54 protein-coding genes, 3 pseudogenes and 1 riboswitch (2 of these 58 running past the window's edge) are annotated in these 57,671 nt (G+C 66.2%); of the genes and pseudogenes, 30 read left to right on the forward strand and 27 right to left on the reverse strand.

All coding sequences use genetic code 11. The annotated features are described in order from the left end of the window. Window positions 1-980, forward strand: partial view of an acyl-CoA synthetase gene (locus BKG60_RS17240; protein ID WP_070944789.1) — the 3' portion only. It extends 499 nt beyond the left edge of the window; the window shows 980 of its 1,479 coding nt (coding positions 500-1,479); its start codon lies off the left edge, out of view; the stop codon is at window positions 978-980. Between the two features lie 155 nt (window positions 981-1,135). Then, window positions 1,136-2,905, forward strand: coding sequence for a zinc-ribbon domain-containing protein (locus BKG60_RS17245; protein ID WP_070944788.1), 1,770 nt, complete (start codon window positions 1,136-1,138; stop codon window positions 2,903-2,905). A 299-nt stretch (window positions 2,906-3,204) separates the two neighbouring features. On the opposite strand, the gene BKG60_RS17250 is transcribed toward BKG60_RS17245, so the two are convergent. Beyond that, window positions 3,205-4,278 (reverse strand): NAD(P)H-dependent amine dehydrogenase family protein, encoded by a 1,074-nt coding sequence (locus BKG60_RS17250; protein ID WP_070944787.1) that lies wholly within the window; start codon window positions 4,276-4,278, stop codon window positions 3,205-3,207. A gap of 16 nt (window positions 4,279-4,294) precedes the next feature. Further along, complete coding sequence (locus BKG60_RS17255) at window positions 4,295-5,083, reverse strand: SDR family NAD(P)-dependent oxidoreductase (RefSeq protein ID WP_070944786.1); 789 nt, start codon at window positions 5,081-5,083, stop codon at window positions 4,295-4,297. A gap of 59 nt (window positions 5,084-5,142) precedes the next feature. Between BKG60_RS17255 and BKG60_RS17260 the strand changes: the two genes are divergently transcribed. The 12 genes and pseudogenes from BKG60_RS17260 (at window position 5,143) to BKG60_RS17310 (ending at window position 12,782) form a co-directional block, all read left to right on the forward strand. After that, window positions 5,143-5,874, forward strand: a complete 732-nt coding sequence (locus tag BKG60_RS17260) for a hypothetical protein (protein WP_070944785.1) — start codon at window positions 5,143-5,145, stop codon at window positions 5,872-5,874. Between the two features lie 56 nt (window positions 5,875-5,930). Then, window positions 5,931-6,533, forward strand: coding sequence for a TetR/AcrR family transcriptional regulator (locus tag BKG60_RS17265; RefSeq protein WP_070944784.1), 603 nt, complete (start codon window positions 5,931-5,933; stop codon window positions 6,531-6,533). A 151-nt stretch (window positions 6,534-6,684) separates the two neighbouring features. Next, window positions 6,685-8,214, forward strand: coding sequence for a nitric oxide reductase activation protein NorD (locus BKG60_RS17270; protein WP_070944885.1), 1,530 nt, complete (start codon window positions 6,685-6,687; stop codon window positions 8,212-8,214). Beyond that, window positions 8,211-9,014, forward strand: coding sequence for a CbbQ/NirQ/NorQ/GpvN family protein (locus BKG60_RS17275; RefSeq protein WP_070944783.1), 804 nt, complete (start codon window positions 8,211-8,213; stop codon window positions 9,012-9,014). The genes BKG60_RS17270 and BKG60_RS17275 overlap by 4 nt, the downstream gene beginning before the upstream one ends. A 15-nt stretch (window positions 9,015-9,029) precedes the next feature. Then, complete coding sequence (locus tag BKG60_RS32700) at window positions 9,030-9,161, forward strand: hypothetical protein (protein WP_255740330.1); 132 nt, start codon at window positions 9,030-9,032, stop codon at window positions 9,159-9,161. Further along, window positions 9,158-9,859 carry a hypothetical protein gene (locus BKG60_RS17280; RefSeq protein ID WP_064914346.1) on the forward strand — a complete coding sequence of 234 codons (702 nt, stop codon included), beginning with the start codon at window positions 9,158-9,160 and terminating at the stop codon, window positions 9,857-9,859. The genes BKG60_RS32700 and BKG60_RS17280 overlap by 4 nt, the downstream gene beginning before the upstream one ends. Before the next feature lie 19 nt (window positions 9,860-9,878). Then, the gene (locus BKG60_RS17285; protein ID WP_070944782.1) at window positions 9,879-10,301 is read left to right on the forward strand and encodes a hypothetical protein; all 423 of its coding nucleotides are present in this window, start codon (window positions 9,879-9,881) and stop codon (window positions 10,299-10,301) included. Between the two features lie 8 nt (window positions 10,302-10,309). Continuing rightward, the gene (locus BKG60_RS17290; protein WP_070944781.1) at window positions 10,310-11,530 is read left to right on the forward strand and encodes a cytochrome P450; all 1,221 of its coding nucleotides are present in this window, start codon (window positions 10,310-10,312) and stop codon (window positions 11,528-11,530) included. After that, window positions 11,527-11,736 (forward strand): annotated as a pseudogene (locus BKG60_RS17295) (dihydrodipicolinate reductase); the annotation flags it as partial. The gene BKG60_RS17290 and the pseudogene BKG60_RS17295, both read left to right, overlap by 4 nt. A 28-nt stretch (window positions 11,737-11,764) precedes the next feature. Continuing rightward, window positions 11,765-12,193, forward strand: a pseudogene (locus BKG60_RS17300) (cytochrome P450); the annotation flags it as partial. Beyond that, window positions 12,190-12,591 (forward strand): annotated as a pseudogene (locus tag BKG60_RS17305) (isomerase); the annotation flags it as partial. The pseudogenes BKG60_RS17300 and BKG60_RS17305, both read left to right, overlap by 4 nt. A gap of 20 nt (window positions 12,592-12,611) precedes the next feature. Then, window positions 12,612-12,782, forward strand: coding sequence for a succinate dehydrogenase/fumarate reductase transmembrane subunit (locus BKG60_RS17310; RefSeq protein ID WP_239252142.1), 171 nt, complete (start codon window positions 12,612-12,614; stop codon window positions 12,780-12,782). A 70-nt stretch (window positions 12,783-12,852) separates the two neighbouring features. Here the strand turns inward: BKG60_RS17310 and BKG60_RS17315 are convergent, their stop codons facing one another. The 5 genes from BKG60_RS17315 to BKG60_RS17335 all read right to left on the reverse strand — a co-directional run bounded on the left by BKG60_RS17315 (window position 12,853) and on the right by BKG60_RS17335 (window position 17,954). Continuing rightward, window positions 12,853-13,302 carry a type II toxin-antitoxin system Rv0910 family toxin gene (locus tag BKG60_RS17315; protein ID WP_070189259.1) on the reverse strand — a complete coding sequence of 150 codons (450 nt, stop codon included), beginning with the start codon at window positions 13,300-13,302 and terminating at the stop codon, window positions 12,853-12,855. A gap of 3 nt (window positions 13,303-13,305) precedes the next feature. Then, window positions 13,306-13,485: an antitoxin gene (locus BKG60_RS17320; RefSeq protein ID WP_070189260.1), complete on the reverse strand. Its 180-nt coding sequence runs from the start codon at window positions 13,483-13,485 to the stop codon at window positions 13,306-13,308. Between the two features lie 59 nt (window positions 13,486-13,544). Then, complete coding sequence (locus tag BKG60_RS17325) at window positions 13,545-16,037, reverse strand: cation-translocating P-type ATPase (protein ID WP_075909791.1); 2,493 nt, start codon at window positions 16,035-16,037, stop codon at window positions 13,545-13,547. A 65-nt stretch (window positions 16,038-16,102) separates the two neighbouring features. After that, window positions 16,103-17,218 (reverse strand): MBL fold metallo-hydrolase, encoded by a 1,116-nt coding sequence (locus BKG60_RS17330; protein ID WP_070944777.1) that lies wholly within the window; start codon window positions 17,216-17,218, stop codon window positions 16,103-16,105. A 1-nt stretch (window position 17,219) separates the two neighbouring features. Continuing rightward, a complete protein-coding gene (locus BKG60_RS17335) occupies window positions 17,220-17,954 on the reverse strand; it encodes an enoyl-CoA hydratase (protein WP_070944776.1) in 735 nt (244 codons plus the stop codon). Between the two features lie 26 nt (window positions 17,955-17,980). On the opposite strand from BKG60_RS17335, the gene BKG60_RS17340 reads away from it, so the two are divergent. Further along, a complete protein-coding gene (locus BKG60_RS17340) occupies window positions 17,981-19,453 on the forward strand; it encodes an acetyl-coenzyme A carboxylase carboxyl transferase subunits beta/alpha (protein ID WP_070944775.1) in 1,473 nt (490 codons plus the stop codon). Between the two features lie 112 nt (window positions 19,454-19,565). On the opposite strand, the gene BKG60_RS17345 is transcribed toward BKG60_RS17340, so the two are convergent. The 3 genes from BKG60_RS17345 to BKG60_RS17355 all read right to left on the reverse strand — a co-directional run bounded on the left by BKG60_RS17345 (window position 19,566) and on the right by BKG60_RS17355 (window position 23,777). Further along, window positions 19,566-21,560 carry a YhgE/Pip domain-containing protein gene (locus BKG60_RS17345; RefSeq protein WP_070944884.1) on the reverse strand — a complete coding sequence of 665 codons (1,995 nt, stop codon included), beginning with the start codon at window positions 21,558-21,560 and terminating at the stop codon, window positions 19,566-19,568. A gap of 14 nt (window positions 21,561-21,574) precedes the next feature. Beyond that, window positions 21,575-22,315, reverse strand: a complete 741-nt coding sequence (locus BKG60_RS17350; RefSeq protein WP_070944774.1) for a P-loop NTPase family protein — start codon at window positions 22,313-22,315, stop codon at window positions 21,575-21,577. 225 nt (window positions 22,316-22,540) lie between these two features. Next, window positions 22,541-22,713: riboswitch (M-box (ykoK) riboswitch) on the forward strand. Between the two features lie 623 nt (window positions 22,714-23,336). Beyond that, complete coding sequence (locus tag BKG60_RS17355; protein WP_070944773.1) at window positions 23,337-23,777, reverse strand: hypothetical protein; 441 nt, start codon at window positions 23,775-23,777, stop codon at window positions 23,337-23,339. Window positions 23,778-23,919: 142 nt separating this feature from the next. Here BKG60_RS17355 and BKG60_RS17360 point away from each other — a divergent pair, with 142 nt between their 5' ends. Then, on the forward strand, window positions 23,920-24,957 hold the full coding sequence (locus BKG60_RS17360; RefSeq protein WP_239252140.1) for an asparaginase: 1,038 nt from the start codon (window positions 23,920-23,922) through the stop codon (window positions 24,955-24,957). Window positions 24,958-24,969: 12 nt separating this feature from the next. Here the strand turns inward: BKG60_RS17360 and BKG60_RS17365 are convergent, their stop codons facing one another. Next, window positions 24,970-26,586, reverse strand: a complete 1,617-nt coding sequence (locus BKG60_RS17365) for an AMP-binding protein (RefSeq protein WP_070944882.1) — start codon at window positions 26,584-26,586, stop codon at window positions 24,970-24,972. 8 nt (window positions 26,587-26,594) lie between these two features. Then, window positions 26,595-28,292: an AMP-binding protein gene (locus BKG60_RS17370; protein WP_070944772.1), complete on the reverse strand. Its 1,698-nt coding sequence runs from the start codon at window positions 28,290-28,292 to the stop codon at window positions 26,595-26,597. A 58-nt stretch (window positions 28,293-28,350) separates the two neighbouring features. Here BKG60_RS17370 and BKG60_RS17375 point away from each other — a divergent pair, with 58 nt between their 5' ends. Both BKG60_RS17375 and BKG60_RS17380 read left to right on the forward strand, forming a co-directional pair. Then, window positions 28,351-29,190: a LuxR C-terminal-related transcriptional regulator gene (locus tag BKG60_RS17375; protein ID WP_070944771.1), complete on the forward strand. Its 840-nt coding sequence runs from the start codon at window positions 28,351-28,353 to the stop codon at window positions 29,188-29,190. 92 nt (window positions 29,191-29,282) lie between these two features. Further along, entirely contained in the window at window positions 29,283-30,389 is a 1,107-nt protein-coding gene (locus tag BKG60_RS17380; protein ID WP_075909792.1) for an epoxide hydrolase family protein, read from the forward strand. Between the two features lie 97 nt (window positions 30,390-30,486). On the opposite strand, the gene BKG60_RS17385 is transcribed toward BKG60_RS17380, so the two are convergent. Genes BKG60_RS17385 through BKG60_RS17395 form a run of 3 tightly spaced genes read right to left on the reverse strand, consistent with a single transcriptional unit; the run spans window position 30,487 to window position 36,176 of the window. Beyond that, on the reverse strand, window positions 30,487-32,334 hold the full coding sequence (locus tag BKG60_RS17385) for an ABC transporter ATP-binding protein (RefSeq protein WP_070944769.1): 1,848 nt from the start codon (window positions 32,332-32,334) through the stop codon (window positions 30,487-30,489). Next, a complete protein-coding gene (locus BKG60_RS17390; protein WP_207549562.1) occupies window positions 32,331-34,229 on the reverse strand; it encodes an ABC transporter ATP-binding protein in 1,899 nt (632 codons plus the stop codon). Before BKG60_RS17390 ends, BKG60_RS17385 begins: the two co-directional genes overlap by 4 nt. Window positions 34,230-34,265: 36 nt before the next feature. Next, window positions 34,266-36,176: an ABC transporter ATP-binding protein gene (locus BKG60_RS17395; RefSeq protein WP_070944881.1), complete on the reverse strand. Its 1,911-nt coding sequence runs from the start codon at window positions 36,174-36,176 to the stop codon at window positions 34,266-34,268. A gap of 105 nt (window positions 36,177-36,281) precedes the next feature. Between BKG60_RS17395 and prrA the strand changes: the two genes are divergently transcribed. Beyond that, on the forward strand, window positions 36,282-36,992 hold the full coding sequence (gene prrA / locus BKG60_RS17400) for a two-component system response regulator PrrA (protein ID WP_003884623.1): 711 nt from the start codon (window positions 36,282-36,284) through the stop codon (window positions 36,990-36,992). 37 nt (window positions 36,993-37,029) lie between these two features. Beyond that, window positions 37,030-38,370 carry a sensor histidine kinase gene (locus BKG60_RS17405; protein ID WP_070189272.1) on the forward strand — a complete coding sequence of 447 codons (1,341 nt, stop codon included), beginning with the start codon at window positions 37,030-37,032 and terminating at the stop codon, window positions 38,368-38,370. 62 nt (window positions 38,371-38,432) lie between these two features. Here the strand turns inward: BKG60_RS17405 and arfC are convergent, their stop codons facing one another. From arfC to BKG60_RS17420, 4 genes are all read right to left on the reverse strand, one after another. Beyond that, window positions 38,433-39,056, reverse strand: a complete 624-nt coding sequence (gene arfC, locus BKG60_RS31725) for a channel accessory protein ArfC, sunset domain variant (RefSeq protein ID WP_070189273.1) — start codon at window positions 39,054-39,056, stop codon at window positions 38,433-38,435. Further along, window positions 39,053-39,208, reverse strand: coding sequence for a channel accessory protein ArfB (gene arfB, locus BKG60_RS31990; RefSeq protein ID WP_165617771.1), 156 nt, complete (start codon window positions 39,206-39,208; stop codon window positions 39,053-39,055). Before arfB ends, arfC begins: the two co-directional genes overlap by 4 nt. A gap of 11 nt (window positions 39,209-39,219) precedes the next feature. Further along, window positions 39,220-40,272 (reverse strand): channel-forming protein ArfA/OmpATb, encoded by a 1,053-nt coding sequence (gene arfA / locus BKG60_RS17415; RefSeq protein ID WP_070944767.1) that lies wholly within the window; start codon window positions 40,270-40,272, stop codon window positions 39,220-39,222. Between the two features lie 119 nt (window positions 40,273-40,391). Further along, entirely contained in the window at window positions 40,392-40,754 is a 363-nt protein-coding gene (locus BKG60_RS17420; RefSeq protein ID WP_070189275.1) for an FKBP-type peptidyl-prolyl cis-trans isomerase, read from the reverse strand. A gap of 31 nt (window positions 40,755-40,785) precedes the next feature. Here BKG60_RS17420 and BKG60_RS17425 point away from each other — a divergent pair, with 31 nt between their 5' ends. Together BKG60_RS17425 and BKG60_RS17430 are read left to right on the forward strand one after the other, a co-directional pair. Then, window positions 40,786-41,034: a DUF2630 family protein gene (locus BKG60_RS17425; RefSeq protein ID WP_070944766.1), complete on the forward strand. Its 249-nt coding sequence runs from the start codon at window positions 40,786-40,788 to the stop codon at window positions 41,032-41,034. Between the two features lie 15 nt (window positions 41,035-41,049). Beyond that, entirely contained in the window at window positions 41,050-42,606 is a 1,557-nt protein-coding gene (locus tag BKG60_RS17430; RefSeq protein WP_070944765.1) for a phytoene desaturase family protein, read from the forward strand. Here BKG60_RS17430 and BKG60_RS17435 read toward each other — a convergent pair. From BKG60_RS17435 to pdxH, 6 genes are all read right to left on the reverse strand, one after another. Next, the gene (locus BKG60_RS17435) at window positions 42,603-43,025 is read right to left on the reverse strand and encodes a MarR family winged helix-turn-helix transcriptional regulator (RefSeq protein ID WP_070189278.1); all 423 of its coding nucleotides are present in this window, start codon (window positions 43,023-43,025) and stop codon (window positions 42,603-42,605) included. The two genes, BKG60_RS17430 and BKG60_RS17435, sit on opposite strands and share 4 nt — an antisense overlap. Further along, on the reverse strand, window positions 43,015-44,469 hold the full coding sequence (locus tag BKG60_RS17440; protein ID WP_075909793.1) for an MFS transporter: 1,455 nt from the start codon (window positions 44,467-44,469) through the stop codon (window positions 43,015-43,017). Before BKG60_RS17440 ends, BKG60_RS17435 begins: the two co-directional genes overlap by 11 nt. 88 nt (window positions 44,470-44,557) lie before the next feature. Then, on the reverse strand, window positions 44,558-45,862 hold the full coding sequence (locus BKG60_RS17445; RefSeq protein WP_070189280.1) for a citrate synthase: 1,305 nt from the start codon (window positions 45,860-45,862) through the stop codon (window positions 44,558-44,560). A 93-nt stretch (window positions 45,863-45,955) separates the two neighbouring features. Beyond that, entirely contained in the window at window positions 45,956-46,627 is a 672-nt protein-coding gene (locus tag BKG60_RS17450) for a TetR family transcriptional regulator (RefSeq protein ID WP_083339241.1), read from the reverse strand. 80 nt (window positions 46,628-46,707) lie between these two features. Beyond that, a complete protein-coding gene (locus BKG60_RS17455) occupies window positions 46,708-48,024 on the reverse strand; it encodes an MFS transporter (protein WP_070944764.1) in 1,317 nt (438 codons plus the stop codon). Next, a complete protein-coding gene (pdxH, locus tag BKG60_RS17460; RefSeq protein ID WP_083339240.1) occupies window positions 48,024-48,659 on the reverse strand; it encodes a pyridoxamine 5'-phosphate oxidase in 636 nt (211 codons plus the stop codon). The genes BKG60_RS17455 and pdxH overlap by 1 nt, the downstream gene beginning before the upstream one ends. A gap of 95 nt (window positions 48,660-48,754) precedes the next feature. On the opposite strand from pdxH, the gene BKG60_RS17465 reads away from it, so the two are divergent. The 6 genes from BKG60_RS17465 to BKG60_RS17490 all read left to right on the forward strand — a co-directional run bounded on the left by BKG60_RS17465 (window position 48,755) and on the right by BKG60_RS17490 (window position 53,993). Beyond that, window positions 48,755-49,873, forward strand: a complete 1,119-nt coding sequence (locus tag BKG60_RS17465) for a citrate synthase 2 (protein ID WP_070184559.1) — start codon at window positions 48,755-48,757, stop codon at window positions 49,871-49,873. A 223-nt stretch (window positions 49,874-50,096) separates the two neighbouring features. Beyond that, a complete protein-coding gene (locus tag BKG60_RS17470; RefSeq protein WP_070184560.1) occupies window positions 50,097-50,549 on the forward strand; it encodes a VOC family protein in 453 nt (150 codons plus the stop codon). A gap of 55 nt (window positions 50,550-50,604) precedes the next feature. Continuing rightward, a complete protein-coding gene (locus BKG60_RS17475) occupies window positions 50,605-51,222 on the forward strand; it encodes an ECF transporter S component (protein WP_070944762.1) in 618 nt (205 codons plus the stop codon). Beyond that, window positions 51,219-52,703 (forward strand): ABC transporter ATP-binding protein, encoded by a 1,485-nt coding sequence (locus BKG60_RS17480; RefSeq protein ID WP_070944761.1) that lies wholly within the window; start codon window positions 51,219-51,221, stop codon window positions 52,701-52,703. The genes BKG60_RS17475 and BKG60_RS17480 overlap by 4 nt, the downstream gene beginning before the upstream one ends. After that, entirely contained in the window at window positions 52,700-53,446 is a 747-nt protein-coding gene (locus BKG60_RS17485) for an energy-coupling factor transporter transmembrane component T family protein (protein ID WP_171055183.1), read from the forward strand. Before BKG60_RS17480 ends, BKG60_RS17485 begins: the two co-directional genes overlap by 4 nt. Further along, the gene (locus BKG60_RS17490) at window positions 53,433-53,993 is read left to right on the forward strand and encodes a nucleoside/nucleotide kinase family protein (protein ID WP_070184564.1); all 561 of its coding nucleotides are present in this window, start codon (window positions 53,433-53,435) and stop codon (window positions 53,991-53,993) included. Before BKG60_RS17485 ends, BKG60_RS17490 begins: the two co-directional genes overlap by 14 nt. Here BKG60_RS17490 and BKG60_RS17495 read toward each other — a convergent pair. Next, window positions 53,990-55,648 carry a 4Fe-4S binding protein gene (locus BKG60_RS17495; RefSeq protein WP_070944760.1) on the reverse strand — a complete coding sequence of 553 codons (1,659 nt, stop codon included), beginning with the start codon at window positions 55,646-55,648 and terminating at the stop codon, window positions 53,990-53,992. The genes BKG60_RS17490 and BKG60_RS17495 overlap by 4 nt on opposite strands. A gap of 30 nt (window positions 55,649-55,678) precedes the next feature. Next, the gene (locus BKG60_RS17500) at window positions 55,679-56,695 is read right to left on the reverse strand and encodes an AurF N-oxygenase family protein (protein WP_070944759.1); all 1,017 of its coding nucleotides are present in this window, start codon (window positions 56,693-56,695) and stop codon (window positions 55,679-55,681) included. A gap of 121 nt (window positions 56,696-56,816) precedes the next feature. Here BKG60_RS17500 and BKG60_RS17505 point away from each other — a divergent pair, with 121 nt between their 5' ends. Both BKG60_RS17505 and serC read left to right on the forward strand, forming a co-directional pair. Next, window positions 56,817-57,005: a hypothetical protein gene (locus BKG60_RS17505; protein WP_131823377.1), complete on the forward strand. Its 189-nt coding sequence runs from the start codon at window positions 56,817-56,819 to the stop codon at window positions 57,003-57,005. A gap of 30 nt (window positions 57,006-57,035) precedes the next feature. Then, window positions 57,036-57,671, forward strand: partial view of a phosphoserine transaminase gene (serC, locus tag BKG60_RS17510; protein WP_070944757.1) — the 5' portion only. It continues 471 nt past the right edge of the window; only the first 636 of its 1,107 coding nucleotides appear in the window; the start codon lies at window positions 57,036-57,038; its stop codon lies beyond the right edge, outside the window.

The following is a 57,671-nucleotide window of genomic DNA, read 5'->3' on the forward strand; positions in this document are numbered from 1 at the left end:
ACCGCAATCTGATGGCGATGACGGTGGCGCACCTGGCCGATTTCGATGACCCGGACGAGCACTGCAGCCTGATCCACGGCGCCCCGATGTCCCACGGCTCCGGTCTGTACATCCCGCCCTACGTGCTGCGCGGCGCCCGCCAGGTGGTGCCCGAGTCCACTGCGTTCGAACCCGACGAATTCCTGGACCTGTGCGGCCACCATCCCGGCAGCAGCGCCTTCTTGGCGCCGACCATGGTGCAGCGCCTGATCCAGACCGGCAGGCCCCGCCCCGAGAACCTGAAAACGGTGGTCTACGGCGGCGGGCCGATGTACGTCGACAGCCTCAAGAAGTCGCTGGCCGCCTACGGCCCGATCTTCGTGCAGCTCTACGGGCAGGGCGAGGCCCCGATGACGATCACCGGCCTGCGCCGCGCCGACCACGTCGGCGCTGACGACGCGACACTGGGCTCGGTCGGGTACCCCCGCTCGGGCGTCGAGGTGGCCGTGCTGAACGACAACGGCACGCAAGCCGCCGTCGGGGAGATCGGCGAGATCGTCTGCCGCGGCGACGTCGTCATGTCGGGCTACTGGAACAACCCGACCGCCACCGCCGCCACGCTTAAGGACGGCTGGCTGCACACCGGGGACATGGGCTCTTTCGACGCACGCGGCTACCTCACCCTGCGCGACCGGTCCAAGGACGTAGTGATCAGCGGGGGCAGCAACATCTACCCCCGCGAGGTGGAGGAAGCACTGCTCGAACACCCCGACGTCGTGGAGGCGGGCGTGGTGGGCGCACCCGATGCGGACTGGGGCGAGGTCGTGGTGGCGTTCGTGGTCGGCGAGGTGTCCCCCGCTGACCTCGATGCGCATCTGCTGGAACGCATCGCTCGATTCAAGCGGCCCAAACGGTACGAATTCATCGATGCGCTGCCCAAGAACAGCTACGGCAAGGTGCTCAAACGCGAACTGCGGGAGCGGTTGTCGCCTCAGAGTTGATTGCGGACCCAGGTCAGTCTGAGTGCACCCGTGATTAGCCGCCTCCATCACAGCGTTAAGCAGGTTGACGTTCCTACTGACGCCGCCACATCAACCGAGTCTGCGTCGCTGCGTCGGACCGTAGCGCCGGACGTTCAACGTGATTCACTAAAGCCGTGACTGTCTGCGCCGCGAAAGGTTGCGACAACGCGGCCGCGTTCTCGACCAGAACCCGCCCAGCGTGGTGCGATGACCACATCACGCAGATACTCGCCGACGGTGGCCTGATCCCAATGGAGCCGTTCACAAAGCGGGCAAGCTACCGCCTGACGAAGTGCCTCACGTGTGGTTGCGAAGCACACTACCGATTTGACTACGTGCTCGATAGGAACGCCGCGGGTGAGCCGGTGTGCCGTGCTTGTTTCTGGCGCAAGTGGGCGGCGAAGCAGAGGATGCTGGCGTTCATCGCTTCAACTCCCGTCGATCTGGACGACGTACGTGCACATGCCGAACGGAATGGGTTGGACTATCTCGGTCCGCTCACGGATCCGTCGCTGGCGGAGGATCCGCATCGCACCCGGTGTCGTCGCTGCGGCAAGATCAGCGCCGAGCGGGTCGGCGATATCGGTTGGGGTTGTTCATGCCGGGCGAACCCGAAGCGGCAAACGGAAGCGGCTCCGGTCGGGACGCGAAAGGCTCAGAATCTCTTGAGGGAGTCAGGCCATGCGGCGTTGGAATGGTGGGACCACAGCTTGAATCCCGCCGCGCTGTGGGACACAGCGAAGCTGCGCTCCCCGAAGCGGGCGGTCTGGCGTTGCCCGAAGTGCGGAACCCGTTTCACAGAGGTGATCCGGGAAATGACGAGCTGGTTGTCCTCGAGGTCATGCCCGACGTGTAGAGCCGCCGAGCAGGAGTCCCGCTACCGGCTCAGTCAGGAGCGAAGTCGAAAGACCGTCGCAGACGTGCCGGAGCTGGTTGCACGTTGGATTGACGCCACGCCGCCTCAGATGGTTCCGCTCCTCGATGGCGGTTACTACGAGTTCCACTGCGAGAACGGACACCGTTCAACCCGTCGACCGGAAAGCTATCTGGACAGGGGGTGCAGCTATTGCATCGCCGCCGAGACTAGGAAGGCGAACAAGGCAGCCGCACAGAAGAACCCGGGCGGATCGCGGTTGAGTCCTGAGATCAGTCTCCAGTGGCATCCCACTCGGAATGGAAAGTTGAAGCTCGCACAGATCTCGCCGGAGTCACGCCGCATGACATGGTGGCGGGATCCGCGCTGCGGCCATGAGTGGCAAGCGACACCTCGGGAACGGGACAAGTACCAGCGTCTCCGTTGTCCCGAATGCGAAACGGTCCTCGATTCTTTGGGCTACCTGTATCCGGAGCTTGCTGCGGAGTGGGCTCCAGAAAACAGCACCACGCCCTGGCATGTGCGCCCAACTGCTTCAACATGGGCAGTGCAGCCCACGTGGATATGCCCCAGAAATCCGAAGCATCGCTGGCAGGCTTCCCCTGCATCCCGCGTGCGCGGATCGACCTGTCCCGACTGCCAAGAGGTCGGCAAGTCGAAAGTCGAACTCGCTCATATGAATCAAGCGCAGAGAGTATTCGGAAATGCTCTTTCGGGCCATCGCGTGTCCTCGGAGCATTTCAGTAGGCGCGGAGCCTGGACCGTCGATATCCTTGTGGAGCGCGACTCTGGCCAACGCCTAGCGATTGAGTACGACGGAGCGTTCTGGCATGCCGACAAGGTCGACCTTGATCGGGAGAAGAGCCTCGACCTGTTGGCAGCAGGCTTTACAGTCGTTCGGCTGCGCGAAAACCCTTTGGATTCATTAGCCATTCGTCATCCGCGCTACTTCGAGGTCTTCGTTTACTCTCACGCTCCCGATGCCGAAGGTGCCATCGATAGTGTTAAGGAACTTGTCGACGGCGCTTGATCAAGGATCGGCAAGGTTGTCCACGGACGGCTCAACGATGCTGCTGCCGATAACTCCCGACTATGTCGCGAACCGCGACAGCTGTAGCTGTTGAGCCACCATCATGGTCGAAACTGAGTACTTCCGCAGTTGCGAGCAGAGCCAAACCGGCCGGGCACTACGGAACAACTCGCGCTGCTGCATCTTGAACAACGCGAAAGGTGGATCACCGGGCTACGCGGGTAAACCGTTCTGCGCACGGGCAACCGGGAGCCGACATGACGTCGCTAGTCCGCCCGGAAGTTCCCGATCATCCTCCCTCACCACATCAGCCCGCGGATCAGCGCGGTCGGCGGAATATCCTCGGCGGCAACCAATCCCGCCGGAGCATCACACACCCAGTCAATCGCGTTGACCACCCGCGCCGCGGTCGACAGACATCCGGCGTCGGTCACATCAAGTGCCGGATGCGACAATTCGGTGCTCACCTCGATGCGCGGCTCGCCCTCCACGATCACCTTGTGCACGCCGGACTGACCGTCAGGCGGATACTCCCAGTCCGGCGCCGCCGCCGGGGTGAGCCGGGTGGTGTGCTCGACAGTGATGACCGGAACGCCGCCGCGCAGGCCTTCGGCGGCGAACCGCACCCCGGCCAGTTGCCCTGGTTCGACGGTCATCATCGTGCACTCGATGCGTTCGGTGGCGTACCACGGCTCGAACCGCTGGACGACATCATCGAGTTCCACGCCAAGATGATGGGCCAGATTGCGCACCAATCCGCCGAACATCGCCGTGATCACGCCCGGCTGGAAGGCCATCGGCAGCTCGTCGTCCGGAGTGGTGCCGAAACCCATGGCGGTGCCGGTGTATTCGTAGTCGTCGTAGTTGCCGTAGTCGAAGATCTCCTTGACGGTCACCGACTCGGCGCGCGCGACCAGGCTGAGCGCTGCGTACACCGCGGTGTCCCCCGAGTATCCGGGGTCGATGCCATTGACGTATAGCGAGGAGTTCCCGGCCGAACACGCCTCCGCAAGCGGCACCCGCAACCAGTCGTCGGCCTGGCGCGGTGTCACCAGCCACACCATGGAGGTTCCGACGACATTGATCCCAGCGGCCAGGAACCGCGACATCTGCTCGATCGCCTCCATCGGCCGGGTCTCACCCAACGCCGTGTAGACCACGCAATCCGGCCCGAGGGCGATGAGCGCGTCGATGTCGTCGGTCGCGACGACACCGGTCGGCTCGCCGATTCCACACAGCTCGGCGGCGTCACGGCCGATCTTGTCCGCGCCGGAGGCATGAACACCCACCAGCTTGAGGTCCGGCCTGCCGATGATCGCCGCCAGCGAATGCCTACCAACGTTGCCGGTGGAGAATTGGACCACTCTGCGCATCGTCAACTGTTCCTGCTCAGTAGTCGGGAATCGGCAACGGCGAGTTGTTCGAGTCGATACCGCCGTCGACGTGGAAGATCGCGTTCGTTGCGTAGCAATCGCGCGTAGACAGATACACGCACAACCTTCCGAGGTCCTCCACATCGCCGAGGCGATGCAACGGCGTCGCCTCCTTCATCTTCTCCAACGACCCAGGTAACAAGTCAAGGCTTCCTTGTAAACCATCGGTCGCGAACGACCCGAGCGCGATGGCGTTCACCCGGATCTTGGGCGCCAACTCCTGCGCCATCGCGCGGGTGAGCGCCTCAAGAGCCCCCTTGGCCGTGCAGTAGGCGGTCAACGCACGGATGCCGAACCGGGCCGACCCCGAAGAGATGTTGACGATCGAGCCGTGACCGGCCGCGATCATGTGTGCTGCGACAAGTTGACTCATGATGAAAGCCGAAGTGACACACCAATCGAAGGTGTGCCTGAAGTCCTCGTCGGTGATGTCGAGAAACCCCGCGTATGTGGAGCCGCCGACGTTGTTGATCAGGATGTCGATGCGGCCGAACTGTTCCATGGCCGTACCCACCACTCGTTCTCCGTCGGGTCGGCTCATCGCGTCAGCGACCACCGCCAAACCCTTGCCACCGGCGGCTTCGATGCCGGCGATGGTCGCGACGATGTCGGATTCCGTTCTCGCCGTGCCGACTACGGTGGCACCCGCCTCCGCCAGTACTCGTGCGATGCCTTGCCCGACACCCTTTCCGGCGCCGGTCACGATCGCGACCTGACCGTCCAGGCCGAACTGCTCCATTGCCATGCGCTACCCCCTTCAGCAGCCGATTGACTGCCCAGGTTGATTGACTATAGTCAGTCTTCATGAACTTGCCAACGTTCAATCTGAAGCGTGGCGACAGCGGGGACGACGTGGCGCGCCCCTCGGCCAGCGGGCTCGACGAGCACCTGGATGCCTCGCTGCGCGCACAGCGCCAGGCCGACAAATGGCTCATCTCCGGCAGCCTGCTCATCGGCACCGCGGCCCTCGGCATCTTCGGCCTGCCCCTGTTCCTCAGGGGGGTCTGGTTACTTCGCAAGGCTCAGCGCGACGGGCTGTCCGTCCGGCCGATGCTGGTCACGCTGATCGGCTATCTGGTCATCATCGACGCCGCGATCAACACCGTCGGTTGGGCGCTCGACGTCGCCGCCAACCACACCATCCTGGCCCGAATCCTGTTGAACGGCTGGGGTGCAATGTTCGACGCCGGATACTTCTGGCACTACAACGAGCTATGGATCGGCGGGGCCGCCGGACCCGGCGAAAAGGCGATGGAAGTCGGCATGATCCTCACCGTCTTCACCATGCGGATCGCCGCGGGCATCGGCTTCCTCCAGATGAAGCGGTGGGGCCACCAATGGATGATCATCACCTGCTGGATGGGGATCGTCATCTGGTGTCTCTACGTGTTCAACATGACGATGTTCGCCGATGTCCGCTTCGCCGGCGTCGTGCTGCCGGTGGTCGGGTGGTGGCTCTACGACATCTTCTACATCACCCCCTTCCTCGCGATCCCGTACCTGCATTCGGTCAATCGTGAGATCTTTTCCGACTAGCCCAACGACTTCACTCATTGACTGCAATCAGTCAGTCAGCTAGAAATGAGCGGAACATGACGCCACAGATCAAGCAGTCGGCGCGCGAGTTGCGCCGATTGCAGACGCGGGAACGGATACTCGGCGCAGCCGTCGCCGAGTTCCAGGCGTCGGGCATGGCCGGAGCGGATGTCGGCGCGATCGTCAGCGCCGCGGGCGTCGCTCACGGGACCTTCTTCTTCCACTTCCCAAGCAAGGAACACGTGTTGCTGGAACTGGAGAGCCGCGAAGAGACACGCATGGCAGCCGAATTCACCGGCTTTCTCGAGAACACACATGATCTCGCATCGGCGCTGACCGAGCTCGTCCGCCTGGTGGGAAGCCTGGAACAGCGATTCGGCCCGCTCCTGTTCAAAGAACTTCTCGCGCTGCACTTCTCGCCGACCCGCCCCACCAAGGACGAATGGAGCGACCACCCGATGATCGTTCTGCTCGTCCGTGAGATCGAGCGCGCCCGCGGCGACGGCGAGGCACATCCCGAGGTCGACGCCTTCTACAGCGCCGCATTCTTCCTCCTGGGGATCTACGGCGTCCTGACCACCACCGCCAACAGCCAGCACCGCGACGCGATGCTGGCCAACTTGGTCATCACCGCACGACGAGGACTGGAGGTCCGATGAATCACCCCTTCTGCGAGGAGAACTGACGTGGCCGGCTGGTTCTGGGAGATACTCCGCTACGTGGCCGCCTGGGGCGGCACCGGCTTGATCATCTGGTTCTGGTACTGGATGTTCTCCAACATCGGCACCTTCTGAAGGCGTGACGCAGCAGATGCCCGAGCTCGACGAAGCCCACGCCATGGCGACCGAGCGCAGTTGCGCCGTCACCGCCGTGGCGTTGAGCGGCCAGCGTCGCACCGGCGCCCGCCTGGTCAGCGGGCATCACCGCGGCTTCGGTCTGAGTTCCCTGCTCGACGTCGTGCACGTGCCCTATCCACCGCGTCGCGACTGGACCCGGCGCACGCTGACATGCGGTGTGGCACTGCAATGCTCACCCTCCAAAGAGCGCATCCTCGACTACCGGCTCAACGAGCTCTCTACCCGCGAACTGGCCGCGCTCACACTCGTCGAGGCCGGCGTCGCGCTGGGCTGGGTCGCCGAGAACTGGCCCGGACTACTGGTGGACCTGCGCTCGGCGGTTCCGCACCTGGAACCGGCGGGCGCGGACATGGACGCCAAAGAGATGCTGGACCGGGCCGTCGCCCTTGCGCGTACATCGCAGCAGTTCGCCATCGATCCACTGCTCGGCAGCCTGCCGCGGGCATACACCCTGCCGCAGGGCCTGTCCGACAAGCTGCGCCGCACGTTCGGGCGGCTGCCGTGGACCACCAACCAGAAGCGTTCGCCGGCACCACACTCCGTCCCCGCCGGCGGAGAGGGAGGGGTCCGCAACTCGAACCTGCCCCCACCCAGCCGACCTCAGGACAACGACCTCGACATCACCCCCGACCACCGGCCGGGAATCCCCTATCCGGAATGGAACGCGTGGACGCAGAGCTTCATGCCGGACCACGTTGCGGTTCTCGAGCAGACCCGCGCCAGCCGGGACCGGCATCCCGGCGCAGTCGCCGTCGACGTCCGGAAGTGGTTCGAGGAGAACACCCACCGGGCCATGAAGAACCGGCTGGAAGACGGCTCCGACCTCGACGTCGACCAGTACGTCAACCACTTCATCGACCTGACGACCGGTGAGGCGGTGGAACCGCGCCTCTTCCGTGAACTGTTGCCCGCCAGCCGCGACGTGACAACCGCGCTGCTCCTCGACGGCAGCTCCTCGCTGGGCGTACACGGGGGCAGGATCTTCAAACTGGAGCTGGCCTGCGCCGACGCCCTGTCCCGCGCGATGACCTCGGCCCGGGAACGCCACGGCATATTCACGTTCACCGGGAACACCCGTCATCGCGTGGAAGTCAGCTGCCTCAAGGACTTCGCGGACCGCCGTTTCGTCCCGCCCGGCAGCATGGGCCTGTCCACCGGCGGCTACACCAGACTCGGTGCGCCGCTGCGGCACATGACCAGCCGCCTGCTCGCACAGCCTTCGGAGCGCAGGTTGCTCATCGTCATCGGTGACGGCCTGATCTCGGACGAAGGCTACGAGGGCCGCTACGCCTGGGCTGACGCCGCCCACGCCGTGGAGGAAGCCAACGAAGCCGGCGTCTCCATGTACTACCTCGGCGTCGGCCCCGTCCGCGTCGATCCCCTTCCGGAAGTGTTCGGCCCCAAACGGTCCCAACGCATCCGCCGAATCGAAGAACTTCCCCGCGTCCTCGCACACGTCCACCGAGAGCTGGTATCTGTATGAGCGAAAACACCTACTACGCCAACGCCAACGAGGTTCAGCTGTTCGAGCAGGCCTGCCGCCAGCGCCTGCCGGTGATGCTCACCGGCCCGACAGGATGCGGCAAGACCCGCCTGGTCGAGCACATGGGACTGCTGCTCAGCCGTCCGGTCGTCACCATCAGCTGCCACGACGACCTGACCAGCTCGGACCTCGTCGGACGGTTCATGGTCACCGGGGGTGACGTGGTCTGGACCGACGGGCCCCTCACGCGGGCCGTCAAGTCCGGCGCGATCTGTTACCTCGACGAGGTTGTCGAGGCGCGTCACGATTCGTTGGCCGTCCTGCACTCGCTCACCGACCACAGGCGCACGCTCTACCTGGATCGTGCGGGTGAAGTCGTCCATGCGCCAGAGAGTTTCATGCTGGTGTGCTCCTATAACCCCGCCTACCGCAGCTCACTCAAAGAGCTCAAGCCGTCCTTCCGGCAGCGTTTCGTCACGCTGCCGATGCGGTACCTGCCGCCCGAACGCGAGGCGGAGGTGATCGTCGCCGAAGCGGGCGTCGGACTGCCCACCGCACAGCGGCTGGTCCGGTGCGCCACCGCGATCCGAACCGCGGACGAGGCCTTCCATTTCGAACCGCCCTCCACTCGGGTGCTCGTCACGGCAGCACACCTGATCGCCGCCGGTGCAACGGAACTCGAAGCCGCGGAGGCCTGTGTCCTCGCCCCGCTGTCCAGCGACGGCGCCATCACCGAAGGGCTGCGGGAGGTCGCGTCCGCGTGCCTCTCCGGAGCCGATGCCGACAGCTCAAGCGCGTAGGAAGGAATCGCCACCATGGTGGATCAGAAGGAACGCAACCGCAAGAAAGCCCTCATCGTCCTGCAGATCGTCATCTACGGATACCTGCTGGCGATGTTCGGAATCCAGCTGTACATGTCGTTCACCCGAGGCTGGTGGGACCTGTGAAGGTCACGGCATCCGTCCCGGCAGAGGGTTCTCTCAACCTTGAGGAGCACCACGAACAGTCCCGGCTGGCGCAGCGGCGGGCCGACAAGTGGATGATCGTCGGTGCGGCCCTGATGGGCATGTGGGCACCCGGGCTCATCGGCTTCCCGATCTTCATGCGCGGCGTGTGGTTACAGCGCCAGGCGTTGCGCGCGGGATATTCGGTCCGGCCGATGATCGTCACGCTCATCGGGTATCTCGTCCTGATCGACGGCATGCTCAACAGCCTCGGTTGGGCCCTCGACCTGGTCGCCAACCACACGCTGATCAACCGGGTGCTGATGGTCGGCTGGGGCGCCATGTTCGACGCCGGATACTTCTGGCACTACAACGAACTGTGGATGGGCGGCGCCGCCGGGCCGGGCGAGAAGTCCATGGTGTTCGGCATGATCCTCACCGTCTTCGCGATGCGGTGCGCCGCGGCGATCGGCTTTCTGCAGATGAAGCGCTGGGGTCACCAGTGGATGATTATCACCTGCTGGATGGGCGTGCTCATCTGGTGTCTGTACGTGTTCAACATGACGATGTATGCCGATGTCCGTTATGCCGGCGTCGTGTTCCCGGTCATCGGGTGGTGGCTCTACGACATCTTCTACATCACCCCCTTCCTCGCGATCCCGTACCTACACACGGTGAACCGCGAAATCTTCTCCGACTGAACATATTCGAGGAGCACTCATGACCACCCCCACGCAACCAACCGAAGAGAACACCGATGACCTACCTCCCGGCACCACGCCCTACTACGCGCGCATGCACAAGTGGATCAAGCGCGCGGTCCTGGTATGCCTGGTCGCCCTCGTCGTCGAGGGCGCCTTCACCCTGCCGTTCATGGCGGTCTACTACGGCTACCCCACCTTGAGCCTGACCGAGATCTGCAGTGAACTGCTCAAGGTTCGCTATTCCGACGACACCCTCGAATGCAAGGTCCCTTACCCGGCATTCGGGCCGCCCGAGGGAGCCGAAGGCAAGGACACCGCCCAGGACGAGTGGGGCATCCAGCCGGTACCCAAGTACCACCGAATCGGGTTCCGCGAACTGGTCCGGATCCATGACGAGCGTGAGGCACGCCGAGCAGCCGAACAACAACCGAGCCCGTAGGAGCCCACGTGCCGGAGTCACTCGAACGCCACGCCCAGAACTGGGATCTGCGCCACCAGGATTTCAACGACAACGACTTCCTATACGACGTCTACTCGGTGATGCGAGCGCAATCGCCGTTCGCGCGCACCGACAAGCCATTTCTCAGCGCGACGCCGGCGGGCGCGTGGGTAGCGGTGCGCTACGCGGAGTGCGTCAAGATCCTGCAGGACTGGGAACACTTCTCCAGCAACCCGACACCCGAGGGCGCCGAGCAACTCGCCGGAGATCTGGTGATCACCCTCGACCCGCCGCGACAGCAGAAGTTCCGCAAGGTCCTGAACCCGTACTTCTCCCCGGCGCGGATGAAGGCGCTCCGCCCCGAGATCGGCGCCGAGACCGACCGGCTCATCGACGAACTCATCGAGAACGGCTCCGGTGACCTGGCCCAGATCGCCTGGCGCCAGCCCGGAATCGTGTTCTTCAAGTATCTGCTCGGCATGCCGATCGAAGACGTGCCGTTGTGCGTCGAGCTGACCGACACGGCGCTCAACGGCACCACCGAGCAGGACCGGATGAGTGCCTGGGGCGGGTTGTATGAACACCTGCACGACGCCGTGACCGCACGTATGGACCAGCCGCCCCGTGACGACATGATCGACGTCCTGCTGTCCGCGGAGATCGACGGAGAGAAACTGTCCTTCGGCGACGTCGTGTCCAATGCCATGCTCCTGGTCCAGGCCGGTCTTGAGACCACTGCCAGCGCAATGTCTTTCGCCTATCACTACCTCGCCACCAACCCCGCCGAGCGTGACCGGCTGATCAGCGATCCCGACCTTCTCACCCGTGCGGTCGAGGAGTTCATCCGGTTCGCCGGGTCGATCCACGGCATCCCCCGCACCGTGGCCAAAGAGGTGGAGCTGAACGGCTGCACGTTCTCGCCGGGCGAGTCGGTCATCGTCAATTACGCCGCGGCCAACCGCGACGAACAGGAGTTCCCCGACGCGGGCCGGTGCATCCTCGACCGCCGCGAGAACCGGCACCTCGGTTTCGGCGCCGGCGTGCACCGCTGTCTCGGCTCCAATCTGGCTCGACTGGAATTCCAGGTCGGCCTGGAGCGGGTGCTGTCCCGAATGCCCGACTTCACCCTCTCAGAAGACGAAGTCGCACAATTTCATGGCAACTCCGTCACCCGCGGATTCCGCTCGGTCCCGGTCACTTTCACGCCCGGCAGCCGGTCGGACACATGACCTACCGGGTCGTGCAGTGGACGACAGGCAACGTCGGCCGCAAGTCGGTCCACGCCATCGTCGCGAACGCCGATCTCGAACTCGTCGGTTGCTACGCCTGGGCACCCGACAAGGTGGGCAAGGACGTCGGCGAACTCTGTGGCACCGAACCGCTGGTCGTGGCCGCCACCGACGACGTCGACGCACTCCTGGCTCTGCAGCCGGACTCGCCGATGTCGACCACTGGTCCGCATCCCCGACCAGTGGGCGCTATTGCGGGAGCAGCCTGGCCTGGCCATGCGAGCGGTCGAGGAAACCATGCGGCATTCGCCGTCGATGTGCAGCACCGTGCGCAGCGTTGCCGATGACGCCGAAATCGGCGAGTACAGCTTTCCCGCAGGGACATTCACTATCGTGAACACCTACGCGGCCAACCGCGATCAGACCGTCTACGACGATCCGACCCGCTTCGACGTCACCCGCGAGGACCCGCCGCCGATCCTGACCTTCGGTGGCGGCGTGCATTACTGCCTCGGTGCGAACCTGGCGCGGCTCGAGCTGTCCGAGGCACTCACGATCCTGTCTCGACGGCTTCCCAACCCTCGGGTGGCCGGACCCGTGCCCTGGAAGCCACTGCTGGGCCTCAGCGGCCCGACCAGTCTGCCCCTGGAGTTCGACCGATGACGTACAAGATCGACCCGGATGTGCTGCACACCGTGGCCAAGCAGGTCGTCGGCCTGCCGCTCGAAGACGGCGCGCTCCTCGCACAGGCAATCGAGCGACTCGCCGACATGTATCCCGGCCTGATCCACACCGGTCCGGGCCGGTGGGTGGGCAGTAAAGCCGGAGGAATTCTCGGCAAGGTCAGATTCCTGTACTTCAACCCCCGCGAGTATGTCGTGCTCTTCGCTTCTCCCACTGGGACACAGGGCTTTTCAGGTCGAGACAAGCGCGTCGACATCCACAAGTTCCTGCTCGCGGGGCAGATCGACTCCTACGACCTCGATTCCGACGACACCGTGCCATTGCCGACACTGCTCCCCGGCGAGCGCACTTGCCTGGAACGCGGGCATGCCCGCGGCGCAATCCGCTGACGAGGATCGTGCTGGCCGGCGTCTTCGTGCTGGGGTTGTTCCACTGGGCCCACCGGTTCCGCTTCATGCTCGAACACGGCCTGAAACTGGGCCGCTTCGACCGGGCGATCGCGGTGTGCAGTTACGGCACGGCGCTTCTGGGTTCGATCGCGGCGATCTGGGTGCTGCTCACCGTGTAGCGCGAGCAGACACAGACTCGCACTTTTACCACTGGTTTCGTGCGATTCTGTGTCTGCTCGCGAGAAAATGCTACGACGACGCGTAGAGCTCCTTGAACTTGTTCAAGGACTGCTGAATATCGCCCTTGAGTGCGGCCGCGACCACCATGCCGATCGGCCCGAACAGCGCAGGGCCACCGAGGTGCACGTCGAAGGACACTTTCGCGCCCTCTCCCCCGTCCACCGGCGCGGGCGTGATCTTTCCGATCAGTTTGACCTTCACCCCGCCGCGTCCATCGCCGTTGAGGGTCAGCGACTGCGGCGGCTTGTAGTTCACCAACGTCCACTTCACGCGGTTCAACATGCCCTTGACTTCGACGATCGAGTCGATCACCGTGCCCTTTTCCAGGGTTTCGGGCAGCTTGGACCGCCAGGCTCGGTGGATGCTGAGCCACTCGTCGTATCGGGACAGGTCAGAGGCGTACTCCCACGCCTTCTCCGGCGGCAACGGAACTTCGACGGAGACAGACAATTTGGCCATAGGTTACTGCTGCGGTTCGTCCTTGTTGATGGCGTTCTTCGCCGCTTCCTGCGCCTTGTCGACCGCGCCGGAGTACTTGCCCTGCGTCTTCTCGTCGACCATGTCGCCGGCCTTGTCGATGGCCTGCTCGACCTTGTCAGCATTCTGCGACAGCAGGTCCTTGGCTTTGTCCAGGAATCCCATCAGCCCACCCTATCGTTTTCGATTTCCAACTGAACGCCCGACATTCTTCCCTCTGCCAGCTATCTCCACAACCGGCGCTTCTCGCCCAGCACCCGACCCTGGACCCACCACAGCGCCTCGATCAGCGCGGCTCCAACCAGGCCAATGCCCAGCGCAACACCGGTGACCTTGAGATTCGACGGATCCAGCATGAACACGCGTTGGGCCAACGGCAAACAGAAGATCAGCACATATGCCAGCCCTGAAGCGGCCACCAGGCCCACGCGCCACCACTCATAGGGCCGGGCCACCACCGACAGCACCCACAACGAGGACACCAGCAACGTGATCAACGCCGCGGTCGAGGCCTGGGCCTGCTCGACCGAACTGGCCTCCCGACCCTGATAGGCCACCAGGTAGGAGACGAACGTGACCGTGCCCACCACCAGACCAGAGGGCAGCGCCGCGGTCATCACCCGGCGCACGAAACCCGAGTGCGCTCGTTCGTTGTTGGGGGCCAGCGACAGGATGAAGGCCGGGACGCCGATGGTGAACCAGGCCGCGATGGTGACGTGGATCGGCTGGAACGGGAACAACAGCGGGTCGGTGCCGAACCACTTGGAGGACAGCCCCGCGAGTCCCACCAAGATCGCCAGCAGCACCGAGTACACCGTCTTGGTGAGGAACAGGTTCGAAACCCGCTCGATGTTACCGATCACCCGCCGGCCCTCGGCGACCACATAGGGCAGCGTGGCGAACTTGTTGTCGAGCAACACGATCTGTGCCACCGCGCGAGAGGCCGAACTGCCCGCGCCCATCGCGACGCCGATGTCGGCATCTTTGAGGGCCAGCACATCATTGACGCCGTCGCCGGTCATGGCCACCGTATGCCCACGCGACTGCAGCGCATGCACCATGGCCCGCTTCTGATCGGGGCGGACCCGGCCGAACGTGGTGTACTCCTCCAGTTTGTCGGCCAGCTCGTCCGGTTCGTGGGGCAGCCGGCGGGCATCCATCGTCTCACCGTGCAGGCCCAGTTTGCCGGCCACCGCACCGACCGAGACCGCATTGTCTCCGGAGATCACCTTGACCGATACATGCTGGGAAGCAAAGTAATCAAGCGTTTCGCCGGCGTCGGGCCGGATCCTCTGCTCCAGCACCACCAGGGCAACCGGAGTCACCGTGCCGGGGGCCTGCGGCGCGTCGACCGCCCGATCGGAGGACCCGACCAGCAGTACCCGCAGCCCCTGCGCGCCGATCGCCTCGGCCCGCTCGGCCACCGGCGAGGCGGAATCCAGCAGCACGTCGGGGGCTCCGATCACCCAGTTGCCGTGCTCGCCGTAGGACGCGCCACTCCACTTGGTGGCCGATTTGAACGGGGCCGTCGCGGTGGCGGTCCATCCCGGCGGCGTCTGGAAGGCCTCGGCGATGGCCACCATGCTGGCGTTCGGCCGGGTGTCATCGGCGGCGAGCTGCGCCAGTGCAGAGGCGACCTCGGTCGTGGGGCTCCCGTCACACGCCGTGAGATCGCTTACCCGCATACCGTTTTCGGTGAGGGTTCCGGTCTTGTCCGCGCACACCACGTCGACCCGGGCCAGGCCCTCGATCGCGGGCAGCTCGTTGACCAGGCACTGCCGCCGGCCCAGCCGCACCACCCCCACCGCGAATGCGATCGAGGTCATCAGCACCAGACCTTCGGGCACCATCGGCACCAGTGCGCCCACCATCCGCAGCACCGGCTCGTGCCACACCGCATCGGTGGTGAAGATCTGACTCATGATTATTCTCAACGACTCTCGCCAACCGCCCTCGCTGTCGACGATGTCCTGGTAGGTTTGTTCGACCGAATCCAGCATCCGGGGGTCGGTGGTGAACAGCTGGGTGTAGATGGTGAGCAGACCGGCGGGCACCAGTAGATAGGTGATGAACTGCAGGATCTTGTTGATGCCATTGCGCAGTTCGGATTTCACCAAGGTGAACCTCGAGGCCTCTTCGGCCAGCTTGGCGGCGTAGGCCTCGCGCCCCACCTTGGTGGCCCGGTAGGCACCGGAGCCCGCTACCACGAAACTGCCCGACATCACCGGCTCGCCAACACCTTTGACTATCGGATCGGCCTCACCGGTCAGCAATGACTCGTCGACCTCAAGATTGGATTCCTCGAGCACCTCGCCGTCGACGACGATCTGATCGCCGGGCCCGAGTTCGATGATGTCGTCGAGCACCACTTCGCTGGGTAGCACTGCGCGGCTACCGGATTCGCGCCGCACGGTCGGCTTCGCCTGGCCGACGATGGCCAACTTGTCCAGGGTCCGCTTCGCCCGGATCTCCTGGATGATGCCGATCCCACTGTTTGCGATGATCAGCAAGCCGAACGCGCCGTTGATCAGCGAGCCGGTGGACAGCACGATCAGGAACAGCACACCGAGGATCGCGTTGATCCGGGTGAACACATTGGCCCGCACGATCTCGGAGACACTGCGAGCCGCGCGCGTCGGGACGTCGTTGCTCTTGCCTTCGGCGACCCGCTGGGCCACCTGGGCTTCGCTGAGACCAGCGACAGTGATCGTCGTCATGCGCGCGCAGTCCTCGTCCCGTCTTCAGTCGTGTGATCAGACGTCAGTTTGCCATTCGAGGGCTGCTAAAACTCCCACCACGGGTCGAGCGCCGCGGACTCGGCATCCACCCGTTGCCCTGGCCGTGGCACTGCGATCTGCACACCGGCCGGATCGGCCGCCGACAGCAACCGCCGCACCGGATCCGCCCACGGATGCGGGGCCAGCCGGAACGTCGCCCAGTGCACCGGTACCAGCAGCCCCGAATCGGTGACGTCGAGGTGAGCGCGCACCGCTTCTTCGGGATTCATGTGGATATCGGGCCAGCTCGGGTGATATGCCCCGATCGGCAGCAGCGTCAGGTCGAAAGGCCCGTGCTCCGAACCGATTTCGGAGAAGCTCTTGGTGTAGCCGGTGTCTCCGCCGAAGAATGCCCGGTGCTGCGGCCCGACGACGGCCCACGACGCCCACAGCGTGGTGTTGCGCTGGAACAACCGTCCCGAGAAGTGCCGGGCCGGTGTGCACACCAGGGTGAGCTCGCCGATCCGGTGACTCTCGTTCCAGTCCAACTCGACGATGCGGTCTTCGGGTATCCGCCACTTGCGCAGGTGCGCCCCGATCCCGAGCGGCACCACAAACGGCGCGCGCTGGGTGCGGGCCAGGCCCAGCACAGTCTCGATGTCGAGGTGGTCGTAGTGATCGTGGCTGATCACCACGGCGTCGACGGCAGGCAGCGCCTCCAGCGGCAGCGGCGGTTCATGCAACCGCTGTGGGCCCACCACCCGCGACGGCGAACAGCGACGGCTCCAGACCGGGTCGGTCAGCACGCGGTAGCCGTCGATCTCGATCAGTGCGGTGGAGTGCCCATACCAGGACACCGCGCACGCCTGGCCGGCACCGTCGACCGGTACGGCCGGCTCGGCCAGCGGGATCGGCCCAGGCGGCCGGCTGGCAGAACGCGGGCCGAACATCTCGGCTATCAGCATGCGCCACTCCTCGCGGCTCATGGTGATCCCGGGTGATGCCGGCTCGGCGTTGACGAACACACCGTCCGCGTACTGCGTGGACCGTGCTGCCACCGGCCGGATCGCGTTGGGGAGCGCGCCCACCGAGGCATAGGTCCCGTTCAGTGCACGCAGCAACCACCCACCGGCCAGCAACGACACCGACCTGGCACCCATTTGCAGCGCCGCGCGCAGCACGTCAGGCCCCGGTGAAGTTCGGCGGACGCTTCTCGATGCGGGCCACCTGCGCCTCGATGACGTCCTTGGAGGCCCACGCCTTGTCGAACAGCTCCTTGTGGACCGGCCAGGACTCCTCGTAGGCACCGTCGTCGTTGAGTACGCGCTTGGCGTGCTGCAACGCCAGCGGGGCGAACCCGGCGAGCTCGGCAGCCCACTTCTGTGCGTCGGCCAGGGTGCCGATCCGGTTGGCCATACCGGTCTGCAGAGCGGTTTCGGCGGTGAGCTTCTCGGCACCGAGGAGCATGCCGCGCGCCCGGCCATGGCCGACGAGCGACGTCAGCCGCCGGATGCTCCAGTTGTCCAAGGCCAGGCCGTACTTGGCGACCGGGAACTGGAAGTAGGCATCGGGGGCCACGACCCGAAGATCGCAGATCATGGACAGGATCACGCCGGCACCGATCGCCGGGCCGTTGATCGCTCCGATGACGGGCACCGGGGCCGCGTCGATCGCCAGGTTCAGCGCCAGCGCCTTGTCCGGAAGCTTCTCGGCCATACCGGCGGCATCGGTGAGGTCGGCTCCCGAACTGAAGACCCGGCCGGCGCCGGTCAGCACGATGGCCCGGACATCCTGCTCGGCGGCGTGCTCGACCGCCTCCCGTAGGGCGTCGACAAGCTCGCAGTTCAGCGCATTGCGCCGCTCTTCACGTTGCAGTTCCAGGGTCAGGACACTGCCGTCTCTGGTCACACCAATCATGCGGCCAGCCTATATACGCTGGGCGCGTGAGTCGGATCGGCGCCCGCGCGCTTCGTGATGCAGTGCTCGACGAGGGCTCGTTCCGCAGCTGGGACGCCCCGCCCCTGGACGTCGCGCGTTCCGAGGACTACCAGCGCGAACTGGCCGAGGCCTCGGCGAAGACCGGGCTCGACGAATCCGTGCTGACCGGCGAAGGCACCATATTCGGCCGCCGCGTGGCCGTCGTGGCCTGCGAGTTCGACTTCCTGGCCGGATCCATCGGAGTGGCCGCCGCCGAGCGGATCACCGCCGCGGTGACCAGAGCCACAGCTGAGGGTCTGCCGCTGCTGGCCTCGCCGAGCTCCGGCGGGACCCGGATGCAGGAAGGCACCGTGGCGTTCCTGCAGATGGTCAAGATCGCCGCGGCCGTCGAACTGCACAAGCAGGCCCACCTGCCCTACCTGGTGTACCTGCGCCACCCGACCACCGGAGGCGTTTTCGCGTCCTGGGGCTCGCTCGGTCACGTCACCGCCGCCGAGCCGGGCGCGCTGGTCGGCTTCCTCGGCCCGCGGGTGTACGAGCACCTGTACGGCGAACCGTTCCCGTCCGGCGTCCAGACCGCCGAGAACCTGCACGCCCACGGCGTCATCGACGGGGTGGTGCCGCTCGCCCTGCTGCGCGACACCCTGGACCGCACGCTGCGGGTGGTCTTGGATGCTCCAGCCCCTCTTCCTCCCGCCCCGGCACCCGAGCCATTGCCCGACGTGCCGGCCTGGGACTCGGTCCTGGCGTCGCGGCGGCCGGACCGGCCCGGGGTCGGCTACCTGCTGCGGCACGGCGCCACCGACCGGGTGCTGCTCTCCGGCACCGAACGCGGCGAGGCCGCGACCATGCTGCTGGCGCTGGCCCGCTTCGGCGGGCAACCCGCGGTGGTACTGGGCCAGCGCCGCAGCGAGGGCGGACTGGTCGGGCCAGGCGCGCTGCGTGAGGCGCGACGCGGCATGGCGTTGGCTGCCGGACTGCAGCTGCCGCTGGTCCTGATCATCGACACCCCGGGCCCGGCCCTGTCGATCGAGGCCGAGCAGGGCGGGCTGGCCGGCGAGATCGCCCGCTGTCTGGCCGAATTGGTCACGCTGAACACGCCCACGGTGTCCGTGCTGATGGGTCAGGGCAGCGGCGGGCCCGCGCTGGCGATGGTGCCCGCCGACCGCGTACTGGCCGCCGCCAACGGCTGGCTGGCTCCGCTACCGCCCGAAGGAGCCAGCGCGATCGTGTACCGCGATACCGCACATGCCGCGGAACTGGCTGCCGGACAAGGAGTTCGGTCTGTCGACCTGGTGCGCAACGGCATCGCCGACGCGATTGTGCCCGAACATCCCGATGCCGCCGACGAACCACGGGCCTTCACCGAGAGGCTCTCGACGGCCGTCGCCGACGAGCTCGCTGCGTTGCGGGCGGTGCCGAGCGAGCAGCGCTTGCGGACCCGGCTCGATCGCTACCGACGCATCGGGCTCAGCTGACCTTCAGAAGCCTCCGGCATCGCCGAGATCGACACCAAGGTCGTTCGGATGGCGGATACACGACCGTAGCGTCGATTTCGGCGCGAGGGCCGGCCTGGACGCACGCGGGCCGTCACACTTCGATCGGCGGGTGCAGCCTGTCCATGGTGTATTGCCGGTCTCTTCGCGCGGCCCAAGAGCTGGCCGCCAGCGAAACGGCCAGCACGCCGGACAGCACTGCGATGGCGATCCACAGCCGCGAATCGATGCCGCCAACGATCAACTGGCGAAGACCGTTGACCGCGTACGTCATCGGGTCGACGGGGTGCAGGATCTGGAATGGTTTGGCCGTGGTTTCCACCGGATAGATACCGCCGGCCGAGACAAGTTGCAGCATCAGGAAGGCCAACGTCACCACCCGGCCCACCGATACCCCGAACAGCGCGTTGAACGCCTGGATCAAAGCCAGGAACGTGCCCGCGACCAACAGCAGGAAAGCCACCGTGGCCAACGGGTATTTGGCCTGCAGACCCACCCCGAAATGCACCACCACATACATCACCACGACCTGGCAGACCACGATCAGCAGGGCGGGCCAGTAGGAGGCCAGCACCACGCGCAGCGCGCCCAGGCCGTTGACCACCGGCCGGGACTGCAACGGCTTCAACAACATCCAGATGATGAGTGCACCGATGAACAGCGCCAACGGCAAGAAGAACGGAGCGAAGCCGGTACCGAACGTGGCGGCCGGATTGTGGGTCTGGATGTCCAGCGCCACAGGTGCGGCCAGGGTGCGCGCCACCTCGGTGCGCTGCTGCGGAGTCCAGGACGGGACCTGGGTCGATCCCTCTTTGAGCGCGGTGGCCAATTGCTGATTGCCGGCCTGCAGCTTCTCCGTGCCGGCCGCGAGTTCTCCTGCTCCGTTGGATAATTGGCGACCTCCGTTGGCCAACTGCACCAGCCCGCTGTTCAGCCGCTGGGCACCGTCGTTGAGCTGGTGCGCGCCGTCACGCAATTTGACGACATCGGAACGCAGACCACCGGTAAGGGCCTTGTTGATGAACACCCGCAGCTTGCTGTTCGGGTCACCCAGCTCGCTCTCCAGCTGGGCAGCGTTGTCCCGCAACCGGATCAAGCCCTCGTCCGTGGTGGGGTCAAGACCGCGAGCTTGCAGCAGCCGTTGCGCTCCGGCGAGGAACTCCCCGGTGTCGCGCACGGCGGGATCAGGGTTGTTGCGCAGGAATCCGACCGCCTGGTCGACGATCGCCGCGGCTTGGGCCTGGTCGATGTTGAGCGCGGCGATCCGGTCGGTGGTCGAGCGCACCGCCCCGGACAGGCGCTGCGCGGCCCGGCCTACTTCATCGGGATCCAGCCCGAGCCCGCTGACGCGGTCCAGCACGGTCAGCAGCGGATCGGTCGCGGTGTCGACCGCCGTCGACAACTGTCTGGTGCCCGCGGCCAGTTGGGAGGACCCGTCGCGCGCGGTGACCAGGCCGGCCGTCAAGGCGTCGGCCCCGGTGGACAACCGGTGTGCGCCGTCGTTGGCCGCTGCGCTACCGGTGGCCAGCTGCTGCGCGCCGTCGGCCGCTTTGATCAGGCCTGTTCCGGCATCCGTCAGTCCGGTCAGCACGGTGCCGAGGGTGCGTTCGCCGATCTTGGCGTTGATCTGGTTGATCACTTCACGGGCGGCATTCTGACCGATGATCGAGCCCAGGTAGTTGTTGGCGTCGTTGAACGTGAAGCGCACGTTGGCCTGGTGCGGCGACCCACCCGACGGAGAAGTGATGCTGGTGCTGAAATCCTGCGGCAGCGTGATCGAGAAGTAGTACCTGCCGTCGGCCACCCCGTCGGCTGCCTCCTTCGCCGAAACCCGGTGCAGCTGAAGCTGACCCGAATCAACCAGCGCATCGGAGACCTCGTCCCCGGCCTTGACCTGCTCACCCTCCACGACAGTGCCCCGGTCCTCGTTGACCAACGCCACCGGAACTTTGTTCACCTCGCCGAACGGGTTCCAGAACGCCCACAGGTACATCGCGCCGTACAACAGTGGCAGCAGGATGACCGTCACAAGCGCGATCCGCGGCATCGTGCCGCGCGAGAAGCGTTTGAGGTCAGTGCCCAACGACATTCCGGCCAGCACGGTTACTCGCCACCTTTCTGCGAACCGGCCAGCTCGGCCAGCGTCGTGTTGGGTACTGCCACCTGCGCTCGTACGGCCGCGGCCAAGTGGCCGGGCACCCCGTTGACCGTCGCGGTGATCACGGTCTGCTTCTCTCCCAGCGCGAACAGCCGCCCCAGCAGGATGTCGCGGTTGCGGTCATCGGTGAGGTGGTCCAGGTTGCCGACCACCAACAGCGGCGGGCTCGCGGTGTTGGCCAGCGCGATGCGCAACAGGATCTGGTCGAGCTCGGTGAGGCCGTCGAAGTAGGACGTCAGCGACGGCAACGGCAGCTCCCCGAACACCGGGGCACACATGGCCGCCAGATCGTCCTCGTCGGCGCGGCCCACCAGCGTGTACCAGGGCGCGTCCCACCGACGTTGCTCTGTCACCAGATCACGCACGGTCACCGATTCGGACACCGTGTCGAGTTCATCGATCCCGGCCAGGGCCGCGCAGCGGAAGATGTCGGTGGCGCGGGTGCGCCCGAACACGGTCAGTTGGCCGCGCGCCGACTTCATCCGGCCCGCCAGTGTCATCAACAGCGCGGTGCGGCCGGTGCCCGCCGGGGCGACCAGCACGGTGACGCCGCCTTCGTCGATATCGAGATCGATGGGCCCGTACACCGGACCCCAGGGGCCGTGCATCACGATCGCCCGCGCGGTGAGGGCCGGTGGCTTTTGCTCGTCCTCGCCGGGACCACTCTCGGGACTTTGCTCAGGCATAGGCACATCACAACACATCGGGCGGGCGCGCACAGGCAACCGCAAACTCCGCCAGCCTGGCGATTCCTGAGTGAACGCTGTCCACACCCTCCGAGACTTCGGGTGACGGCGGTCACGCTTCGGACAGGCCAGCTCAGGACCGCACTGACACAACTGATTTGGAGCCATCGTCGATCCGACCGCAAACCGCGTTGACAACCTCCGCGGGTAAGGCTTCTAATGAATGTCGCGCTTCGTTAGGTGAGGCTCCTACACGAACACAGGCCACTGATCCGACGACGTCGAGAGACGCCCAGGGTTAGGACAGGTCTTCCCGGCCCAAGGGATGACCCGAAGTGGCTTCCCACCTCTGGTGGGACACGTCGTGTAGTGCCAAAGCTCCGATGAGGAAGTGCTCGCGCCCGCCACGTTGTCTGGCCATGCGCCCCACTTCCTCTTCAGGTCTACAGCTGACGAATGCGTCAAGACCAACGGCGTGCGTTCGCCTGACAGCGAGGAGGTGAAGACGAAATGACGTCAAGTGACAGTCCGTATCCCAGACCGATTCGACAACGTCTGTCCGTAAAAACCTATCCGCTGTCGAAGGCTGCGTAGATCCCCCACCTCGGACGCCCGCGGTGGCCGGCCGCCGCGTGCCTGCCGACACGGATAGCTCCGATTCTCATGGAGATGATCCAATGCAGCGCAACACTTTTCTTCGTCATGCTCACGGCTTGATCAGAGGCCCGATCGCGTGGATCCACACGCGCGCGTCACTGACCCCGCAAGAGCGGCACAACCTGAGGATGAGCAACACCCCGGTGGCGGTCTTGACCGCTTCCCTGGGCGGCGGCTCTCACCGCGCTCGATAGCCGAGCATCCCAGATCCCGTTGACCTGACGATCTTTCACGTCACGATCGACGCGAACTGATCCATCCGTACCCGAACCCCGCCTCAGGTCGCACCGAATGCGGCTTCCGTCAGCCGATTCGGTGCGACCTGTGGCGGACCGTCCGGACCACGAGCGGGACACCGTGGCGGTCAAGATACTTCAGCAGTGCGCGCGGCTGGTTGTGAGTCAGTTCGTCCCGCCGACGGGCTGATCACCGAGCGGTGCCGGGTGCGGACCGTCAGAACGGCAGCGGCGATGATCACCTCGAGCAATGCAATCAACGTCGCCGTCGTCATCACCGCCGAAGCCGGGACCGTGGCCACCGCGTCATGATGATGGGCGGGCATCGGGGTGTGCAGGGCGATCATCGCCAGGCTCATCAACGCGATCGTGCACCAGACGGCGGGAGTGCCACTGCGCCACAGGTGACCTGCGCAGTACAGGCAACCCACGATCATCGCCGCAAGCACCACGGCGGCCACCAGATTGGCGGTCATCCCGAGCATCACCACATGCAGCGTCGCCGAACAGGCAGCCAACAGTGCGCAGGAGCGTCGCCCCAGAACGCTGCAGGCTTGCGTGACCGACATGCCTCCTATCGTCGCAGCAATCACACGTCGACGCCGCCAAAAGGCGGGTGAGCTCCCGAAACGCCGGTGCGCATTCGCGTATCGCCGTAGCGTCTGCGCCATGACGAACTTTGTAGCCCGCCGCTGTCGGTCGCGACGGACGATGACCACCGTCCTTCTCGCGGTCGCGTTGACGGCCGCGTGTTCGACCAATACGACGTCGACCGACACGACGACCACCGGCGAGGCCGGCAACGGCGAACCGGCAGCGGGCCGGGTCGTGGTGATCACCACCGGAGGGACCATCGCGACGAGCACAGATGCCAACGGCGTGCGCCGCCCGACAGTCAGCGGCGCTGATCTGGCGGCCGGCCTCGATGTCCAGGTCGTGGACGTGATGAAGAAGGACAGCTCACAACTGACGCCGGCCGACTGGGATGTGATCGGCGCGGCCGCCAAGAAAGCGGTGGACGATGGGGCGTCCGGCGTGGTCATCACCCACGGCACCGACACCATGGAAGACACCGCGATGTGGCTGGATGTCACCTACAACGGGCCGGCACCGATCGTGCTGACCGGGGCCCAGCGCAGTTCCGACGCCCCGGACGCCGACGGGCCGACCAACCTGCGGAACGCGCTGACCGTGGCGTCCAGTCCCGCCGCCCGCGACCAGGGCGTGATGATCACGTTCGCAGGCGACGTCTTTCAGGCCCTGGGGACGCACAAGGTGAACACCCAGGATCTCCACGCGTTCGGCGGCACGGAACCGATCGGGTCGGTCGCCGAGGACACCTTCAAACTCGACCACCCGGCGAAGCGGCCGTTCATCGCCGACATCCCGGCGGCCGGCGTCCCGCCGGTCAACGTCGTCGCGGCCTATCCGGGCGACGGTGCCGGACCCATCGATGCCGCGGTGGCCGCGGGCGCCCGTGGAATCGTCGTGGAGGCACTGGGATCCGGCAACGCCGGTGTCGGCGTGGTCGACGCGGTGCGCCGCCACGCGCCGGCCGGTGTCGCCTTCGGAATCTCCAGCCGCGTCCCGGACGGGGAGGTCATCGCCGAGTACGGTCCGGGTGACGACATGGTCAAGGCCGGCGCGGTGATGGTGCCCCACCTTCGGCCCAGCCAGGCGCGGGTGCTGATGATGGCCGCGCTGGCCGCCAAACAGCCGGTGGGCGAGGTGATCAAGCGTTGGGGCTGACTCGGCTGAGAACTACTCAGGACCGAGCCCGAGCAGCTTGACGCTCTCGTCGCGCATGTCGACCTTGCGGATCTTGCCGGTCACCGTCATCGGGAACTCGTCCACGACAACGACATACCGCGGGATCTTGTAGTGGGCCAGCTTCCCTGAGGCGAAGGCCCGCAGCGCCTCTGCGTCCAGCGGTGCACGCCCCGGTTTCATCCGGACCCAGGCACATATCTCCTCGCCGTACTTGGCGTCGGGCACGCCGATCACCTGGGCGTCGTCGATGTCGGGATGGGTGTAGAGGAACTCCTCGACCTCCCGGGGGTAGACGTTCTCCCCGCCGCGGATCACCATGTCCTTGATCCTGCCGACCACCGCACAGTAGCCGTCCTCACGCATCACCGCCAGATCGCCGGTGTGCATCCAGCCTTCGGCGTCGATCGCCTCGGCAGTCTTGGCGTCCTGATCCCAATAGCCCAGCATCACCGAATACCCACGGGTGCAGAACTCCCCGGGTTGTCCGCGCTCGACCGTCTCACCGGTATCCGGGTCGACGATCTTGATCTCGAGGTGTGGATGGACCCGCCCGATGGTCGCGGTACGGCGCTCCAGATCGTCGTCGACCAGCGTCTGACACGACACCGGTGACGTCTCGGTCATGCCGTAACAGATCGCCACCTGGGCCATGTGCATGTCGGCCACCACCCGCTTCATCACCTCGACCGGGCAGACCGAGCCCGCCATGATGCCGGTCCGCAACGAGGACAGGTCGAACTGGGCGAAATCGGGATGCCCGAGCATCGCGATGAACATCGTCGGCACCCCGTACAGCGCGGTGCACCGCTGCGATTCGACCGTGGCCAGCGTGCTGCCGGGATCGAATCCCGGTGCGGGGATGACGATCGTCGCGCCGTGGGTCAACGCCCCGAGGTTGCCCATCACCATGCCGAAGCAGTGGTAGAACGGCACCGGGATACACAGCCGGTCGCCGCGCTCGAAATTGATCAGCCCGCCGACGAAGAACCCGTTGTTCAGGATGTTGCGATGGCTGAGCGTCGCTCCCTTGGGGAATCCTGTTGTCCCCGAGGTGTACTGGATGTTGATCGGGTCGGTGTTGGTCAGCTCATCAGTCCGCGCCCGCAATTGGTCCTCGCCGACCTGCTCTGTGTGCAGCCGATCCCAGTCCAGGGTGCCGAGGAAGATGATGTCTTTCAGCGCCGGACAGTCGGCCCGCACCTCGGCCACCATCGTCACGTAGTCGGAGGACTTGAAGGCTGTCGCCGACACCAGGGTTCGGATACCGGATTGCTTGAGTACGTATGCCAGCTCGTGCGTGCGGTACGCGGGGTTGATGTTGACCAGGATCGCGCCGATCTTCGCCGTCGCGAGCTGCAGCATCACCCACTCGGCACAGTTGGGCGCCCAGATACCGACACGGTCGCCCTTCTGCACACCCAAGGCCATGAGCCCGCGCGCCACCGAGTCGGCTTCACCGTTCAGAGCGCCGTAGGTCCAGCGCCGCCCGGTGGCCACCTCGACCAGCGCCTCGGCGTCCGGATCGGCCACCACCATGCGCTCGAAGTGCGCGCCGATCGTCTCTTCGAGCACCGGTACCTCGGCGGGGCCACGATCATAGGAACTCAGCGCCGTATTCATTCCACAAGATCCTCGTATCGGTATTCGGCGGAAATCGGTTGGCCCGCTTCATGAGCCGCTTCCTCACGTTTGCGCAACTCCACGCGGCGAATCTTGCCCGAGATCGTCTTCGGCAGGTCGAAGAACTCGACCCGGCGCACCTTTAGATAAGGCGCGAGATGGTCACGGGCATAGGCCATGACGTCTCTTGCCGTGTCCGCGTCGGCTTCCCAGCCATCGGCGAGCGCGATGTACGCCTTGGGCACCGACAACCGGGTGTCATCGGGTTGGGGCACCACCGCGGCCTCGACCACGGCCGGATGCTCGATCAGCACGCTTTCCAGCTCGAAGGGCGACACCTTGTAATCGCTGGACTTGAACACGTCGTCGGTGCGCCCGATGTAGGTGATGTAGCCATCCTCGTCACGCGCAGCGACGTCACCGGTGTGGTAAAAGCCGCCGGCCATCACGGCCTCATTGCGTTGCGGGTCACCGAGATAACCAGTCATCAGGTTGCGCGGGTGTGCCGCCAGGTCCAGGCAGATCTCCCCTTCCTCGGCAAGCGCCGAGGTGATCGGATCCACCAGCACCACCGGAACTCCCGGCATCGGACGGCCCATCGAACCGGGTTTCACCGGCTGGCCGGGGGTGTTACCGATCAGCAGCGAGGTCTCGGTCTGGCCGAACCCGTCGCGAATCGTCAGCCCCCAGGCCTTTTCCACCCGGGCGATCACATCGGGGTTCAACGGCTCACCGGCGCCCAGGATCTCTCGTAATCCGTCGGGCCGCGCCCCCAGGTCGGCCTGGATCAGCATGCGCCACACCGTGGGTGGGGCACAGAAGGTGTTGACCTTCGCCCGCCGCAACTGACCCAATAGTGCCGCCGCATCGAAACGCGCGTAGTTGTACACGAAGATCGTCGCCTCGGCGATCCACGGCGCGAAGAAACAGCTCCAGGCGTGCTTGGCCCAGCCGGGCGAGCTGATCGCCAGGTGCACGTCGCCGGGCCTGACGCCGACCCAGGCCATGGTGGTCAGATGGCCGACCGGGTAGCTCACCTGGGAATGCTCGACCAGTTTCGGCCTGCTCGTGGTGCCCGAGGTGAAGTAGATCAGCATCGGGTCGTCGACCGTCGTGCACGCCTCGAAATGTCGCGGTGCCGCGTCGTACCCGTCGGCGTACCGGCGCCAACCCGCAGGTGCCTGGCCGACCGCGATTCGCACATAGTCGCCAGGCACCTCGGCGAACTTGACCGCGTCGGCGGTGTTGACGATGACGAAACGCGCACCGCCGCGGGCGATGCGATCGGACAGGTCCGCCGGGCCCAGCGCCCCGGTGGTCGGCATGATGACCGCGCCCAGCTTGGCGATGGCCAGCATGGCCTCCCACAACTCGACCTGATTGCCGAGCATCAACAGGACGCGGTCGCCCTTGCCCACGCCGAGCCCCTGCAGCCAGGCCGCGACTCGGTCCGACCGCTGCGCCATCTCGGCAAAGGTCACCTGCCGCTCGGAACCGTCCTCCTCGACGATCCACAGCGCGGTGCGGTCATTGCCCCTGGCGATGGCGTCGAACCAGTCGACCGCCCAGTTGAAGGTGCCGCTGATCTGCGGCCAGGCGAACTCGTCGACGGCCCGGCCATAATCGGCGATGGTGGCAACCAGCTGGTCACGGGCACCGCGGTAGCGGGCCGTGTTGCTCGCGACGGCATTCATGACAGTTATGCTCTACGTCACACTTGCCGCCCGCTACCCCCGAAAGTGTGTACCCACGATGCGCCCCTGGTTGCTGCGCCCTCGCGACGCCGACGCGGTACGCGCCGAGCTGCGCCGGATGGCCACCGACACCGGGCTTCCGCTGACCTTCGGCGGGCAAGTACACGACGACACCCTGCTGTTGAGCGAGTTCTTCGGCACCCGCACCGGCGCCATGCGCGGGCTGGCGGTGTTGCCGCGCGCCGGGCTGGGCGGGGCCAGCGTGGTCTCTCGCCGTCCCATCTCGGTGACCGACTATCGACGCGCCTCGACCATCACCCATGACTACGACGAGCCGGTGCTGTCCGAGGGGATCCGTTCGATCCTGGCGGTGCCGGTGCTCGTCGACGGCACGACCCGGGCCGTGCTGTACGGAGCGCACCGCACCAGCGCGCCGATCGGCGATCGCACCGCCGCGGCGATGGTCGCCTCAGCGCAACGGTTGAGCGACGAGCTGCGGGTCCGCGACGAAGTGGACCGCCGCCTGCGGATGCGCGAGACCGCGCTGACCAACTTCACCAGCCAGCCGGCCGACACCGAGCAGATCCGCGAAGTGCACGCCGACCTGCGCCGGCTGGCCGCCGAGACTCCCGAGGTGGCCGGGCCGCTGCGCGAGCTCGCGGACCGGCTGGCGGTCGCGCTGCGCGGCGACCCGCCCGCCAGCGCCCCGCTGACCTCCCGCGAGGTCGACGTGTTGGCGCAGGTCGCCCTCGGGTGCACCAATGCCGAAGCAGCACAGCGTCTCTCGCTCAAGCCGGAAACCGTGAAGAGCTATCTGCGTAGTGCAGCAGCCAAACTCGGGGCCCGCAACCGGCACGAGGCGGTGTCCAAGGCCCGGCGGCTGCGACAGATCCCCTGACGAAGGGTCGGACACTTGCGCTGAAGATTGAGGTCACCAGGTGGCCGCGATCTTCAGCACAACGGTCGGCTCCGTACTGGGAGGATGACGGTATGCCTCAGATCACTCCCTTCCGCATCGCCATTCCCGACGCCGACCTCGACGACCTCAAGGCCAGGCTGAGCCGGACCCGGTGGCCCGAGCCCGAATGCGTCGACGACTGGTCCCAGGGCATCCCGCTGGACTACACCAAGGAACTGGCCGACTACTGGGCCAACGATTACGACTGGCGCGACCGCGAGGCCGCCCTGAACCGGTTCGACCACTTCACGACCGAAATCGACGGCCTGGACATCCATTTCATCCATCAGCGGTCCGGACGTGAGGATGCGTTCCCGCTACTGATCACTCACGGCTGGCCCGGATCGATCGTCGAATTCCACAAGGTCATCGAACCGCTCAACGAGGCCGGGTTCGACGTGGTGTGCCCCTCGCTGCCCGGCTACGGGTTCTCCGCCAAGCCGAGCACCGCTGGCTGGGGCATCGGCAAGATCGCGCAGGCCTGGGACACCCTGATGACGCGCCTGGGCTACGACCGCTACGGCGCGCAGGGTGGTGACTGGGGTGCCGCGGTGACGACGCAGATCGGCCGCAACGTGGGCTCGTGCGTCGGCATTCACGTCAACATGCCGATCGCCCAGCCGCCGGCCGAGGGCATCGGTGAGATGACCGAGGACCTGCAGAAGGCCCTGGCCCGGATCGACTACTACCGCAAATGGGACTCGGGCTACATGAAGCAACAGTCCACCCGCCCGCAGACCGTCGGATACGGCCTGGTCGACTCCCCCGTCGGCCAGCTGGCGTGGATCGTGGAGAAGTTCTGGTCGTGGATGGACTGCGACGGAGATCCCGAGAACGTGGTCTCCAAAGACGAGATGCTCGACAACGTCATGCTCTACTGGCTCACCGCATCGGCGGCCTCGTCGGCCCGGCTGTACTGGGAGAGCCACAGCACGTGGGGCGGCGGCGAATACGTCAGCCTGCCGACCGGGATCGCGTCGTTCCCACTGGAGATCCTGCGGGCTCCGCGCAGCTGGTGCGAGACCGGCTACAACGTCACCCACTACACCACGATGCCCCGCGGCGGACACTTCGCCGCCTTCGAACAACCGGAGCTCTTCGTCGAGGATGTGAAGACATTCTTCGACACCGTGCGCTGAGGTAGCATTTCGCGCCGTTTTCTACTGCAGGGCTGTGCATTTCGCCCGCGTGGCAACCGCCCAGGCGTAGAAAACGGCGCGGAGCCGCACAAGCGGCTCAGGCCAGGGAATCGACCCAGGCCCGGTGCAACGCCGCGTAGGCCCCGTCGGCCCGGCCGATGAGATCGGCCGGTGCGCCGTCCTCGATGATGCGACCGTGCTCGAGCACCAGCACCCGGTCGGCGATCTGCACCGTGGAGAGCCGGTGTGCGATCACCAGCGCTGTGCGGTCGGCCAACACAGTTTCCAACGCGCGCTGCACCATTCGTTCACTCGGGATGTCCAGTGAGGACGTCGCCTCGTCCAGGATCAGCACCGCCGGGTCAGCCAGGAACGCCCGGGCGAACGCCACCAACTGACGCTGCCCGGCCGACAACCGCCCGCCGCGTTTGGCGACATCCGTGTCATACCCGTCGGGCAACGTCTCGATGAAGCGGTCCGCACCGACCGCCGCGGCAGCCGCCCGCACCTGGGCATCGGTGGCCTCAGGCCGTCCGAACCGGATGTTGTCGGCGACCGTCCCGGAGAACATGAAATTCTCCTGGGTGACCATCACGACATGACGGCGCAGGTCGGACTGCGCCAGCTCGCGCAGGTCGACACCGTCCAGCGTCACCGATCCGGCCGTGGGGTCGTAGAACCGGGCGATCAACTTGGCGATGGTGGTCTTGCCCGCGCCGGTGGTGCCCACCAGAGCCACGGTCTGACCTGCGGGCACCGAGAGCTCCAGCCCGGGCAGCACCGGGCGGCCCGGTGTGTACTCGAACCGGACGCCGTGAAACACGATGTCGCCCTTGGGGTCCGGCAAGTCCACCGGCTGCTTCGGATCGGCGATGGCCGGCTGCTGCGCCAGCACCCCGGCCAGCTTCTCCAGAGCCGAGGACGCCGACTGGAAAGTGTTGAAGAACTGCGAGATCTCCTGCATCGGCTCGAAGAACATCCGCAGGTAGAGCAGGAACGCGGCCAGCGTGCCGATGGTCATTTCTCCGTGCAGCACCCGGTAACCGCCGTAGAGCAACACCACGCCCGTGGTGAGGTTGCCGACCAACTTGACCCCGGGCATGAAGATCGCCAGCAGCTTGAAGGTCTTCTCGTTGATCGCCCGGTATTCGTCGGCGACGTCGTCGAAGATCTCCTGGTTGCGTGGCTCGCGCCGGTACGCCTGCACGGCCTTGATGCCGGTCATGGTCTCGACGAACTGCACGATCACCAGAGCCGCGCTTTCGCGCACCAGCCGGTAGGTCTTGCCCGACTCGTTACGGAACCACCACACCAGGGCCACCAGGATCGGGAACGCCGCCAGGCACATCAGACCGAGCCGCCAGTCGAGCGCCACCAGCAGAACGGCCGTGCCGAACAGCGTCAGCACCGCGGTGATCAGGCTGTCGAAGCCCGTTTCCAGCATGTCCTGGATTGCCTCGACGTCGTTGGTGGACCGACTGACCACCCGGCCCGACGTGTAGCGATCGTGGAAGGCCACATCGAGCCGGCCGAAATGCCGGAAAACCCTACGGCGCAACTCCAGCAGCACCCGCTGACCGACCCGCCCGGACCGGCGCAGGAAGAACATCCGGCTGATCGCCTGCACGATCACCACCGCGCACAGCGTTCCGACGATGAGCATCAACTCACGCGCCGGGCCGCCCTCGAGGATCGGCGGGATACCGCGGTCGATGCCACGCTGCACCAGGATCGGAACCGACAGCCGGGCGGCGTTCTCCACGATGACCACCAGGGCCAGCGCAACGACCGTCCACCGGTAGGGGCGCAACAACGACATGAGGAGGGCCCGGGCCTCACGGCGGCGGGGCACACTCTCGTCGATCGGGAGTGCGGACGTGCCGGCGGTACCGGTGTGATCGTCACCGTCGTCGGTGACCTGGCCCCGCCACTCAGTGGTCGTCATCGGCGCTGCACCTCCGCACCCAGACGTGGGAGCCCGCCCACCTCATCGATGGCCGAGCGTTCGTCGTGTCCACGTTGCAGGCGGCCCAGCTCCTCGTCGTCCTCCCACTCGCAGGTGCGCTCGCAGGCGTCGTCGAGTTCATCGTCGGCGGCCAGCAGGTAGCGGTATTGCGGTACCTGCGCCAGCAATTGGGCGTGGGTGCCGATGTGGGTGATGGTGCCGTCCTGGAGCAGGGCGACCTTGTCGGCCAGCAGTACCGTCGACGCCCGGTGCGCGACGATGATGCCCGTCACGCCGCGCAGGACCCGGCCGAGGGCCTCGGTCACCTTGGACTCGGTATGCACGTCGAGGGCCGAGAGCGTGTCGTCGAGCACCAGAACCTTGGGCGCTGCCAGGATCGCGCGGGCCAGCGAAAGGCGTTGGCGCTGACCACCGGACAGGCTCATGCCCTGCTCGCCGATCCGGGTGTCCAGGCCGAACGGCAGGTCGTAGACGAACTGCGCGGCCGCGATCTCGATGGCCTGGGCCAACTGCTCGTCGGTGGCATCTGCTCGACCGAGCCGCAGGTTCTCCGCCACCGACATCGAGAACAACGTCGGATCCTCGAAGGCGGTGGCCACCGCCTGACGCAGGACGGGCAGGCTCAGCTCCCGGATATCGCTGCCGTCGATCAGGATCTGTCCCTCGGTGACGTCGTACAGCCGCGAGAACAACGCGGCCAGAACCGATTTTCCCGACCCGGTCGCGCCCACGAGCGCCAATGTCTGGCCTGGCTCGACGACAGCGTCGACATGGCGTAGGGCCCACTCGTCCTCGCTGTCGGGGAATCTGAACCCGACGTCACGCAGCTCCAGCCGGCCGCCGCGCGGCGGCTGGGACACCGGGCCGTCGACGATATCGATCGGGGCATCGAAGATCTCGGCGATGCGGTTGGCCGCGGTGAACGACTCCTGCGTCATCGACAGCAGAAAGCCCAGCGACGCGATCGGCCACACCAGCGACAACATCATCGTGATGAAGGCGACCAGCGTGCCCATCGTGACGTGGCCGTGGCCGGCGGCGTACGCACCGAAGCCCAGCACCACGATCAGGGTGAGGTTGGGAATGACCTCCAGCAGGGTCCAGAACTTCGCCGAGACGCTCACCCTCGCGAACTGGGTGTCATACAGCTGGGTGGCCTGCTCGTCGAAACGGTCGAAGACGTAATCCTCCCGGCCGAACGCCTTGACCACCCGCAGCCCGAGCGCGGCCTCCTCGACATGGGTTGCGACGTGGCCGGTCTGGTCCTGCGCCAGCCGCGACAACCGGGTGTACTCCCGCTCGAAGTGCAACACCGTGGCTGCGATGGGCACGATGGAGACCAGCACCACCACACCCAGCGGCCAGTACATCGCCAGCAGGATCGATGTCACCACGACGATCTGCAAGGTGTTGAGGATCAGGAACACCAAACCGAACGACAGGAACCGCCGGATCGTGGACAGGTCGTTCATCACCCGCGACAGCAGCTGCCCGGACTGCCAGCGGCCGTGAAAGCTCATCGGCAGGATCTGCAGCCGGGCATAGAGATCCTTGCGGATATCGGCCTCGACGCCCATGGTTGCGCGGGCGACCATCCAGCGCCGGATGAACCACAGCACCGCCTCGGTGATGCCGACCGCGACCGCGGCCGCACCCAGTACCCACAGCCCGTGCGGATCCTGGTGGCGTACCGGACCGTCGATCACGGCCTTCGTCATCAGCGGAATCGCCACCGTCGCGGCCAGGCTGACCACCGCAACCACGACCATCACGATCCAGCGGGCCCGGTACGGCAACAGATAAGGCAACAGCCGCCACAGATCTGAACTGGTCCGGATCCGCTTCGTAGAGGGGGCGATCGCGGGTTGACTCACTGGATCAATCTTCCCATCAGGGGCAAACGATTAACCTCATGCCGCGGGGACCTCCTCGGAGAATTGCGTGTCATACAGTTCGGCGTAGCGACCGCCGCGGGCCAGCAGCTCGCGATGTGTGCCGCGTTCGACGATGCGCCCGTCCTCGACGACCAAGATGAGATCGGCGGCGCGGACCGTGGACAACCGGTGGGCGATGACGAGCGACGTCCGCCCGCCCAGCGCCTCGGCGAGGGCCTGCTGCACAGCGGCCTCCGAGGCCGAATCCAGCGACGCCGTCGCCTCATCGAGCACCACCACCCGTGATCGTCCCAACAGCAGGCGCGCGATGGTCAACCGCTGCTGCTGCCCTCCGGACAGACGGTATCCGCGCTCACCGACAACCGTGTCCAAGCCGTCGGGCATCGCGGCGACCACATCGTCGAGCCGGGCCCGGCGCAGCGCCTCCCAGAGCTGGTCTTCTTCCGGAGCCGCCCCGGCGGCGACATCGGATCGAGCGTCGGGTGCTCCGAATAACAGGTTCGAGCGGATCGACTCGTGGAACAGGTGCCCGTCCTGGGTCACCATGCCCACGGTGTCCTTGAGCGACGCGAACGTCACGTCACGTACGTCGGCCCCGTTGAGCTTGATCGACCCGGAGTCGACGTCATAGAGCCGGGCCAGCAGCGAGGCGATGGTCGACTTGCCCGCCCCCGACGACCCGACCAGTGCCACCATCTGCCCGGGCTCGGCCGTGAACGAAATGCCGTGCAGTACCTCGTCACCACCGCGGTCGTCCAGCGTCGCCACCTCCTCCAGCGAGGCCAGCGACACCTTGTCCGCAGACGGGTACGAGAAGCGGACGTTGTCAAACTCGACAGCGACGGCGCCATCCGGCACCTCGACAGCGTCGGGCTCTTCGGTGATCAACGGCACCAGATCGAGCACCTCGAAGACCCGCTCGAAGGACACCAGCGCGCTGGCGATCTCCACCCGCGCGTTGGCCAGGGCGGTCAACGGCGCATACAGCCTGGTCAGCAGTAGCGCCAACGACACCACCGCGCCGGCCTGCAACTGTCCGCCGATCGCGAACAGCCCGCCGAGCCCATACACCAGGGCCAGGGCCAGCGCCGACATCAGCGTCAGCGAGTTCATGAACGTCGACTGCAGCATGGCCGTGCGCACCCCGATGTCGCGCACCCGGTCGGCACGCACCGCGAACTCACGCGACTCATTTTCCGGGCTGCCGAACAGCTTGACCAGCGTGGCTCCCGGGGCTGAGAACCGTTCCGTCATTTGAGTGTTCATCGTGGCGTTGTGGCCGGCTGCCTCGCGTGACAGCCCGGCCATCCGGGCCCCGATGCGACGTGCCGGCAGCACGAACAACGGCAGCAGGGCCAACGACAGCAGGGTGATCTGCCACGAGATGCTCAGCATCACGATCAGCGTCAAGGTCAGGGTCACGACGTTGGCGACGATGCCCGAGAGCGTGTCGGAGAATGCCCGTTGCGCGCCGATCACGTCGTTGCCCAGCCGGCTGACCAAGGCGCCGGTCCTGGTGCGGGTGAAGAAAGCCACCGGCATGCGCTGCACGTGGTCGAACACCGCTGTGCGCAGGTCCAGGATCAAACCTTCGCCGATGTTCGACGACAACCACCTGGTCAGCAAGGCCACCGTGGCTTCAGCGACCGCAATCACCGCGATGGTGCCGGCCAGCAGAACCACCGTCGACGACGGTCCACCCTGCGTGATCGCGTCGACCACCCGGCCGGCCAGCACCGGCGTCGTCACCGTCAGCAGCGCACTGACCACGCTGATCGCGACGAACCCACCGAGAGTGCGGTGGTGGCGCGCGGAGAACCGCCAGATCCGCAACAACAGCCGCCGATCGGCCAATCCGCGCAAATCACCGTCGCGCGCATGCGCCTGCCGATACAGCGACTGCCTGGCCACCGTTTCCATACTCATGAGCATCACCGTAAAACCTGAACAATTATTGAGGTCAAAGACTTCCCGGGGACTTCCCTGGGTGCCTACGCGATACACCGCCCGCCATCGGGCAAGATGGCGGTTATGGATAGCGCAACCGGTGGCATGGCCTCGCCCCGGGTCCTCGTCGTAGACGACGACCCTGACGTGCTCGCCTCCCTGGAACGCGGGCTGCGGCTGTCCGGGTTCACCGTCTCGACGGCCGTGGACGGAGCTGAGGCGCTGCGCAGCGCCACCGAGACCCGCCCGGACGCGATCGTGCTCGACATCAACATGCCCGTACTCGACGGCGTGAGCGTGGTGACCGCGCTGCGCGCAATGGACAACGACGTACCGGTCTGTGTGCTCTCGGCCCGCAGCAGCGTCGACGACCGCGTGGCCGGACTGGAAGCCGGCGCCGACGACTACCTGGTCAAACCATTCGTGCTGCAAGAGTTGGTGGCCCGGGTCAAGGCCCTGCTGCGCCGCCGCGGCGCCTCGGCCACCTTCTCCTCCGAGACCATTCAGGTCGGCCCGCTGGAGGTCGACATTCCCGGCCGCCGCGCCCGGGTCAACGGCGTGGACGTGGACCTGACCAAACGCGAGTTCGACCTGCTCGCCGTGTTGGCCGAGCACAAGACCGCCGTGCTGTCCCGGGCACAGTTGCTGGAACTGGTCTGGGGCTACGACTTCGCCGCCGACACCAATGTGGTGGATGTGTTCATCGGCTACCTGCGCCGCAAACTCGAAGCCGGCGGCGCGCCGCGACTACTGCACACCGTCCGCGGCGTCGGATTCGTCCTCAGGACGCAGTGATGAGCGCTCGCGCGAAGAATCAACGGCCGTAGCCGACATGAGACCGCTGACCCGGATCTTCCGCCGCACACCCTCGCTGCGGACCCGGGTCGCGTTCGCCACCGCCATCGGCGCAGCGATCGTCGTCGTCATCGTCGGCACCATCGTCTGGGTCGGCATCACCAACGACCGCAAGGAACGCCTGGACCGCCGCCTCGACGAGGCGGCCGGATTCGCGATTCCGTTCCTGCCGCGCGGTCTCGGCGAGATCCCCCGCTCGCCCAGCGATCAGGACGCGGTGATCACCGTCCGGCAGGCCGGGGACGTGTCGTCGAACTCGAATGTGGTCCTGCCCGAACTGCCCGACGGCTACGCCGACACCTACATCGACGGCGTGCGCTGGCGCGTACGCACCGTGCAGATCCCCGCGCCCGGACCGATGTGGGTGGCTGTCGGTGCGACGTACGACGCCACCATCGCCGACACCAACAATCTGCATCGCCGGGTGATCATCATCTGCGTGTTCGCCGTCGGTGCGGCCACTGTGCTGGGCTGGGTGCTGGCCGCATTCGCGGTTCGCCCACTCAAACGGCTGGCCGAGCAGACCCGCGAGATCGAGGCGAGCGACGAGGCTCCCGACGTCGAAGTGCGTGGTGCCAGTGAGGCCGTCGAGATCGCCGACGCCGTCAACGGCATGCTGCAACGCATCTGGTCCGAACAGGGCCGCACCAAGGCCGCGCTGGCCTCGGCCCGTGACTTCGCCTCGGTGTCCGCCCACGAACTACGCACCCCGCTCACCGCGATGCGGACGAACCTGGAAGTGCTGTCCACCCTCGACATGCCCGACGATCAACGCAAGGAAGTCGTCGGCGACGTCATCCGCACCCAGTCACGGATCGAAGCCACCCTCGGCGCCCTGGAACGCCTCGCCCAGGGTGAGCTGTCCACCACCGACGACCACGTCACCGTCGACATCACCGAACTGCTCGACCGCGCCGCCCACGACGCCATGCGCGTCTACCCCGACCTCGAGGTGTCGCTGGCACCGTCACCGACCGTGATCATCATCGGGCTGCCGACCGGGCTGCGCCTGGCCGTCGACAACGCGATCGCCAACGCCGTGAAGCACGGCGGCGCCACGCGAGTGCAGTTGTCCGCGGTGAGCTCGCGCCAGGGCGTGGAGATCGCCGTCGACGACGACGGGGTGGGCGTGCCCGAGGAAGAACGCGAAATGGTGTTCGACCGCTTCTCCCGCGGGTCGACAGCGTCGCGATCGGGCTCCGGGCTCGGCTTGGCGTTGGTGGCTCAGCAGGCCGAATTACACGGCGGGACAGCAACTCTGGAATCGAGCCCGCTGGGCGGGGCACGCCTGCTGCTGCGACTTCCCGGCCCGCACTAGCCTGAGCACGGTACGAAAATCGCCCGCCTCCGATGGTAGAGGCGGGCGATCCGTGTGGTTTCCTACTTCTTCTCGCGCTGAGACTTGCCGCTGTCCCAACGGTTGAACCCGGCCTTCTCGGCGGATTCGACGTCGGCGAACCAGATCTCGGCAACCGTCACCGAGTAGGACGGGCTCTCCGGCGAGTGATAGAGCATCGAATCCTCGTTGCCCTTGATCAGATACCCCCTCGGCGTGCCCGCACCCGAGACCCGGACCGAGCCGGCACCGTACGGTGTCTCCTCGACGACCTCGACGTCCTCACCGGCTGCATCGTCGGCGGCCTCATGAGCACCACCGCCGGAAGCGAACTTGGCTGCCCCCGCCGCCCCCGCCGCGCCGGCGGCGGCCGCACCCGCCGCTGCGGCACCGGGACTGGCGGCCTTCGGCAGCTGAGTGGTGGGCTCATCACCCGTACCGGCCTTGGGCAGCTTGGTCGTAGCGTCATCGCCCACAGCCGTTGCGCCTGCGGCAGTCCCACCGGCCGCCGCGGCCTTGGCGCCGGCGCCGGTCGTGGTGTCCGGGCGGCGCCCCAGGGCACCGTAGACCGGCACTTCCCGCTTGACCCTGCGCAAGGTCAGCGCCAGCGTCAACACCAGCCCGAGCACGAAAGCCAGGGCCATCAACCACCAGTTCACATCACTCATCGGCCTGCTCCAATCTCACGTGAGCCGGGCAGTTCGGCGAACGCCTGTTCTTCACTGGTGGGCTTGACGGTCACCACGGTGATCAGCCAGGCAACCAGTGACCCCACCACGAACGCGAGCAGATACCACAACCATTGGATTACGAAGTCCATGTCGATTCTCCCTAGTTGACCGTGATCTCGACGCGGCGGTTCTGCGCCTTGCCTTCGGGGGTGTCGTTGCTGGCGATCGGATTCGCCGAGCCGGCACCGGACGACGTCACATGGTCGGCCGGCAACCCCTGCGAAACCAGATAATCTGCAACGGCTTTGGCGCGGTTGCCGCTGAGCGGAACGTTGATCGCGTCATTGCCCGAACTGTCGGTGTAACCGGTGACGGTCACCCGCGCGCCCTCACACGACTTGATCTTGTCGGCGACCTGCGTCAACAACTGCTGCGATGCCGGCGCCACCGCGAACCCGTCGGTGCTGAAGTTGATCGGAGTACGAAGCAGCGCACTCACATCGTCCTGCAGCGCCGCGCAGGGTCCGGGGGTACCGCCGGGCGCACCCGGTGCACCGGCCTCGGGCGCCGGAGGTGCGGGGGCCGGAGGTGCGGCAGCAACCTGAATGTTGTTGACGACCTTGATGTTCGGCCACGCCTCTTTGGCGGCCGCCTCGACCGCGTCGCGCACCTCCGCCGACGGCGCGGTACCGGTGAGCGTCAACCTGTCCCCGTCGATGCTGAAATTGAAGTCCGGAATACCCTCGGCCGCAGCGTCGAAAACCTTGCCCAGTGCCGACACATCGGGGGTGTTCACACCCGGACGCAGATTGAGATTGTCGACCAGATTGACGTCCGCGCCGAACTTTCCGCGCAACCAGTCCAGCAGTGAGGCCTTGGCCGCCGCGTCCGGAAGATCACCGGTGAGATTGAAGTCATTGCCGTTACGGGAGATCGACAACGGTGCGAACGACAGATTCGGCAAATTCACGTTGGGTGCGTTGACGTCCGGGGCATTCACGCCCGGAGCGGTCAAAGTCGCCGTGGGATTCACATCGGGAAGCGTCAGATCGGTGTCCTTGTCCGAGCGGTCGAGCCCGCCCCATCCGATCAGCCCCAGCAACAACGGAACTGCCGCCAGCGCCAACAACCAGCCCACACCCGGTGGTCGTCGATATAGCTTGGAGGCTGTTTGCCAGCCGGTGATTGTCCGAGATTCGTCCGAACTCGACATTTTTGGGCACTCCCTGAAGTCGACGAACAGTTATCTACAGCAGCGAAACAGGTTGACGGTAGCAGTAAATGGAAATCAACGGTTAGGTTCGGCCAATACTTTCCGAACCTACGGAAACGTCAACGGACGCCGAGTAGATCGATGACGAAGATCAACGTCTTTCCCGAAAGTCGATGTCCTGAACCCGCAGGCCCATAGGCCTGGGCAGGCGGAATGACGAGCTGGCGACGACCGCCGACTCGCATGCCGGGAATTCCGTCCTGCCAGCCCTGGATTAGGCCACGCAATGGAAATTCAATGGACTCTCCGCGATTCCATGAGCTGTCGAACTCCTCGCCGGAGTCGTATTCGACACCCACGTAGTGCACCTCGACAGTGGCGCCGGGCACAGCCTCGGGGCCGTCACCGACCACGAGGTCTGTGATGACCAATTCAGTAGGGGCAGGGCCATCGGGAAACTCGATGTCAGGTTTTGTACTCACCTGATCAACGGTAGTCCGGCAGACTGGTTGTGTGGCCAAAGATCAGGACATCCTCGCCGAAGTTCACCGGCTCGTTGCCGAAGAGCAGGAGCTCCGGACCAAACTGCAGCGGCGGGAAATCGACGAAACCGAAGAACAGCAACGTTTGCGATCACTGGAAGTCGCCCTCGACCAGTGCTGGGACCTGTTGCGGCAGCGCCGCGCGCTGCGCGAGACAGGTCAGGACCCCGGCCTGGCCCAGACACGCGGGGCCGACGAAGTCGAAGACTACCGAGGCTGACCGGCCGGGCGTGACGTGACGGAGAAAGCGTTGGACGCCGTCATCATCGGTGGCGGGCACAACGGTTTGGTGGCCGCTGCCTACCTGGCCCGGGCCGGACGTCGAGTTCAGGTGCTCGAACGCCTCGACCACGTCGGCGGCGCAGCGGTTTCGGCGCATGCCTTCGACGGCATCGATGCCCGGTTGTCGCGATACTCGTACCTGGTCAGCCTGCTGCCCTCACGCGTCATCACCGATCTGGGTGCCCGCATCCGGCTGTCGCGCCGGCGGATCTCGTCCTACACCCCGGATCCGGCGTCCGGGGGCACCACCGGCCTACTGATCGGGCCGCAGCCGACATTCGACGCGATCGGCGCCGGCACCGACGCGCCCGGGTTCAGCGACTTCTACCGACGGTGCCAACTGATCACGTCGCGCATCTGGCCGACGTTGCTGCACCCGCTGTGCCACCGGAGCGAGATGCGCCGAAACGTGCTCGACGGACACGACGCCGAGACCGGCGCGGCCTGGGAGGCGCTGATCGAACGTCCGATCGGCGAGGCGATCACCGCTGCGGTGTCGAGCGATCTGGTACGCGGCGTGATGGCCACCGACGCTCTGATCGGCACGTTCGCCGCTCTGGATGACCCCAGCCTGATCCAGAACGTGTGCTTTCTCTACCACCTGATCGGCGGCGGTACCGGCGACTGGGACGTCCCCGTCGGCGGAATGGGCGCGGTGAGCGGAGCACTGGCCGCCGCCGCGACCGGCTTCGGCGCCGAGATCATCACCGGGGCAGATGTTTACGCGGTCACCCCGGACGGCGAGGTCCGCTACCGGCACGGCGGATCGGCGCGGCAGGTCTGCGCCGAACGTGTGCTGGCCAACGTCACCCCGGCCGTACTCGCCGACCTGCTCGGTGAACCGGCGCCCGAGAGCGCGCCCGGCGCGCAGGTGAAGGTCAACCTGATGCTGCGTCGGCTCCCCCGCCTCCGAGACCAGCAGGTCACGCCCGAGCAGGCATTCGGCGGTACGTTCCACATCAACGAGACGTTCAGCCAGCTGGCGAGGGCCTACGGCGACGCAACTGCCGGGCGGGTCCCGGACCCGCTGCCGTGCGAGATCTATTGTCATTCCCTGACCGACCCCAGCATCCTGTCCGAGGATCTGCGCGCCTCGGGGGCACAGACGCTGACCGTCTTCGGGTTGCACACTCCGCACTCACTGTCTGCGGGCGATCCCGACCGGACTCGCGACCGGTTGACCTCGGCGGTGTTGACTTCGCTGAATTCGGTTCTGGCCGAACCGATCCAAGATGTCCTCATGGAGGATGGCGCAGGCCGGCTGTGCATCGAGACCAAGACCACCGCCGATCTCGAGCAAGCGCTGGGGATGACCGCAGGCAACATCTTCCACGGCGCGCTGCGCTGGCCGTTCGCCGAGGACGACGCTCCGCTGGAGACGCCGGCCCAGCGCTGGGGTGTGGCCACCGCCCACGACCGGATCCTGTTGTGCGGCTCGGGATCGGTACGCGGCGGAGCGGTCTCCGGTGTCGGCGGACACAATGCCGCGATGGCGGTGCTGGAAGGCTAACGAACCCGCGACAGAATGGCGCGCAACGCTTCCAGGTCCTCGGTGTCGAGTGAGGCGAGCGCCTGCGGCGCCGGATCTTCGACCTCGTCGATGCGCGCCAGCAGCGCGCGGCCGTCATCGGTGAGCGAGACCAGCTTGCTGCGCCGGTTGGCGGGGTCGACCTCACGCACCACCAGCCCCCGCTCCTCAAGGTCGTTGACGGCGACCGTGGCGGCGGGGGCGTCAACCGTCGCCGCGTAGGCCAGCTGCTTGACTGTCAGCGGCTCACGCGCAAGCCGTTTCAATACGCGGATTCGACTGAAGGGCAATCCCGTTCGCTCGATCACGGCCCGCCGCCAGCGGTCGCGGTGGTCGAACACCAACGTCGTCAAGGCAGCCCACACCTCATCTGCCAACCGGGTCGGCCCGTCACCGGACATGGGTCACCTCCGGGACATGGTGCTCACCGATCAGTGGCGCCAGGCTCTGGGCAGAACGCAATGCCCGCGGTGTGGTGGAGACGACGCCGAGCGCGAAGATCACCAAGCCCAGTGCGGCACAGACAAACCAGAGTGGACGGGCCGCCAAGGCGAAATCCACACCGGTGCCGGCGAGCGCGGCACCTGCCACCGAACCACACAGTGCCACACCGACACTCACACCGACCTGACGACTTGTCGACGCGACCGCCGAGGCCGCACCGGCACGATCGAGCGGCATACCACTGACGGCCGTGGTGGTGATCGGTGCATTGACCATCGAGAAGCCGATGCCGAACACCGCGAATATCACCAGCAGCTGCCACACCGGGGTATCACCGCTCAACCGGGTCAGCAGCACCGTGGCCACGGTGATCGTCGCCCCCGAAACCAACAGCGACGGACGGCTGCCGTACCGCCCGACCAGTCGGCCCGAGAGCGGCGAGAAGATCAGCGCGCCCGCGGCGACCGGCAGGTAGATCAGGCCGGTGTGCATCGCCGAGTAACCGCGTTGAGTCTGCAGGTACAGCGACATCATGAACAGGAACGCCCCGTAGGCGGCGAAGGCACAGACCGCGATCACGGTGGCCGAGGCGAACGGCACGCTGCGGAAGAAGCGCAGATCGATGAACGGGTCCGTGCGGCGCGATTCGTACCGCAGGAAGGCCACCAGGGCCACCAGCGCGACGGCGGCGACAGCCAGGGTGCGCGCATCCGTCCAGCCCAATCCTGGTCCCTCGATGAGCACGAACACCACGCCGAACAGGAACGCCACGCCCAGCACCTGGCCGACCGGGTCGAGATCCCGCATCGTCGACGACTTGGATTCGGGCACGAAAATCGCGGTGAGCACAACGGCCAGGGCGCAGATCGGCAGGTTGATCCAGAACACCGCACGCCAATCGACGTACTCGATCAGTGCCCCGCCCACGATCGGACCGAGTGCCATCGAGATACCGACCACGCCGCCCCAGACACCGATCGCGCGGGCCCGCTCAACCCGGCCGGTGAACACCTGGGTGATGATCGACATGGCTACCGGATTGAGCATCGAACCGCCGATGGCCTGCAGAAATCGCGCTGCGATGAGGGTTTCGACGTTGGGCGCCAGGCTGCACAGCAGGGATGCCACCGCGAAGATCGTCAGGCCGAGCTGGAATGTCCGCCTGCGGCCGAACCGGTCGCCGGTGGCGCCGGCCAGCAACAGCAGCGAGGCCAGCACCAGCGTGTAGACATCGACGATCCACTGCAGCTGCGACGGTGACGCGGCCAGATCGTCACGGATGCTCGGGATCGCGACGTTGACGATGGTGGCGTCCATCGACACGATCAGCAGGCTCAAACAGCACGAGACGAGGATGATCGCCTTGCGACGTGCGTTGAGCGAGCCGATAGTTGTATTCACACAACTATTGTGAAACTACAACTATCAATGAGGCAAGTCGACGCCAGGGTGCCGGTGCTCTAGCGAGGATTGCCGAGCGGAGGGAAGCTCAGCGCTTGTTGATGTCGACGTACCCGCGCTCGGTGTAGCCGGTGTAGATCTGGCGGGGACGGCCGATCTTGTTGGGCTCGGAGTGCATCTCCCGCCAGTGCGCGATCCAGCCCGGCAACCGGCCCAGTGCGAACAGCACGGTGAACATGCGGGTCGGGAAGCCCATCGCCCGGTAGATCACGCCGGTGTAGTAGTCGACGTTCGGGTACAGCTTGCGCTCGACGAAGAAGTCGTCGGTCAACGCGATCTCTTCGAGCTGCTTGGCGATGTCGAGCAACTCGTCGTCGCCACCCAGCTTGCCCAGGATCTTGTCGGCCTGCTCCTTGACGATGCGCGCCCGCGGATCGTAGTTCTTGTACACGCGGTGACCGAAGCCCATCAGCTTCACGCCATCCTCGCGGTTCTTGACCTTCTTGACGAAGGTCTGCACATCGTCGTCGCCGGTGCGGATCTTCTCCAGCATCTCCAGCACCGCCTGGTTTGCGCCACCGTGCAGCGGGCCCCACAGCGCGTTGATGCCACCGGAGATCGACGTGAACAGGTTGGCCTGTGACGAACCCACCAGCCGCACCGTCGAAGTCGAACAGTTCTGCTCGTGATCGGCGTGCAGGATCAACAGCATGTCCAGCGCGCGGACGATCTCGGGATCCACCTCGTACGGCTCGGCCGGGAAACCGAACGTCATCCGCAGGAAGTTCTCCACCAGCGTCAACGAGTTGTCCGGGTACAGGAACGGCTGCCCCTCGGACTTCTTGTAGGCATATGCCGCGATCGTCGGCAGCTTGGCCAGCAAACGAATCGTCGACAGCTCGACCTGCTTGTTGTCCAGCGGATCCAACGAATCCTGGTAGTAGGCGCTCAACGCGTTGACCGCACTCGACAGCACCGGCATCGGATGCGCGTTGCGCGGGAAGCCGTCGAAGAACCGCTTGAGATCCTCGTGCAGCAGGGTGTGCCGCTGAATCTGAGTGGTGAACGTCTCCAACTGCTCGGCCGTCGGCAGCTCACCATAGATCAGCAGGTAGCTGACCTCGATGAACGTGGAGTTCTCGGCCAGCTGCTCGATCGGGATGCCCCGGTACCGCAGGATGCCGGCATCACCGTCGATATAGGTGATCGCCGACTTGGTGGAAGCGGTGTTGACGAAGCCACCATCGAACGTGGTGTAGCCGGTCTTGGCCAGCAACGGACCAAGTGCGATGCCGTCACTGCCCTCGGTCGCATGGACGATATCGAGATCAATCTCGCCACCGGGGTACTTCAGAGTGGCAAGCTCCTGCCCACTCGACGGGTTTTCGGCCACGGGAATCCCTTCATCGCGTCCTGGGAACCGACAACTGCTCTACAAAAGGTAGTCGCAATCGATCGACGCTGCCCGCGGGGGGTTACCAACGGGTCAGGAAAGCTGGCTGAGCGCCGATTCGGGCGCCTCCTGAACGCCCGCCGCGACGGCCCGGAAATCGGTATACGTCGCCTCGATCCGCGCGACGACATCGTCGACGGTCAGGGAGTCCCACCCTGCCTGAGATCCCAGGTCAGCGATGGCAGTCATGAGGATCGAACCCCACACCACGGCCGTCAGCTTGAGCCGGCGGTCGTCGCCGGACACCCCCATCCGCTCTGCCAGCGCCACGTTGACCGCATCCGCCCGGAACTCCGACGCGGACTGCATCAGCGCCGGAGACGACGTGACGATGCGCGCCGAAGCCAACAGCCGATCCGACGTGAGCTGAGTGGGTGGCGCAGTCTTGGTGTTGAGGAACGCCTCCACGTGCGCCCGGTAGAGCGCCTCCATATGGGGGATGTCGGCCGGTTGCGCGGCGAGCGCGATCGCGACGATCTCGATCACCTCATCGACGAATGCCAACACGACGGCATCCTTGGTGGCGAAGTAGCGGCTGAACGTGCGCGGGGACACATCGGCCACCGCGGCGATCTGTTCAACCGTGGTTTGCTCGAAACCCTGGCGGTCACACAGATCGATGGCAGCCTCGATCAATGTCGCCCGGGTACGTTGCTTCTTGCGCTCACGCAAGCCCATCGCCGCCTGCCGCACAACGTCAACCACGAAACGGATGCTAGCGGCCAAAGGACTGCTTTTCGGTCCATTTCGGCAACTATCTGACGCTGGACGCCATTCGCCGATGGTCAGACTTTGTCCGGCTCGGACTGATCCTGCCGCGCATCCGTGCTCGCTCCGCTCACTTCCACCCGGTACCGCACGAACGCAGGCACCGCCAGTGCCGCGATCACCACTCCCACGACCACCAGGGCGCCGCCACCGGCCGCGGCGACCGTCGTCCCCGCCGCCGCTGCCGCCGCCCCGTGCAATGTGTCGGCCAGCCTCGGACCCCCGGCAACCACGACCGTGAACACGCCCTGTAGCCGGCCCCGCAGCTCATCGGAGGCCGCCTGTTGCAGGATCGTCGACCGGAATGCGGCCGACACCATATCGGCGGCACCACCAATCGCCAGGAACGCCAACGCAATCCACAACAACAGCCCGGCCCTCGCGTGCGCCGACCCCCCCGCGATACCGAACCCGACCATGGCCAGGCCCCACACCACGATCGCGAGCACCACGGCCAGCCCCTGCCTGCGGATCCTCGGCAGCCAGCCCGAGAACACACCGCCGGCCACCGCGCCGGCCGACATCGCCGCGGCCAGCAATGCCATCGCGGTGCCGCCCTCGACCGGCCCGCCGAAACTCTCGTGCGCCATCTGCGGGAACAGCGCGCGCGGCATCCCGAAGATCATGGCCACCAGATCGACGACGAACGACATCAGCACCACCCGGTTGCCGGCCAGATAGCGGAAGCCGTCCAGCACCGCCGTCAGGCCCCAACGCGAGGCACCCTGCTCCGTACTCGCCGGGGGCATCGGCGCCAACCGGAAAGTCGCCCAGATCGGTGCCAGACAGGTCACGGCATCGATCAGATACAGCGTGGACAGGTCCACCCAGTTCAACAGGAGCCCGGCCATCAGCGGCCCGACGATCGCGCCGAACTGCATGACCGTCATGTTCAGCGAGTTCGCCGCGGGCAGCTGCTCGGCCGGCAGCATCCGCGGAATCGCCGCCGAACGCGTCGGGCTGTTCACCGCGTAGAACGCCTGCTGCACGCCCAGCAGGCACAGCACCACCCACACGTTGTTCATCGCCAGCGCGGCCTGCAGCCACAACAGCACCGAGGCCCCGGCCAACCCGATCGAGGCGATGATCAGCAGCAGCCTGCGGTCCATCGCGTCGGCCCAGGCACCGCCCCACAGCCCGAAGACCACCAGGGGCACCAGTGCGAACAGACCGGACAACCCCACGTACGCCGAGTTCTCGGTCAGCACATACAGCTGCACCGGCACCGCGAAGATGGTCAGATTGGCGCCGATGACCGTCGGGATTCCGGCCAACCACAGCCGCCGAAAATCCGGTGTGCGCAGCGGTGTGGTGTCGGCGAAGTACCTACCCACTAGGGCTGCAGGCGTTCCACTCGATTCCCGATCACGCGAATTCGGTTGTGTACCCGGTCCTCCCGCCCCTGCCAGAACTCGACGCTGTCCGGGGCGATCCGATAACCGCCCCAGTTCGGCGGCACCGGAACGGCTTGGAGGCCGGCGAACCGCTCCGTCACCTCGGCAAGCCGGCCCAGCAGTTCCTGACGCGATGCGATGGGAGCGGACTGCTGCGACGCCCAGGCACCGAGCTGTGAACCTCGCGGGCGTTTGGACCAATACGCCTCAGTGTCCTCACGGCTCACCATGGTCACCGGACCGCGCACGTGCACCTGGCGCCCCAGGCCGTACCACGGGAACGTCGCCGACGCGTAGGGATTCACAGCCAGCTGGGTGCCCTTGGCGGAGTCATAGTTCGTGTAGAACGTGATGCCGGTCTCGTCCATGCTCTTGCACAACACCGTTCGGGTGACCGGTCTTCCCTCGTCGTCGGTGGTGGCCACCACCATGGCATTGGGCTCGGCCACCCCGGCGCGGTACGCATCGGTCAGCCACGCGCGCAGCAGCGTCAGCCACCCGGTCGCCGGGTCCTCGCCGAGCCAATCGACATCCAGATCGCCGCAGCCGTCCTTCTCGACGTAGTCCACCCGCATGCCGGCCAAGTCATGCTCGTGGTGGTCAGGGGTCTGTCCGGGAGGTCTTGCCACCGCGATAACGCTACGCCTGAGCTTGGTGCAAGAATCTGGACATGCCCGCTGTACCGGATGGCTTCGTTGCCGGCCTCGAAGGCGTCGTCGCCTTCACCACCGAGATCGCTGAACCCGACAAGGACGGTGGTGCACTGCGCTACCGGGGTGTGGACATCGAAGACCTCGTGGCCCACCGCGTCACGTTCGGAGACGTGTGGGGGCTGCTGGTCGACGGCAGCTTCGGCACGGGACTACCCCCGGCCGAGCCGTTCCCGCTGCCCATCCACAGTGGCGACGTGCGCGTCGACGTCCAGGCCGGGCTGGCCATGCTGGCACCGATCTGGGGTTACGCACCGCTGTTGGACATCGACGACGACACCGCTCGCGACCAGCTGGCCCGAGCCTCGGTGATGGCGCTGTCCTACGTCGCACAGTCAGCCCGCGGCATCTACCAGCCCGCCGTGCCCCAGCGCACGATCGACGAATGCGACACTGTCACAGCGCGTTTCATGACCCGCTGGCAGGGAGACCCCGACCCGAAGCACGTCGAGGCAATCGACGCCTACTGGGTGACCGCGGCCGAACACGGGATGAACGCCTCCACGTTCACCGCCCGGGTGATCGCCTCCACCGGCGCCGACGTCGCGGCATCGCTGTCGGGCGCGGTGGGCGCGATGAGCGGTCCCCTGCACGGCGGCGCCCCGGCCCGGGTGCTGCCGATGATCGAAGAAGTCGAAAAGACCGGGGACGCCCGAGCGGTGGTCAAGGGCATCATGGATCGCGGTGACAAGCTGATGGGCTTCGGGCACCGCGTGTACCGCGCCGAGGATCCTCGGGCGCGGGTGCTGCGGGCCACCGCCAAACGCCTTGCGGCACCCCGCTACGAGGTGGCCGCAGCCTTGGAACAGGCTGCGCTGTCCGAGCTGCGTGAGCGCCGCCCCGACCGGGCCATCGAGACCAACGTCGAGTTCTGGGCCGCGGTGATCCTGGACTTCGCCCAGGTGCCTGCCTCGATGATGCCGGCGATGTTCACCTGCGGGCGGACCGCGGGCTGGTGCGCGCACATCCTGGAACAGAAGCGGCTCGGCAAACTCGTGCGCCCGGCCGCCGTCTATGTCGGCCCCGAACCGCGCAGCGTGGAGTCGGTCGCCGGATGGGACAAGATCGCCACCTCGTGACCGGCGGTCACGACATATTCGCCTCTGCGGCAGATGTTTTCGGCGGATTTCCGTGCCGATACCGCGGTTGCCGACGAGATCAGGGGCCGTCTCCGTCACGCGGCGTCGTTTCGGCGTCAGTGCACATGTCAGACCCGGGTGGTTGCATGGGACGTGTCTGGCGATGAGATCCGCCCGCCGCGCGGGTCTGCATTGAGTCCACTCACCTACCCAGGAGAAGATCATGGCGATCGAAGTAACACCCGCAGTCTTGCCGCATCTGGTTGTCGACGACGCCGCCGCAGCAATCGACTTCTACGTCAAGGCATTCGGCGCCACCGAGCTGGGCCGGGTGCCCGGGCCCGAAGGCAAGCTGGTCCACGCAGCGCTCACCATCAACGGGTCCACGGTCATGCTCAACGACGACTTTCCCGAGTACAACGACGGCAAGCCGTCCACACCCAAGGCCCTGGGCGGCACCCCGGTGACAATCCACCTCACCGTGACCGATGTCGAGGCCAAGTTCGCCCAGGCGGTCGACGCCGGCGCAGAGGTCGTCATGCCGCTGGAAGACCAGTTCTGGGGCGACCGCTACGGCATGGTGCGCGATCCTTTCGGCCACCAGTGGTCACTGGGGCAGCCGGTCCGCGAGGTCAGTCCCGAGGAGATCGCCCAGGCCATGCAGTCGGGGCAGTAACCCGCCCGCCACGCGTTCATACTGGTCTCCTCGCGATATGCCACGAAGGAGACCGATGAGCACTCAGCCCGCCGACACCACGCCGGCTGCCCGCGCGCTGAACTGGCGAGTCGTCGACATCGTCGTCGCCAGCGTCCTCGCAACGGCAGCCGGGCTGGTGTTCGTGGTGTGGAACATCGCCTCCAACCCGATCAGCGCACCGCTGACAGCAGCGCTTCCGGGCCTGCAGGCGCTGCTGGCCGGAGGCTGGTTGTTCGCCGGGGTGCTCACCGCGCTCGTGATCCGCAAGCCGGGAGCTGCCCTGTACGGCGAGCTCGTCGCCGCCACGGTGTCGGCACTGGTCGGCAACCAGTGGGGCGTGCTCACCCTTGAATCGGGACTGGTGCAGGGCATCGGCGCGGAACTGGTCTTCGCGGCGTTCCTGTACCGCCGTTGGGGGCTGCCCGTCGCACTGCTCGCCGGGGCTGTCGCCGGATTGGCGCTGGCCGTCAACGACCTCATCCTGTGGTATCCCGGCTCGGCGAACGCCTTCGCCGCGATCTACACCGTCTCGGCCATCGTCTCCGGCGCCCTCGTCGCCGGCCTGCTCTCGTGGTTGGGGGTCAGAGGTCTGGCGAAGACCGGAGCGCTGGGCCGGTTCGCGTCGGGCCGGATCGGCCCCGCCGCTCGATGAGCTCACCGCACGGCTCCGGTGCCACCGTCACGGCGCACAGTTGGGGTTGGAGCCACGCCGGACGCACCGCATGGGCCGTGCGCGACCTCGAGCTCGCGATCGAACCCGGCGAACGTGTGCTGCTGCTCGGACCGTCCGGAGCGGGGAAATCGACTCTGCTGCACGGCATCGCCGGGCTGCTCGGCGGGGCCGACGAAGGCCGGCAGGCCGGTAGCCTCTTCGTCGACGGTCGGCCGCCGAGCGAGCAACGCCACCGGATCGGAATGGTGTTGCAGGATCCCGACTCCCAGGTGATCCTGTCCCGCGTCGGTGACGACGTCGCCTTCGGCATGGAGAACTTCGGTGTTCAACGCGAGCAGATCTGGCCCCGGGTGCACGCTGCGCTGGACGCGGTCGGGCTGAATCTCGGCTTGTCCCAATCCACTTCAGCGCTGTCCGGCGGACAGAAACAGCGCCTCGCCCTGGCCGGGGTGATCGCCATGGATCCCGGCCTGATCCTGCTCGACGAACCGACGGCCAACCTCGACCCCGCGGGTGTCATCGAGGTACGGGACGCCGTCGCGGAATGCGCAGCCCGCACCGGCGCGACACTGATCGTCATCGAGCACCGCACCGAGATGTGGCTGCCGGTGATCGACCGGGTGATCGTGCTCGGCACCGACGGCGAGGTGATCGCCGACGGCACCCCGGAACAGACCATCCGGCGCAACCACCACTACCTGGTTCGATCCGGTGTCTGGGTACCCGACACCCCGCTGCCCGAGATCGACCGCCACCGGTTTCCTGCATCCGAATCATTGCTGCAGGCAGCGGGTCTGGCGTTGGCCCACCCCGGTGATCCGCCCATGCACGTCGACCTGGACTTCGAGATCTCGACCGGGCAGATCACGGTGATCACCGGCCCGAACGGCGCAGGCAAGTCGACGCTGGCGCTGACCATCGGCGGGCTCTTGCCGGTGCCGGCCGGCCGGCTCGAGGCGCACGCCGGCTTCGCACCGTCCCCCTCGCGCCGCCAACCCATCAAGTGGAGGTCCAAGGAACTGCTCACCCGGATCGGCAGCGTGTTCCAAGACCCCGAGCACCAGTTCCTCACCGGCACGGTGCGCGATGAACTCACGTTGGGCCCCAAAGCGATCAAGCTGGGCCACACCGAAACCACCGCGCGCACCGACGAACTCCTGGAGCGCCTGCGCCTCGGCCACCTCGCCGAGGTGAACCCCTACACGTTGTCCGGCGGAGAGAAGCGCCGCCTGTCGGTCGCCACGATGCTGGCCACCGCACCCAAGGTGATCATCCTCGACGAACCCACCTTCGGGCAGGACCGGCGCACCTGGGAAGAACTGACCCGCCTACTGGCCGAGATCGCCGATGCCGGAACGGCCGTCGTCGCGGCCACCCACGATCTCGACTTCGCCACCCTACTCGCCGACGCCCGGATCGAGCTGCCGGAGTGGGACCCCACCGCGGGGACGACGCTGTGATCATCAACCCCGTCGCCCGACTGCTCACCGCCCTGATCATCGCGGGGGCCCTGGTGTTTTCGGTGGACTGGCTTTCGGCGCTGACCGCGCTGATCGGTGAGCTCGTGCTGTTCGCCGTCATCGGCGTCAAGCTGCGCGCGGCGCTGACCCGTGCCGCCGTGGTCCTCATCGCAGCCGCGCTCACCGCCGTCACCATCCTGCTCTACGGGCAGACCAGCGGCACGGTGTACTGGCACTTCTTCCTCGTCACGATCAGCGACGGGTCCATCACGCTCGCCCTGGCCACGTTTCTCCGCGTCCTGGCGATCGCCCTGCCCTCGGTCATCCTGTTCATCGACGTCGAATCGACCGAGTTGGCAGACGGTTTAGGGCAGGTGCTGCATCTGCCTGCCCGATTCGTTGTCGGTGCGCTGGCCGGCCTGCGAATGGTGGGCCTGCTCGGACAGGACTGGCGGTACCTCGGTTACGCGCGCCGAGCCCGCGGCGTGGCCGACCACGCCAGGGTGCAGCGGATCGCGGGACAGGCGTTCGCCCTGCTGGTGTTCGCCGTGCGCCGCGGATCGAAGCTGGCCACCGCGATGGAAGCCCGCGGGTTCGGCGCCTACCCGGACCGGACGTGGGCCCGCCCATCTCCCTTCGGAGCACGCGAGTTCGCTTTGATCGCTGCGGGATTCGTCATCGCCGCCGCCGCGATCACGGTGTCGGTGGTGTGCGGGACATGGAACTTCATTGGCTCTCGATGACATCCTGCGCCGCCTCGACGCGGCCGCGACAACGGTACTGATCGACGGCCGTTCCGGGTCCGGCAAGTCGACGCTGGCCGCCGAGCTGCACGACATCTGGGCCGGCAGTGTCGTCGTTCGGCTCGACGACATCTACCCGGGCTGGGACGGACTGCTCTGGGCCGCAGACCATTTGCAGCGATCACTGCTCGAGCCGCGGGCGGCCGGGCACACCGGACGCTGGCGGCAATGGGACTGGACTACGGCTGCACCCAGCGGCTGGCACCGGGTCGAGCCTGGGCAACGCTTGATCGTCGAGGGCATCGGCGCGCTCACCCCGGCTGCCCGGGCGTGTGCGGACCTGGGCATCTGGGTCGACGCCGACGATGCCGAGCGCAAGCGTCGGGCATTGGAACGCGACGGAGACACCTACCGGCCGCACTGGGACCGGTGGGCAGCCCAGGAGGACGAGTTCATCGCCAGGTTTCAGCCGAGGGCGTGTGCCGACCTGATCGCTGTACCGGCCGCGGACGGATTCGAGTTCACCGCGCCCGGCCGGCGCCGCTAGCGCAGTCCTGCCAGAACCCGTTGCCGCATCGTCGGTTTCGGGGCCGTTGCGGCGGCCGCGATCATCTCGTCGACCGAGGTGAACTTGTCACGCGGCCGATCCTCGCCACCGCGGGCGATCTCGGCGGCATCGATCGCCTGCCACCCGGCCGCGTCGACCATGGCGGGCTGGCGCGTCCGCACCAGCTTCTCCAACGCGGACTGCTTGTGCACCGGGTCGGTCAGCACGCCGGCGTTGAAATCGTCGACCAACTGACGCACCGTCTGCGCCGCACACGACTTGTTGGTGCCGATGAAGCCGGTGGGACCGCGCTTGATCCAGCCGGCCACGTAGGCGCCTGCCGCGTCACGAACACGTCCGGCGTCGTTGGGCACCACGGCGGCATCGTCGTCGAACGGAAGGTCGGCAATGGCCTTGCCGCGGTAGCCGATCGAGGTCAGTACCAGCCCTGCGTCGAGCGTGCGCACATCATCGGTTCCGGTCACACCGAATTCGATTCCGGTCACCCGGTCCTCGCCGAGCACGCGCTGCGGGGTGAGCCGGTAGGCCAGCCGGATCCTCGGCTTGGTCAACGGCGCGGACGCATGACCCAGCTTGGCCAGAATCTCCAGCTTGTTGCGGGTCAGCGGGTCGGTGGTGCGAGCCAGATCTGCCACCACCAACTGATGGTCGGCCTCATCGAGCACGACGTCGCAGCTGGCGGTCAAGCCGATCAGTTCCGGCAAGGTGAAAGCCGACTCCGCGGGGCCGCGGCGGGCCGCGATCACCACCTCGGAGACCTTCGAAGTGCGCAGGGCCGCCAGGGCATGGTCGGAAATGTCGGTGCGGGCCAACGTATCCGGATCGGTGGTGAGGATCCGGGCCACGTCGAAGGCGACATTGCCGTTGCCCACGATGACCACCCGCTCATGGCTCAGATCCACGGGCAGGTCGGTGAACTCGGGATGTCCGTTGATCCAGGCCACCATCTCGGTGGCCGTTCCGGTACCCGGCAGGTCCATACCGTCGATGGCGAGCCGGCGATCGTTGGGTGCACCCACCGCGTACAGCACGGCGTGATGGTGTTCCAACAGGTCGGCGTGTGACAGGTGCTTGCCCACCTCGACGTTGAGGAAGAACTTGAACCCGGCATGTTTGGCGATCACGTCGAACAGCCGGGTCACCCGCTTGGTGCTCTGGTGGTCCGGAGCGACACCCGCCCGCACCAGCCCGTAGGGCGTCGGCAGCTTCTCGAAGACATTGACCCGCACGCCCCGCTGCGTCAGCAGCTCGTCGGCCGCGTACATGGCGGCCGGACCGGAGCCCACGATCGCCACGGTCAGCGGCGCGCCCCCACGAGCATCCACCTTCGGCGCCGCGATCACCGGCGCCAGCTTGGACGTCGGCGGCAACTTACCTTCCCGCTTCGGGTAGAAGGCCGCGTTGAGCTCGATGAACGGCAGTTGCTTGTCGGTCAGCCGGGTATCGGCCGCGATCGCACCGACCGGGCACGCGCTCACGCACGCGCCACAGTCCACGCAGGCATCGGGATCGATGTAGAGCATCTCTGCCGTCGCGAAGCCCGGCTCATCCGGCGACGGATGAATGCAGTTCACCGGACACGCGTAGACGCAGGACCCGTCGCTACAACACGACTGGGTGATCACATGGGGCATAACAAACCTTCGAACCCTCCGGGACGAGCTTTAGGCGACTGAGACCAGGTGCTCGCGCTGTGGCTCGCTACGGTAGCGGCTCGGCGCCCCGTCGATCTTGCAGATCCGCCACATGAGCTTGGCGATCGGGTTCATCAGGCCGGTGTCGTGGCAGAGCATCCGGACATCGCCGAACATATCCCGCAGCATCTTGCGAGACTCGGGCGAACGGAAGAACAGCTCCTTGCGCACCGAGCGCGGGATGTCGAATTCCTTCCAGAACGCGCGCGGCGGCACGATGATCGCCGAGCACAGGATGCGCATGGTCAGCGGCACGAACAGCGACAGGATCCAGCGCTGCCGGCGGCGCAGGTTCGGCACCCGCTTGTGCAGGTACTGGTGCGCGAACGAGATGTGGCGGGCCTCCTCGGCGACGTGGATCGCCATCACCCGTTCCATGATCGGGTGCAGGGCCTTGCCCTCACGCAGCACGTTCTTCTGCGTGTGATCGATGGGTTCCTCGCCGGCGAGAACACCGAAGAAGAACGGGATCGGCAGCGGGCCGGCGGCCAGCGGGATCAGCGGCTGCAGCCACTTGAGCAGCCTCGGCATGCCCGGCACGTCCATGCCGATCCGGTTCACCATCTCCTGGAACATCAGGGTGTGGTTGCACTCCTCGACGGATTCGTGCAGGCAGTACCGGTACTCCGGCGAGCCGTTGGGCACCCAGAACGAGTACTCCATCAGGCCGCGGATCAGGATGTTCTCGAAGTGCAGGCCGACCTTGGCGACATTGGCCTGACGCCACATGCCGATCTCGATCTGCCGATCAACGGGCTGCGCCTGGTACCAGCGGTGGCCACCCATCGGGTCGGTCGCCGGCAGGATCCAGCGCGGATCGTTCGGGATCACCGCGAACTCCGGCGAATCCCAGTCGATGTCCTTGTACGGGTTGAAGTTGCGCCGCACCGAGCCCTCGGACAGCGTAGAGAGCATGTCGACGTACTGGGTGTCGTCGCTGACGTCCATGTTCTTGCGCCAACGCCTGACCATCTTGGTCCGAGCCATGTTGCAGACCTCTCTCTAATCGTCTGAGGTTTACATCTACCCACTTGTTGTACAACGGTACCGCAGGTATCGAGTAGATGTCCATGCCTGATTCGACGAGTTTGCCGACATGCAGCATGGGGTGGTCAACCCGAAGGTAAAAGGCCAGGTAGCTGTAGTGCTCACAGGCCGGGCTGTGGTGACCGACACACTGCAAAAGATTGCCACTGAGGCCTTTGCGGGCCACACCGCCGCCGATCGGCACCGGATCGCCGCCGAAAACCGAGCGGCCCCGGCCACCACCGACCGCCCGGCCACGCCCGAATTTTGACGCGGTAACCGCCGACTTTAGGCTGGTCCCATGGCTGAACTGATCATCCCTGCCGACCTTCTGCCCCGCGACGGCCGTTTCGGATGTGGCCCCTCCAAGGTCCGCCCCGAGCAACTGACCGCGCTGGCCGCAGCCGGGGACCTGTTCGGCACCTCCCATCGGCAGGCACCGATCAAGAACCTGGTGGGCCGCGTCCGCGACGGTCTGCGTGAGCTGTTCTCGGTTCCCGACGGCTACGAGGTGATCCTCGGCAACGGCGGCTCGACCGCATTCTGGGATGCCGCGGCCTTCGGCCTGATCGACAAGCGTTCGCTGCACCTGACCTACGGCGAGTTCAGCTCCAAGTTCGCCTCGTGCGTGGCGAAGAATCCGTTCATCGGCGACCCGATCATCGTCAAGACCGACCCGGGCACCGCACCTCAGCCGCAGTCCGACCCGTCCGTCGACGCCGTCGCGTGGGCCCACAACGAGACCTCGACCGGCGTCTCGGTGCCGGTGCAGCGGCCCGATGGCGATGCGCTCGTGCTGATCGACGCCACCTCGGCCGCCGGTGGCCTGCCCGTCAACATCACCGATGCCGACGCGTATTACTTTGCGCCGCAGAAGAACTTCGCCGGCGACGGCGGCCTGTGGCTGGCCATCCTCAGCCCCGCAGCCCTGGCCCGC

It is taken from the genome of Mycobacterium syngnathidarum, assembly GCF_001942625.1.
GTDB classification, from domain to species: Bacteria; Actinomycetota; Actinomycetes; order Mycobacteriales; family Mycobacteriaceae; genus Mycobacterium; species Mycobacterium syngnathidarum.

Bases quoted from the DNA above. Each gene is read 5' to 3' on its own strand.
- BKG60_RS17265 (WP_070944784.1), top strand. From the start codon at position 5,931: ATGACGCCACAGATCAAGCAGTCGGCGCGCGAGTTGCGCCGATTGCAG.
- BKG60_RS32700 (WP_255740330.1), top strand. From the start codon at position 9,030: ATGGTGGATCAGAAGGAACGCAACCGCAAGAAAGCCCTCATCGTCCTG.
- pdxH (WP_083339240.1), bottom strand. From the start codon at position 48,659: ATGCGGGTGGACTACGTCGAGAAGGACGGCTGCGGCGATCTGGATGTC.
- BKG60_RS17480 (WP_070944761.1), top strand. From the start codon at position 51,219: ATGAGCTCACCGCACGGCTCCGGTGCCACCGTCACGGCGCACAGTTGG.
- BKG60_RS17350 (WP_070944774.1), bottom strand. From the start codon at position 22,315: ATGCCTGAGCAAAGTCCCGAGAGTGGTCCCGGCGAGGACGAGCAAAAG.
- BKG60_RS17270 (WP_070944885.1), top strand. From the start codon at position 6,685: ATGCCCGAGCTCGACGAAGCCCACGCCATGGCGACCGAGCGCAGTTGC.
- BKG60_RS17345 (WP_070944884.1), bottom strand. From the start codon at position 21,560: ATGTCGTTGGGCACTGACCTCAAACGCTTCTCGCGCGGCACGATGCCG.
- BKG60_RS17255 (WP_070944786.1), bottom strand. From the start codon at position 5,083: ATGGCAATGGAGCAGTTCGGCCTGGACGGTCAGGTCGCGATCGTGACC.
- BKG60_RS17470 (WP_070184560.1), top strand. From the start codon at position 50,097: ATGGCGATCGAAGTAACACCCGCAGTCTTGCCGCATCTGGTTGTCGAC.
- BKG60_RS17360 (WP_239252140.1), top strand. From the start codon at position 23,920: ATGACCACCGTCCTTCTCGCGGTCGCGTTGACGGCCGCGTGTTCGACC.
- BKG60_RS17370 (WP_070944772.1), bottom strand. From the start codon at position 28,292: ATGAATGCCGTCGCGAGCAACACGGCCCGCTACCGCGGTGCCCGTGAC.
- BKG60_RS17285 (WP_070944782.1), top strand. From the start codon at position 9,879: ATGACCACCCCCACGCAACCAACCGAAGAGAACACCGATGACCTACCT.
- arfA (WP_070944767.1), bottom strand. From the start codon at position 40,272: ATGTCGAGTTCGGACGAATCTCGGACAATCACCGGCTGGCAAACAGCC.
- BKG60_RS17435 (WP_070189278.1), bottom strand. From the start codon at position 43,025: ATGTCCGGTGACGGGCCGACCCGGTTGGCAGATGAGGTGTGGGCTGCC.
- BKG60_RS17500 (WP_070944759.1), bottom strand. From the start codon at position 56,695: ATGGCTCGGACCAAGATGGTCAGGCGTTGGCGCAAGAACATGGACGTC.
- BKG60_RS17260 (WP_070944785.1), top strand. From the start codon at position 5,143: ATGAACTTGCCAACGTTCAATCTGAAGCGTGGCGACAGCGGGGACGAC.
- BKG60_RS17325 (WP_075909791.1), bottom strand. From the start codon at position 16,037: ATGACGACGATCACTGTCGCTGGTCTCAGCGAAGCCCAGGTGGCCCAG.
- BKG60_RS17385 (WP_070944769.1), bottom strand. From the start codon at position 32,334: ATGACGACCACTGAGTGGCGGGGCCAGGTCACCGACGACGGTGACGAT.
- BKG60_RS17395 (WP_070944881.1), bottom strand. From the start codon at position 36,176: ATGAGTATGGAAACGGTGGCCAGGCAGTCGCTGTATCGGCAGGCGCAT.
- BKG60_RS17250 (WP_070944787.1), bottom strand. From the start codon at position 4,278: ATGCGCAGAGTGGTCCAATTCTCCACCGGCAACGTTGGTAGGCATTCG.
- BKG60_RS17405 (WP_070189272.1), top strand. From the start codon at position 37,030: ATGAGACCGCTGACCCGGATCTTCCGCCGCACACCCTCGCTGCGGACC.
- arfC (WP_070189273.1), bottom strand. From the start codon at position 39,056: ATGAGTGATGTGAACTGGTGGTTGATGGCCCTGGCTTTCGTGCTCGGG.
- BKG60_RS17375 (WP_070944771.1), top strand. From the start codon at position 28,351: ATGCGCCCCTGGTTGCTGCGCCCTCGCGACGCCGACGCGGTACGCGCC.
- BKG60_RS17335 (WP_070944776.1), bottom strand. From the start codon at position 17,954: ATGATTGGTGTGACCAGAGACGGCAGTGTCCTGACCCTGGAACTGCAA.
- arfB (WP_165617771.1), bottom strand. From the start codon at position 39,208: ATGGACTTCGTAATCCAATGGTTGTGGTATCTGCTCGCGTTCGTGGTG.
- BKG60_RS17320 (WP_070189260.1), bottom strand. From the start codon at position 13,485: ATGGGATTCCTGGACAAAGCCAAGGACCTGCTGTCGCAGAATGCTGAC.
- BKG60_RS17275 (WP_070944783.1), top strand. From the start codon at position 8,211: ATGAGCGAAAACACCTACTACGCCAACGCCAACGAGGTTCAGCTGTTC.
- BKG60_RS17465 (WP_070184559.1), top strand. From the start codon at position 48,755: ATGCCCGCTGTACCGGATGGCTTCGTTGCCGGCCTCGAAGGCGTCGTC.
- BKG60_RS17495 (WP_070944760.1), bottom strand. From the start codon at position 55,648: ATGCCCCATGTGATCACCCAGTCGTGTTGTAGCGACGGGTCCTGCGTC.
- BKG60_RS17475 (WP_070944762.1), top strand. From the start codon at position 50,605: ATGAGCACTCAGCCCGCCGACACCACGCCGGCTGCCCGCGCGCTGAAC.
- BKG60_RS17355 (WP_070944773.1), bottom strand. From the start codon at position 23,777: ATGTCGGTCACGCAAGCCTGCAGCGTTCTGGGGCGACGCTCCTGCGCA.
- prrA (WP_003884623.1), top strand. From the start codon at position 36,282: ATGGATAGCGCAACCGGTGGCATGGCCTCGCCCCGGGTCCTCGTCGTA.
- BKG60_RS17315 (WP_070189259.1), bottom strand. From the start codon at position 13,302: ATGGCCAAATTGTCTGTCTCCGTCGAAGTTCCGTTGCCGCCGGAGAAG.
- BKG60_RS17380 (WP_075909792.1), top strand. From the start codon at position 29,283: ATGCCTCAGATCACTCCCTTCCGCATCGCCATTCCCGACGCCGACCTC.